Raw genomic sequence first — 57,671 nt, 5'->3', positions numbered from 1 at the left:
GGTTTTTGTCTATCCTAAATGTTATATTGTGTTTAGTGATTGAATAATAATCTGATTAAAAATAAATAGCGACCTAAATCCAGCGTGGAGTTGATTTTGTATATTGGGCAAATTCTTGTGAGAAAAGCTTAAGTAAAGCACGCTCTTCTGGGATGATTTGAAAACGTGTTATATATAATATAAAACCAATAGCAACAATAGGAAATAAAAAACTTTGCATGTCTAAGCCTGCTGCAATAATTACGAAGACAAATCCTAAATACATAGGATTTCGTGTTCGTTGTAAAATACCTGATGTAATTAACAATGAACTATTCTCAGGAAAGTGAGGATTAACTGTCGTGCGCTGCTTACGAAAATGCCATACAGCCAATATGATAATAGTCAGTCCAATAGTTAAATTTATTATAGCTAAGCTTAAAGCAAATCCGTTAGGTAAGCCTAAATTAGGCAAATAAAGTTGTGCAGAACCCATTCCTGATATAGCAATTAGCAATAAAGCAACGGGTGGAATTTTTAATTCTAAGAAATTCATGGTCTTAATCATGGCTTTAGCAGTAAACTATAGTTAAGCAAATTATTAATCAAAGTGCAAAATAATGACGACTACACACAATTCTAAACTTGCCATAATTGTTGCGATGGCACACAACCGGATCATTGGTGCTGACAATGATATGCCATGGCATTTGCCGGCTGATCTACAGCATTTCAAGCGCACCACAATGGGTAAACCTGTGGTCATGGGTCGAAAGACTTATGAGTCTATTGGTAAGGCATTGCCAGGTCGACATAACATCGTTATTACTACGAATCCTGATTATCACTTAGAAGATGCCTCCGTTGTGTATAGCGTTGATGAAGCTCTTGCTTTGTGTGCACAGGAAGATGAAGTAATGATCATTGGTGGTGGTAGCATTTATGCCTTATTAATTGAACATACTCAGACGCTGCATTTGACCTTTATTGATAAAGCTGTCGCTGGAGATACTACTTTTCCAGATTGGACTGAGTATGGTCAATGGGAAGAAGTGAGTCGTGAGCAGCATCAAAGAGACGAAAAAAACCCACACGATTACGAATTCGTCACATTACAAAGACAGACTTAGTTATCGGTCTTTTTTGTATAAACTGAAGGTGTAAATATATCCATAAACTCCACTAAATAAAATAGAAGGAGTCACGGTTAGCCAGAGGTTAGGTGTCTCGTTAATAACATTCACACTGATGACAATGATCCCTTGTACGCTCATGGGTATGAGTGGACTAAATAATGCGCCAGTGAATCGGTTCTCCCGCAAATATCCAGCCGATTTATCCAGTAGCTGATTAAAGCTTCGCCTTATTTGGGATGCGTATGGCGTGTGATGGTAGGGTAAACATAAGAGCGGAGTGACAAACGCAAACGAGACACAGCTGGCTTTAAAACGTCGATAACTCCATTCTGTGATTAACGTAAAGCCAAACGTAATGGCTGCGCTGGTAGAAGCTTGTACTAGTGCTACTTGCCATAACGCTTCAGCTGACACTGTTGATGACATATTTGCAAAGTATGCCCACCCCCCATAAAAACAAAACGCGACTAATGCAGATAGTAATAATCGAACAATGGGCGGCATAATTTGACCTTATTCAAGAGTGGCAGGGGCAATGATGCCATACTGAATTAATATAATCATGGATACCATCATAATGGGGATAGCGATAACCGTTGTCGAGACGACAATATTGGCAGCTAACACCGGATTTGAATTGGTTTTCTTTGCCATGATATAGCTAGCTGCAGCTGTGGGTGATGCACTCATCAAAAACAAAATGCCCATTTCCACCCCTCCTAAACCTAATGTATATCCAATAGATAATATAACAGCTGGATATAGAAGACATTTAGCAATATTGGTCATGATCATGGAACCAATTGCCGCGCGCATTGCAAAAAACTCTAACGAAGCCCCGGTACATAGTAATGCTAGTGGTAAGGTGAGCTGGGCAAAATACGCCAAACTCACTTTTGCGACACCGGGTAATTGTACCGAAAAATAAGATGCCGTTAGCGCAAGTACAATCGATATTATGATTGGGTTTTTGAGTAAGGCGATAATGTTATCTTTAACAGAGTGTTGTTTGTCAGAATAAAAATTGAGTAATAACACGGCCAATAAATTATAGATTAAGGTGGTACACGCCATAAAGACCGATGCGGTTGCAAAAAATTCAGGGTAAGCGTTGGCACTGAGTGCCAGACCCACAATGCCTATATTTGAACGATATGCCCCTTGAATAACAACACCACGGTCAGTTCGCTCAGGAATAATAAATTGGCACATTAACACCATTAATAGCACAAATATGATGGTGCCAATCACACTGGTGAGGATCAAATCTGGATTCGCGGCAGTGCTAAAGTCAGCAGTATAGATAGCATTAAACAGTAATGCAGGTAATGACACGTTGTAGATGAGTTTTGAACCACCTTCAACAAACGCTTCACTCATCAGACCGACGCGTTTAAACACCACTCCAGCAATAATCAGGCACATGACTGGGGCGATAACGAGGAGTGCAGTAATAAGCGCGGGTGAATTCATTTTAGAAATTTCTGTGTGATGTATATCAAGATTATAAGGGGTTAAAGGTGAGAACTCACGTGAAATAATAGATTGTTCCCAAATAGTAAGATTGAGTCAAAGCTATCAGTTGGCGAGTTGATGTTTTCTCTCATCAAACAGACATCACCCTAACTGATTTTTACAAATTAATAACATTACTTGGACGACTAGAATAGTTGTTTGGTAATCTAATGACGTTTTCATTAGCAAGCAAGGAATACGATCATGACACAGCAGGCTAGCTTTACCCGGATGCAAGATGGCACTCTCGAAGATTGGCAAATTATTGGTGCAGCGCATTATGAAGAGTTCAAAAACACCGCAGACCGATTCATTGGCATGCTCCAGTCGCTCGAGCAACACACCTTAGGGTTTGCTTGTGATCAACTGCAACATGCGTTAATGGCGGGTACCTTAGCCCGTCGCGATGGAGCGAGTGATGAACATATTGTGATTGCTTTGTGCCATGATATTGCAAAAGTCATTAATGTACCTAATCATGGTGCAATCGCTGCAGAAATGATGCGCCCATACATTTCTGAAGACAGTTATCATGTGGTGTATAACCATCAAGCCTTCCAAGGTGAATATTATTATGAGTATCTAGGCGCACCTACAGATTTACGCTTGCAATGGCAACATGAATCTTGGTATCCATTGGCTTGTAAATTGGTGGATGAATGGGATGCACCCGCTTTTGATCCTGATTTTGAAGTGGATCCGCTAGACAGTTTTATTCCACTTATGCGCAAGGTATTTCATGACCAGCCTATCGCGATAGGTTAGTTAATCTGTTAACAGATATTTAACGGCAATATATCCTTAAATATGCTACCCTGCACCCGAATTTTTTATGGGTGTAACAAAGTATGTTTAATTTTGATTTTGCCGGTAAGTTTGCCAATAACAACGTGAAAAACGATGTGTTATCAGGCATTACTGTGGCATTGGCATTAGTACCAGAAGCTGTAGCGTTTGCGTTTGTCGCAGGCGTAGAGCCGATGGTGGGTCTTTATGCAGCGTTTATGATGGGCTTGATAACTTCAGCGATTGGCGGTCGTCCGGGGATGATTTCTGGAGCTACTGGGGCAATGGCTGTTGTGATGGTCGCGTTAGTCGCTCAACACGGGGTGCAATACTTATTTGCTGCTGTTGTGGTTGCCGGTGTGCTGCAAATCCTAGCGGGGGTATTTAAGCTCGGTAAATTTATCCGCTTAGTGCCTTATCCTGTTATGCTTGGCTTTGTTAATGGCCTGGCAATTGTGATTTTCTTAGCCCAGCTTGGGCAGTTCAAAATCTTTGATCAAACTACTGGTATCCAAACATGGATGCAAGGTGAGATGCTGTATTTAATGCTTGGTTTAACCGCATTAACGATGGCGATCATAGTCTTTTTACCTAAATTAACCAAAGCGGTTCCAGCATCGCTAGCGGCGATAATCGTAGTGACAGGACTGGTACACGGTTTGGATTTAGAAGCGCGCACGGTCATTGATTTTGTCCGTGATATGCTACCAGAAGCGGAAAAAGCGTCAGCAACATTAGCCGGGGAGTTACCTAGCTTCTCTATCCCAATGGTACCGTTTACGCTTGAAACGCTTTATATCGTATTACCTACCGCGATAATTCTATGTTTAGTGGGTTTGATTGAATCGTTATTAACCTTAACGTTAATCGATGAGATGACCAGTACTCGTGGTCGTGGTAACAAAGAATGTATTGGTCAAGGTGTTGCGAATACGGTTAATGGTTTCTTCGGTGGAATGGGTGGTTGCGCCATGATTGGTCAGTCTATGATCAACATTAATTCTGGTGGTCGAGGTCGATTATCAGGGATCACTGCTGCGCTAGTATTATTAGGCTTTATCCTTTTTGCTTCACAACTTATCGAAATGATCCCATTAGCAGCCTTGGTTGGTGTGATGTTTATGGTAGTGATAGGCACCTTTGAGTGGGCATCATTCAAAATTATTCGCGGTGTGAACAAAGAAGATGCGTTCGTGTTATTCCTTGTGACCTTTGTCACAGTGATCGCTGACTTAGCGATTGCGGTAGTTGTTGGTGTTATCGTTTCAGCCTTAGTGTTCGCATGGAAACATGCGACCCATATCGCTGCAAAGACCCATGATGACAAAGATGGCTGGAAAGTGTATGAATTAGAAGGTCCTTTATTCTTTGGTTCGGTAACCCACTTTAAAGAGATCTTTGATCCAGAAAATGACCCGACTGATGTGGTGATTGATTTCAATGAATCGCGGATTTGGGATTCATCGGGTATTGATGCATTAGATACGCTAGCAGGTAAATATGAAGCAGCAGGTAAAAAACTGCATATTCGTCATATCTCTCCAGAATGTCGTGTGTTATTGCGTAAAGCATCTCGTTACGTTGAAATTAACGTCAACGAAGATCCGCGTTACTTTGTCGCGACGGATGAATTAGGTTAAACCTATCTAACTCTAGATACGACAACAGCTATCATCATCAGTATGGTGGCTGTTGTTCGTAGCTGTTATCTTAATTATGCACTACCTAAATCTCGCCACATAACTAATAAGCGTTCGCTCCATTTCATAAAATGAAACTTTTATGACAATTTATCAATGTAACAATTCTGTCATTTTCCCTCGATATTCTACAGAGAGTTTTTTTACTAAAGATATTTCATAGGGAATAAATATGAATATAAAACACATATTTCAAGCATCTGCTGTTGCATCGGCATTAGTATTAGCCGGCTGTGGTGGCGATATTAATATTACTGAAGGTGATATTACTAACACTAATACTACTACGACGACTAATAATGCACCAAGCACGCCTTCAACACCTGTAGTTGATGATAGTGCACCTGGTGTCGCATCTCCATTTTTGAGTTCTCAAGTGTCCACTGCATTGGGCTCTTCTGTAGAAGTGCGCTCTTTATCAGGTCGTATTTCATCTGTAGGTGACGCTGCAGAAACTATTACATTAACGAATGACACTGTATGGGCATTAGAAGGTCCTGTGATTATTGGTGATGACAACGAAAATTCCGTCACGCTTGAAATCGAACCAGGTACAATTATTTTTGGTCGTTCAGGTGCTGATTATTTAGTTATTAGCCGTGGTTCAAAAATTGAATCAACAGGTTCTGCAACAGACCCGGTAATCATGACATCTTACAATGATGTTGTTGGTGCAGAAGTTGGTCCAGGCCAATGGGGTGGTTTAGTTATCTTAGGTAACGCACCATCAACTAAGTGTCCAACAGATGGCACAGCATGTGCGCTTCAAGTAGAAGGTGCTGTCGAAGGTTCTGTATTCGGTGGAACTGACGCGACTGATAATTCTGGGATTTTACGTTACACCGTCGTTAAGTATGCCGGTTTCGAAATTGCTCCTGATAACGAATTAAACGGTATCACATTCGGTGGTGTTGGTTCTGAAACAACGGTTGAATATGTTCAGGTTCACGCTAACTCTGATGACGGTGTTGAATTCTTCGGTGGTTCTGTTAACGCTAAGTACTTAGTATTAACGGGTAACCAAGACGATTCTGTTGACTGGGATAACGGTTATAACGGTAAATTACAATACGTTTACGTAGAGCACGCACGTGACGGCTCAGATGCGAACCGTGGTATAGAAGGCGACGGTGACGGCGGTAACGCAAACGATGATGGCGGTGCATTCCAGTTCTCGGCACCAATGGTTGCTAACATGACTGTCATTGGTAATACCTTTGACACTGAAGATTCAGATTCTGAAGGTTTATTACTACGTGACCAAACAGCCGCTAAAATTATGAACTTATTAGTGACTGGCCCTGAAGAAATGGGTGAGTGTCTTGAGTTTGATAGCGATGCGACTGTTCAAGGTAACTTAGACGATGGCGACCTAACTATCACATACTCTGCGTTAGTATGTAGTGAGCCTGTCAAAGGTGTAGATGTTCCAGGGAAGACCACTGAAGAATTAGTAACTTGGTTTGAAGGTCAAGTAGGTAACCAAATTGTTGATTTTACTGATGCAGATGCACGCAATGCGCTTGGTATAAACAACGATGGTTCTTTGACTTCTGAGTCTTCATTGCTAACAGCGGGTGGCAACCCTTCTACATTAGATGGTTTCTTTGCAGAAAACAGCTTTGTAGGTGCTATAGGTGCGACTGATTGGCGTCAAGGTTGGGCATTCGGATTTGGCGGTGGCCAAGTTGCGGTTGCGGCTTCTCAGTCAGGTTGTCCCGCAGGCACCACTACGATTGCTTCTGTTGACGGCGAAACAAACACATGTCAAGTTTCAGGTCGTATTACTTCAGACTTAACATTAACAGCTGGGAACATGTACGCACTTTCTGGTGCTGTATTTGTTGGTGGCGATAACACTGATTCTGCTACATTGACAGTAGAGCCTGGTGTTATTATATATGGTTCTTCTGGTAACGATTACCTAGTGGTAAGCCGAGGTTCACAAATCGATGCGAACGGAACCGCGACAAACCCAATTACTTTCACTTCTCGTCAGCACGCACAAGACCCAAGCACACTAGTAAACGGTGCGCCAGGTCAGTGGGGTGGTATGGTTATCTTAGGTAACGGTCAATCTACTAAGTGTCCAACGGACGGAACAGCATGTGCGCTTCAAGTAGAAGGTGTACAAGAAGGTGCAGTATTTGGTGGCACTGATGATGCGGATAACTCAGGTACCTTACGTTATGTTCGTGTCATGCACGGTGGATTTGAAATTGCACCTGACAACGAGTTAAACGGAATCACATTCGGTGGCGTTGGCTCTGCAACAACGGTTGAGTACATTCAAGTGCACAAAAATGCGGATGATGGTGTCGAGTTCTTCGGTGGTGCTGTGAATGCTAAATATGTTGTTCTAACCGGTATCCAAGATGACTCAGTTGATTGGGATAACGGTTATGACGGTAAGATGCAGTTCGTACTTGTTAAGCACGCTGATGATGATTCTGATGCTAACCGTGGTATTGAAGGTGACGGTGATGGCGGAAACGCAGGTTCAGGCGAAGGCTTTGAATTCTCAAACCCAACTGTTGCAAACATGACTATCATTGGTAACGCATTTGACACAGCTGACACAGATTCTGAAGGTATATTACTTCGTGACCAAACGTCTGCGCAGCTATATAACTTTGTTATCACTGGCGCGGCTGGTGAATGTCTCGAGTTTGATAACGACGACACAGTTCAAGGTAACTTGACTGATGGTGATATCAACATTCAAACGTCAGTTGTTGCATGTGCTGAAAACTTCAAAGGTGTTGATGCACCAGGACTTGACACTGCAGGTGTTGAAGCATGGTGGAACGATGCGGCGCGTAACAATGCTGTTGCAGCTGATGAAGCGGCTGTTGTGAATGATATCTTTACTATCGCAACTGGTGTGGATGCTACAGACGTAAACGCTGTTGATTCATTCTTCACTACAACTGACTTCATCGGTGCTGTTAAAGACGCTGAAAATAACTGGACTGCTGGTTGGACTGTAGGTCTATAACCTAGCAAGTCAGTAATGCTTGATGATCAAGTGCGTTACCTTCGGTAGCGCACTTGTGTTTCAAACACTTCCAAATACAACAGTTATTCAAGCAGTGAATTGAGGTTTAAAATGAAACAACCTAATACTCAGTTTCCGTTAAAAACACTTACATTAGCAATTTTATCTTCTCTGCTAGTTACACCTGCCGCATTAGCGCAAGAGTCAGATGAAGAAATCATTGAAGAAGTGGTTGCAACGGGCACTCGATTAAAAGGGACTGCAACAGCAGTTCTAGAAGAGCGAAAGAATCAAGCCTTTGTTGCTGATATCTTAGGTGCCGAACAGATTTCACGAACGGGTGATGGTGATGCTGCCTCAGCATTAAGACGTGTAACAGGTCTGACACTTGTTGACGGTAAGTTCATATATGTGCGTGGTTTAGGTGAACGTTACTCAAGTACGCTATTAAATGGCGCTAACGTACCTTCGCCCGATCCAACGCGTAATGTTATTCCATTGGATTTATTTCCATCAGATATCATTGAAAGTTTATCAGTACAAAAATCATATTCTCCGTCTATGCCTGCCTCTTTTGGTGGTGGTAACGTTGATATTCGATTAAAGTCCATCCCTTCTGATTTCATCTTTAATGTTTCAGGTAGTATTGGCACAAATACAGAAAATTCTGGTGATGCGCTTGACTATGGTCGTGACGATAATTTCTTAGGTCAAGACGATGGTAACCTTGCTGCACCTTCAACCTTAGTAAATAGTTGGGCGACTAAGGATTTCTTGGGTAACAACCCATTAATTCCTAGACAAGCTGACAATGCATTTACACAAGATGAAGCCGTCCAAGTCCTGAAAAGCATGAAGCGTGATTATGATCCGGTTGATGCATCAGTGGACCCGAATTATGGTTTTAATGTCTCTGTTGGTAACAACTTTGATTTGTCGGATGATATTCGTACCGGTTACTTGTTAGCTTCTGGCTACAGCCGTGGTGTGAATGTTTCTGAAGAGTATGAACTTGAGCAAGCAAACCGCGTCGGTGACACCATTGAAATCGTACGTTTCTTCGATGATGTGCTTGTAACCGAATACACGACAAAATGGTCGACCCTGTTAAACATGGGGATTGATTATCAACGCAATCACCGCATCGATTATTCATTAATTGCTTTAAGTGATACGTCTGATGAAGTCAAAGAAAAGTTCGGGAATACGGAAAACTTGAACCAGAACGATGGTCTTCGTGTGCGCGATATCAGTATCGATTATGAAGAGCGTAAAATGTATACCAACCAAATCAAAGGTATGCATACATTTCCTGAGTTGAATTTTGCTGGTTTTGATTGGAAATATTCTTTGGGTCGTTCAGTACGAAATGCGCCTGGTAGTTTCGGTGCTCGTTTTATTCTTTCCGATGTGAATGAAGATGGTGTTTTCGATGTGGTTAATGAAAGTACGCTTTCAAACTCAACGGGTGCTGCGCAGTACGACTTCCAAACATTACATGACCGTGTTGAAAATTATGGGTGGAATACTACTATCCCATTTACTACTCAAGATTGGGAAATGGAATTTAAATTTGGTGGTGATTTCTTAACAAAAGCGCGTGTTGCAGAAAACCGTCGAATAGCCATTAATACCCGTGCTTTTGCTGACGGTAATACGTTATCAGGTAATTCGTTTGCTGCTATTTTAAGTGATAGCGCTTTGGATAACGCGATGTATTCTGCTAGTCAATTCTTAGTACGTGATACTACCATCGCGGGTGATGATTACTCTGCAGCACAAAAAGTGGATGCGTTTTATCTAGAAGCGGATTTGTTCTATCAAGGTCAATGGCGTTTCAGTGGTGGTGCTCGTTTCGAAGATTTCCGACAAGCCGTTGTGCCAATGGATCCGCGTACTAACCAAATTGATTTATCAGATGAAGATGATCGTGCACAGCTTGCGTTCCAAGAGGATGATTTTTATCCTGCACTTGCTGTGACATACATCAAAGATGATTCAATGCAATTCCGTGCTAGTGTTGGTGAAACCGTCGTTCGTCCTGATTTGCGTGAAGTCTCTTCTGCGACATATATTGATCCATTAACTGAATTTCCAGTGGCTGGAACGCCTGGCCTACTCACCACCTCTATCATTAATTATGATTTACGTTGGGAATGGTATCGAGAAGCAGGTAATAACCTATCAATTGGTGTGTTCTATAAGGATATGACGAATCCAATTGAATCGGTGCAATCACCTGCTCAGGATGGTCCTCCATTAATTCGCATTGCAAATGCTGAAACTGGCTCACTTACTGGTGTTGAGATCGAGTTTTTACAAGGTCTTGAAGTCATCGGTGACGGTGTATGGGATAACATGTTTTTGTCTGGTAACGTGACGCTTTCTGATTCAGAAATCGAACTTGACCGTCAAAACATTGTTGACCAAACTGGTGTTTCTGCTGCGATTACTAATACGACACGTCGTTTGACAGGTCATTCTGAGTATGTTGTTAACTTACAGCTTGGTTTTGACTCTGATAATGGAGAGCACAGTGCATCATTGGTATATAACGTCTTTGGCGAACGTATTTTAATCCCGGGTATTGATGGATTTGATGACAATATGGAACTACCCTTCCATTCTTTGGATGCGGTGTATAAGTATTACCCAGATTTTAATACGACCATTACATTTAAGCTCAAAAACATGTTCGACGAACAAAAAGAGCTAGAGTTTGAAAACGTGTTACTGCGTTCAGAAACTAAAGGGCGTGGTGTGAGTGTGTCTTTTAAATACGACTTTTAATAACGTCATATCACTGTCATAAAAAGGAAGCCATGTGCTTCCTTTTTTATTATCTAGTGTTTTAGGCCTTATAACAGCAAATCACTGTCGAATATGACACTTTTATGAAGATGTAATCTAGTGCTAGTTTTGTAATAAAAGTGTCACTTAGATTATTTATCCTTAGCGCTGTTTTAAAGTTGCCATTTCATAGCAACCACCATCAAAATAGGTCTTCATATATGGAACGCGTAAGCTCTCTTGCACTCGTCTTATTGAGCACATTAATGGTAAGCACTAGCTTATTTGCTCAAGAAGATAGCACGGTTAAAAAAGTCATTGATAACTCGGCCATGATTAACCAATCAGCGGCAGCTTCTCAAGCTAAGATTGATAATATTGCCGATCAAATTGATAGCAAACTACAACAATTTAAAGCGCTGAACAAAGAGATTGCAGGCTTAAATGTCTACAACAGTCAGTTACAAAATCAAGTTAACAATCAGAACCAAGAAATGGCTGATCTTAATGCCGCGATTGATGAAGTGAGTGTGATTGAACGTCAGATTACCCCTTTAATGATGAATATGATTGATGGTCTAGCTCAGTTTGTTGCGCTCGATGTACCGTTTTTGCCTGAGGAGCGTGCTCAACGTGTCACTGGACTGCGTGCCATGATGGATCGTGCTGATGTGGCACCCTCAGAGAAATTTCGTCGTGTGATGGAGGCATTCCAAGTAGAAATGGATTACGGGCGTACTTTAGAAGCATATCAAGGATTACATATTATCGATGGTCAAGAGCGCGATGTAGAATTTCTACGTCTCGGGCGTACTGCACTTATTTATCAAACACGTGATGCATCAAGTCAAGGCGTATGGAATAAACAAACGCGCCAGTGGGAAGCATTAGATTCTAGCTATCGTACCCAGATCACTAAAGGGTTACGTATGGCCAAGAAACAATTAGCCCCTGATTTATTAATGCTTCCTGTAGCAATCACAGACTAAGGTAATGACAATGAAACGATTACTTACTCCCATCATTGCCATCGTATGTGCCTCATTATTTAGTGTAGGTGCGGTGGCAGAAAATAAACAAGCATTAGATTTAGATGCATTATTACAACAGCTTGAGCAAGGACAGTTTGCGCAAAAAGCGCAAAACACAGAACGTGAGCAAGCCTTTATTCAAAAACGTGCCGAGCAAGACCAAATTCTTCGCGATACTGTGCAAGTAAGAAATCAAGCATTGGCAACTTCGGAGCGTTTAGAAACACAATTCGAAGAAAATGAATTTAAATTGGCTGATTTAAATGATGCATTAAATACGCGCCTAGGTTCATTAAAAGAGCTTTTTGGTGTCTTGCAGCAAGTGTCTGGTGATACTAAAAATAAATTTTACAACTCTGTTATATCAGCACAAATCCCAGGCAGGTCTGAGTTTTTAGATGAAATGGCGCAAACGATGGGTAAATCATCTAAATTAGCATCTATCGATGAAATTGAGAGGGTTTGGTTTGAAATTCAACGTGAAATGACTGAAGCCGGAAAAGTGACTCGTTTCACCACTTCTGTTGTGGAAGCAGACGGGAATAAAGTCAATAAAGAAGTAGTACGTGTTGGGCCTTTTGCATTAGTTGCAGATGGCAAATACCTTGAATACAACGGGGTAACAGGGACTGTGTCAGAATTGATTCGCCAACCGGCTGACCGTTTTGGGGCATCAGTAGCGACGCTTGAAGCATCTAATGGTGAAACAGTGCAATTTGGCATTGATCCAACGGGTGGATCGATTTTAGGCCTGCTAGTTCAAGCACCAAATTTACAAGAGCGCGTGGAACAGGGTGGCCTTGTCGGTTACATCATCTTAATTGTTGGTGCGATTGGTTTGCTACTTGCTTTAGAGCGCTTAGTATCTTTGACCATTATCAAAGCTAAAGTGAATAAACAGCTTAAATCAGAAACGTTTAGCAGTAACAATCCTTTAGGACGTGTCATGAAAGTGAAAGATGATTATCCCAGTGCAGATAGTGAGTCTCTAGAGTTACATTTAACTGAAGCGATTTTAGGTGAAGTACCCAAGCTTGGGCGTAACTTAACCATCATTAAAATTATCTCGGTAGTAGCGCCATTAATGGGCCTACTGGGTACAGTTACCGGAATGATTAACACCTTTCAGGCGATTACATTATTTGGTACTGGTGATCCGAAATTGATGGCGGGTGGTATTTCGACCGCGCTTGTTACCACAGTCTTAGGGTTAGTGGTCGCCATTCCCATGACGTTATTGTATGCGATGCTCAATACACGTAGTAAGAACATTGTTTATATTCTGCAAGAACAAGCTGCAGGTGTCATTGCAGAGCGTTCAGAACGAGGCTAAATGATGACCGAGTTTTTTGAAGCCATTCGCGATTTTACAGAAACAGGTGGCCAAGTACTCTTGGTCATCGGGTTACTTATTTTTGTGATGTGGATGCTCATTTTAGAACGTGTGTTGTATGTGTTTATATGGCACAAAGCAAAAAAACGTAGTGCTATGCAAGAGTGGCTAGCAAGATCAGATAAGTCGTCCTGGAACGCAGAACAAGTTCGCCAAAAAATCATATCGCGTTTAATCATGAATCTGAATGGCAGCACTCCTATTATTCAGGCGCTAGTTGCGCTGTGTCCACTGCTAGGTTTGATGGGTACAGTGACAGGTATGATAGAAGTATTTGATGTCATGGCTATATCCGGTTCAGGCAGTGCTCGTTCAATGGCATCGGGTGTTTCTAAAGCCACTATTCCTACAATGGCCGGTATGGTGGGTGCGTTATCAGGCGTATTCGCCTCAACATGGTTAACTCGTAAAGTCAAAACTGAACGCATGCATTTAGAAGATGCCATCGAAATTAAACGTACTACTGCATCAGCTTAATGCGATGTTATAGGCATAACAGGTAAAAGTATGAAACAACATTTTCAAAATTTGATTGATGAAGAAGAAGCTGCGATTGACATGACGCCGATGCTAGATGTCGTATTTATAATGTTGATATTTTTCATTGTGACAGCGTCTTTTGTTAAAGAAGCCGGTATTGATGTCAATCGTCCGGATGCCGCTACGGCTGTCAAAAAAGATCGTGCGAATATCTTAATTGCAATAAGTGATAAAGGTGAGATTTGGATCAACAAGCGCCGTATCGATGAACGCGCGGTCCAAGCAAATATAGAACGATTACGCGCTGAAAATCCTCAAGGCAGTGTTGTGATACAAGCAGATAAAAAAGCAACAACAGATGTGTTAATTAAAGTCATGGACGCATCACGATCTGCAGGTGTGTATGATGTGTCGATAGCTGCCCAAGAGCCATAACCTTATGATTTCACGTTTTATCATTGCAATATTTGTCTCGGCTGTAATAACCCTAGGTCTATTCTTTTTGATGCAATCTCTGATTAAAAGTGGGGGCAGTGCGCTAACCGAACCACCAAAGGGTAGCGTCATGGATTTTGTTCGAGTCAAAAAAGAAGAAGCGGTTGAAAAAAAGGATCGTAAACCGAAGAAACCGCCTCAGCCCGAGGAACCGCCTCCACAGATGGAAACACCACAAATGGATGCGCCTTCACCTGATGCTGAGGGGGCAGGTATGAACTTCGCTGCTGAGGTTGCTACAGATGTATCACTTGACGGTGGATTAGGTTTGGAGTCGGGTGATGGTGAGTATTTGCCTATAGTTAAAGTTGCACCTGTATACCCACGCCGTGCATTACAGCGTGGCATTGAGGGTTTTGTGATTGTTGAGTTTACGGTGAATACTATTGGCGCAGTCAAAGACCCCTTCGTTATAGAAGCTCAACCACAAGGTATATTTGAGCAAGCAGCAATTGATGCGGCTAAAAAATTCAAGTATAAGCCGCGTGTAGTCAATGGTGTCGCAACCGAGGTATCAGGTGTGCAAAACCGTATTACATTTAAAATCGATGGTTAAGGAGATTTTCATGACTCGTTTCTTTCATACTATAGTAATGGCATTGTGCGTCGGTACTATCATCACTTTACCTGCATTATCTTTCTCTGTTTCCGCCAACGTAAATGCGGATACGCAAAAAGCCAGTGAAAAAAAGACTCGTCGTGTACCTACACTACGTGGAAAAGTCTATGAGCAACTCGCTCGTGCTCAATCGTTTGCTGACAATGATCAGCCGCAAGAAGCATTTGCAGCATTAAAAGACATTGAAGATAAAAAAAGCTCGATGAATAGTTACGAAATAGCCATGCTATATAACTTTTATGGCTTCATTTACTATAATCTTGAGCAAGCTGATAACGCGCTAGAGTCGTTTAAAAAAGTAATAGAAGAGCCTGGTATACCTGAATCCTTTGAACAAAGTACATTATTTACGCTTGCGCAATTGTCATTGATGCAAGGTAACTATAAAGACTCTATTCACTTCTTAGAACGCTGGGAATACTTAAATGTGGGTGACGTGCCACCAAAGCATTTATTTATCAAAGCCCAAGCCTATTATCAAGATAAGCAATATGAGCAGGCTGGTAAGTTTGTCACTCAAGCTGTAAAAAATAAAGAAGCAGCAGGCATGATCCCAGACGAAGGTTGGCTGATCCTCCAACGTGCGATTTATTATGAGTTAAAACAACCTGAAAAAGTGAAAGATATCTTAGTCAAAATGGTGAAGCTTTTTGATGAACCTAAGTATTGGATTCAGCTAGCTGGGATGTATGGAGAGCTTGGAATGGAGAAGCATCAACTTGGTATTATGGAAGCTGCAAAGCAACAAGGCTATTTAGAAAAAGCGTCTGACATCTTTAATATGGCACAGCTATACTACTATCACAAAGCCCCTTACAAGTGTGCTGAGATGATGTTGCAAGCAATGAATAACGGTATTTTGGAAGAGAATTTACGTAACTTGAAATTCCTAGGACAATGTTATCAATTAGCTAAGGAAATCGATAAAGCTGTGCCGGTAATGCAAGCTGCGGCGGCGTTATCAAATGATGGCGAAATCTATGCCCAATTAAGTCAGTTGTTATTAAACATTGATGAATTTGATTTGGCGATTGAAAGTGCTGAACTTGCCATTAAAAAAGGGAGCCTGCGTAATCAAGGAACGATACATTTAGTTCTGGGTATGGCTTACTATAACAAGCGTGAGTTTGCTAAATCTTTAGATCAACTAGCTCAAGCTGAGTCATTTAAATCTAGTCAAAAGATGGCTGAACAATGGCAGAAATTTGTGAGTGGGGAACAACGCTCGTTTAAACAAAATGAGACGGTTATAGCAGCAGATTAATTATGCTCAGGTAACGCATTCAACGTCGCCATCGCACTGTCTCTGTCTTCCCATGCCACAAAGATATGGTCATGGTAGTAAGCCGCTACCACGTTGGCACTGATATCAGCTTTACCCAGTGCGGTAGCAAAGGCAGCTGTTAGCCCCACCGCTTCAAGTGATGAGTGGACGGTAAGGGTAATACACGCAAACGGTCCCATACACTCAATATTGTTATCGACTAACTGATCAATGGTGGCGATAACAGTGATACCTTCATCTTCTTGAAACATACACTTGGGCACAAAAGATAGCCCTTGAGCATCTTTTGACGGGAGAGTGGCAAAGCCATACATCATGTTATCGCATGCCGGAGACATACTGGCTAATAACTTAGTTAGATTCGTTTCGCCACTCATGTATTACACTCCCAATTGTATTTACAATGAAGTAAAGACTATTTCATTTCAGATAGAAACACGATTAGATCAACCATGTCATCGGCTGTCATATCACGGGTGAATTGTGCTTGGTATTTACCATTAACGATGAAGTTAGGCACACCACTCACAAATCGGCGATACTCACTGATGGCCTTGTTGTTCTTTTTCAACATAGAGTTCACAGCAAAACTTTTATTCATTTTATCGTACTCAGCAGGGTCAATTCCATTGACACTTAATATACTTCGTACATCATCTGAGCTAGTGATTTTGCCACGTTGACGATGAATATAGTTAAAGATGGCAGCATTGACTTGTTCAGATTTTTTCAGCGCTTGGCCAATCATCATGGCTTTGGTGACATCATCTTGTAAATCTTTGCCAGCAAAACCCATGAAGTTCACATGCACTTTTTCAAACGTTACACTCGGGTCCAGCTTCTTTTTCATTTGCACAACTAACGGTTCAAAGTTGAAACAATGCGGGCACCAAAAAGAAAAGAATTCTTTTACTTCGGGGGTTGCTGTAGCTTGGCTGCTGATCACTTTATAGTGCTCACCTTCAACAAACCGGATTTGCGCGGCAGCTTGTGAAGCTATTAATGCACTGACAATGACAAATAACATACTGGTAAACAATTTTTTCATATTGATATTCGCTTATAAAGGTGGAATTGATGCTGATAATACACAGGCTCGAAGGGGAATGAAACCAGAGATTGTGACAAAAAATGTCAGCATATACATAATTTGATACGTTAAGTATACACTGACAAGCTGAATCATGGCTTAATCTAAGAGAAAGTGCTCATTCTCGTACGATAAACGATACGTAATAACCGCTGCTAAACTATGATGCTATATTACCATTGATATTTCACCGCAAGCATGGCTTTGCGCTCAAGACCACGATAACCCACGATATCTTGATATCCATGATCAAATAGATTATCCACTTTCGCACTGACATTTAACGCGGATGAAATTTGGTATGTAAGATTCGCATTCACTAGCCAATACGCTCGCAAACCAATGATTTTCGATGGTTCAGGGTAGGTGGGAAGAATTGATCCGATTTGCTGCCGACATAACTTGCACTGACATACGTGCTCATTGTTGGGGTCACCGTGTAGGACATATTTATCGACCCATTATGACGGGCACGACGCAGTTCTACCGTTTCCTCATCACCTTGAGAAGCATCTAAATAACTGTAAGAAGCATTAATGGAGACATCGGCACTTATCCATGAAAGTTCCCATTCTATTCCGCTACGATCACTGGTACCCGCGACATTATCGGAAGTAAAGTTACCCGTTTGTGCATCATATACAAAGCCATTGATTTCGTTTTCCAACTTACCTACAAACACATTAATTTGTTGGTTAAGTTGACTGTTAGCTAGTACATACTTACTTCTAAGTCCTATTTCTATATTGCTAGACTGCTCAGGTTTTAAATTGGGGTTACCTTGGAAAGTACCAGCAAAAAAGCCAAAGCGTTCCGTAAAAGACGGGTTTTTACTGGCTCGTCCGATACTGGCAAACCACGTCAACTTATCTGAATTTTGGTAATTCGCACCAATACGATAATCAATCGCCGCATCAAATTCACTATTATCGGTGTAGCGAATAGAACTATTTGTATAAATGTTGTCAGATAAAGCGATCACGGCATCACCGAAAATACTATGACTTTCAATGCGTTGTGATTGGTTTGGATCACCAAAACCAGACGGACCACGTTGTTCAAAATCCGTTTTATCCGCACTTAACCCAATATGATACTGACGCGTCAGCCCATTATTAGAGGCGAGGCGAGCCACTGAACGAAGTGATACTGTTTTAGCATCGGTTAACCCCGATAATGCACCGCTACTAGTATTTTCTACAAAATTACGATGATATTTAGCGGATGAATCTAAAGTATAAGAATAACGATTGCTAGTGATGCCTGTCGGGGTAAACGCCCAGCGAAGCGCTGCGCTTTGTTGACGACCATCGGTGACGTTATCAGCGTCTACCGGTAAACCTGTGGTGACAAAATCTGTCGCATCAAACATCGTCAGATAGTCGATGTTATGTAGTACCGCGCTCACAGTATGCTCATGGTTAACGACATAACCAAGTTGGGCACTCATAGAGGTATTTTGATAGCCATCTTTTTCGGTATTCCCATCAACGATACTGATATTTTGGCCATCGGTCTGTTGACGACTGACAGTTAACCCGTAGTGACCATCAGTGAATTGGCCCTGTTGTTGGTAATGAAGTTGTTGGGTGTTTTTCGTTCCCAATCCCGCTTTAAGTGAATGCGTGGTTGTATCGTTATCAGCGCCGCTTTGAGTAATGATATTAAGTACGCCACCGACTGCGCCATCGCCCCATAGCGCGCTTTGTGCACCGCGATACAGTTCAATACGGGCAATGTTTTGCGTCGATAAATGGGCTAAATCAACCAATCCGCCTTGCCCCTGATCATTGATCGCAATACCATCAAGTAGGACTAAAATATGGTTAGTTTCACTGCCACGCAAACGCAGCTCAGCAAATTGACCAACACCACCGTTGGTTGAGATATCTACGCCAGCGAACTGGACTAATAGTTCAGAAACAAAAGCAGCCTGGCTGTTGGCAATCTCAGCTGCCGTCATTACTGATACATTGCCAGCAAGTTGTGCTATCGACATGGCACTATGAGAGCCTGATACAACAATGGTTTCCAGTGGTTCGTTTGTATTTTGTGCATGTGCGACAGTGGTCATCAATAAGGCACAAGAAAGAGCACCGCTGATAGCAGCACGAAGAGCGTATTTGTGAAATGTCATGGTAAGTAAATTCCAGAGCCTGTTCCCACCGAACAGGGTAAATAATCGCAACATCACAGAGTATGACGTTATCAATGCATAGGCCGGTATCCGGGCTCAATAAGTTGTGATAGTAAGCATTCACAAACCCATCATTCGCCTTCCCGTAATTAAACAGTGGCAAGAGATTGTCGCAAAGACGACACTCGATATGAATGAGGGTGACCTTATTTTACCGTTGCGGGGGCAGCAAAAGCATTTCACTTTTTTCCCGTTTAACTGGTCTCAATATGAGGTAGCACCTAAGCAAAGCGGATTATAGCCTAGAAGAAGATGTGGGGCTACAGGCAAAGCGGATGGTCAGACGACAAGTTTAGGCAAAAAACATGCGCTACTAACTATGAATTACTAACCATTATTTATAAGCGAATAGGGGCTTCTTGGAGTGCAGACATTTGTTCTTTTAACGCTAGGATCTGCCCTTCCCAATACTTATCTTCGGCAAACCAAGGGAATGCTTGGGGAAACGCCGGATCTTGCCAGCGTTCAGAGAGCCATGCCATGTAATGTACCATCCGCATGGCTCGCAGTGGCTCGATTAATTGGGTTTGTTCTGGGGCAAACGTATGAAACTCATCGTAGGCTTCAATCAAGGTATCAAGCTGGATAAATTGTTGGTGCTTATCACCTGATAGCATCATCCACAAATCTTGTACTGCGGGCCCCATGCGACAATCATCTAGATCCACAAAACTAGGGCCATCGCGCCACAGTATATTGCCTGGATGACAATCGCCATGCAGCCGGATCAGTTCATTTTTTGGTTGGTATAGTTCAGTTGTTGCTTCGATAACTGGATTGAGAATAGCGAAAAAAGCGGTTTGTAAGTGAGAAGGCACTAGCTGACTGTGTTGTAACTGAATCAACGGAGTTTGTAGATGGGTTGATGCATTTAACGGTGCGCGATAAACAAACGGTGATGATTGGGCTACACGGTGCATTCGTCCGATAAAACGTCCCATCCACTCAAGCTGATCAAGATTATCCACTTCAAATTGACGTCCGCCGACAGACGGAAATAATGCAAAACGGGTGTCTTGATAATGATGTAAGGTATTGCCATTAATGACGCAAGGTGCAACTAATGGGATCTCGTTACTTGCTAGTTCTAGCGCAAAGTCATGTTCCTCTTGAATTTGAGTATCAGTCCAGCGACCAGCACGGTAAAATTTCACCACATAACGCTGGTGGTCATCAGCAAATTGATAAACGCGATTCTCATAGCTATTCAGTGCCAGTAGACCGGTAGCGACTTGGATATCAATGCTTTCTAAGGCATCCAAAATCACATCAGGGTTGAGGTTGGCAAAACTAAAATCGACACACTCATCGGTATTAGATAAACCCGATGAGTGTGTTTGAGGAGGTAATTGATTCATTAACGGTATAAAAACTTACTGGGTTCTTCTATTTCCACTAATGTACCATCATTTTGTACCGTCGACACATAAAAGCTAATTTCGGTGACGGCCTGTTCTAAATTATAAGCATCAGTGGCGACACTGATAGGTAAACTGAAGACCTCACCCCCTGCGACAGTCACTTCTTGGTCGCCAATAAAGACCGCTTCGACTAAGCCTCGAACTTCAATCCGATAAGTCTGCTCAGTTTGAGATTTGTTAAGTACTTTAAGAGTGTAAACATTCTCAATAAGCCCTTCATTCGTTTCTCGGTAAAGTGAATTACGGTCACGAATAATATCAACTTCAAGCGGTTTACGCAGAGCGAAATCTAAGCCTAATAATCCCACCATAACACACAATACGACTGCATAGCCGATGAGTTTGGGACGGAAAATTTTTGTTGTACCGCCATTAAGTTCATGTTCAGATGTAAAACTAATTAGGCCTTTGTCATAACCCATTTTATCCATCACACCATTACAGGCATCGACGCATGCTCCGCAGTTGATACATTCATATTGTAGACCGTTTCTAATATCAATACCGGTAGGGCAGACTTGCACACATAAATTACAATCAATACAGTCGCCTAGGCCTTTTTCTTCGCGTTGTTCAGGTGTGGTTTTGCGTGATCGAGGTCCTCGGCCTTCTCCACGCCTAGCATCATAGGCAACCGTAAATGTATCTTTGTCAAACATAGCGGATTGAAAACGCGCATAAGGACACATGTGAATACACATGATTTCGCGCATCCAACCAGCATTACCATAGGTGCAAAAGGTGAAAAATAACACCCAAAAACTTATCCAAAAACTGGTTTGAAAGGTAAAAAAATCAATAAACAATTCATCAATGGGGGTAAAGTACCCGACAAACGTTAATGAGGTTAGCAGTGCGACAGCAACCCAGGCAGTATGTTTGAGAGCTTTACGAATAAATTTATCAGCATCCATCTTGCGTTGATCGAGTTTCATGCGCTTGTTTGCGCTTCCTTCAATTTTTTCCTCAATCCAAATATACATATAGGTCCATGTCGTTTGTGGACACATAAACCCACACCACACACGTCCGGCAAAGGTGGTGATGAAAAATAACGCGAACGCACCAACAATAAAAATATAGGCTAATACAGTGAGGTCTTGTGGCCACAGGGTAATCGCAAATAAGTTAAAACGCTGTTCAGGGATATCAAATAAGATAGCTTGTTGGTTATTATATTGAAGCCATGGGATCAGTGCGAATATACCTAAAAAGATAAACCCAAATAAGCGTCGAAATGTCTCTAAAGTGCCTTTGACTGCCCGCACATAAATTTGTGAGCGAGCAGGATAAATGCCTACATCAGTATCATGTGATGGTTTGATGGTGACTTTTTCTGGGATTTTTTTGCGCCCACTTGCATCGGTTGGGATGACTTTAATGGGAATTTTATCGCTCATGGGGCCATTGCCTTATATAGTGACTGCTGTTTACCAAGTAGCATAAAACAATTCATGCGGTAATTGTTTGAAGTATATCAATATTTATGACGATTTTATGATGTTTTGTCGGATTAAATTGTTATATGAAGATGTAATCTAATAACCTGTCAGCGCGATACTATTATGCAAAAGAGTGGAACTGTCTATGGCGATGCTGGTCATAATGATAATGGGTTGTTATATTGTTATAGCGAATCACCAACGTTAGTGTAAAGGGGAAAATAATGAAATTACCATTACTCGTAAAAAGTGGCATGTTATCGGGACTACTAGGTACGTTATTATTGAGTAATATAGTGATGGCTGATAGCGATAATTTACCAGCGGTACAAGTCAAGTGGGGTGATTATAAAGAATTTACGGATGTGAAGTCTGCAAATGAATCTCGAAAACGCTTTGCCCAACGTACTTTTGCTGATCTGGAAAAGTATATTGTGAAGCTGGCTAGCGATTTACCTAAAGGGCATCAACTTAATATTGAAGTGACTGATTTAGATTTGGCTGGGCGTGTGTTACCGGCGAGTTTTGCTGGATTAGGTATGCATAGTGCAGATAGTATTAGGGTGATTAAACAGATCGATATTCCGAGAATTAAGTTTACTTACATTTATGCTGACCAGGATGGGGTAGAATTAAAACGTGATGACGTGAATATAAAAGATATGAGTTTCTTGTCTCGACATAACCCCGTGTTTCGTTCCGACTCGTTAAAATACGAGAAGAATATGTTACGCAGTTGGTTTAATGAAACCTTTCTTGAGTCTTAAAACACAATAAATAGAAAAAGGGCAATGTAGGAGAGAACATTACCCTTTTTTTGAGTGTTATTTGTCTTGTTTATGCAAAAACAAAATCTGCAAGATGAGTGGCGTTGACAGTATCAGCACCCTGTTCTATGGCATGTAGGTGTTGCTGTGCTCTAGGTAGAATATAAGCAATATAAAATTGACCTGTTTTAATTTTACCTTTGGCATATGCCTGGTTTTCAGTGTCAGGTAATTTATCTAACATAGATAACCATAAGATACCAATTAAGTTATACGCACAGTAATTCAAATAATCGCATGCGATCGCGGCACAATATTCAGGTGATTTGTCTAATAATGATTCTGAGACGGTATGCCATTGGGTGAGTAACCCTAATGCATGAGCCTGATAGTCACTGTCAGCGATATCATTCACGATTTCGTTGAAGACGTTATGGGTAATGTTCATCATAGCGCCATTTGAACGGGTCAATTTACGGCCGATAAGATCGGCAGCTTGAATGCCATTAGTACCTTCGTAAAGTTGAGCAATACGGGTATCACGTACATATTGCTCCATACCCCATTCACGGATATAACCATGGCCACCGTAGATTTGAATACCGTAGTTAGACACTTCAGTCGCCATATCCGTGAAAAAAGCCTTACAAATTGGTGTGAGATAAGCAATAACGACTTCAGCATTTGTTTTTGCTTCACCCGTCGCGTATTTTTCAATATCCATGAATTTCGCATATAGCATGGATAGGGCTCGGCAACCCTCAGTTAAACTGCGCTGGGTTAATAACATGCGACGGACATCGGGTTGAAAAATGATCGGGTCTGCTTTTTTATCTGGTGCTTGGATACCTTGAGGGGCCCGAGATTGGAGTCGCTCGACCGCATATTCTAATGCACCTTGATAGGATGCTTCACCAATACCTAAACCTTGTAGGCCAACTTGGAAGCGTGCATCATTCATCATGGTAAACATGCATGCTAACCCTGAATGCTCCTCACCAATTAAGAATCCTTGAGCCTCATCATAATTCATCACACAAGTCGGTGAAGCTTTCAGCCCCATTTTCTTTTCAATACTGCCCACACTCACGGCGTTTGGAGAACCAAGAGTGCCATCGTCATTGACATTAATTTTAGGCACTAAGAATAAACTGATACCCTTCACACCTTTTGGCGCATCTGGTAATCGAGCAAGTACTAAGTGAATGATATTTTCAGACCAATCATGATCACCGGCCGTAATAAAAATTTTGTTCCCCGTAATGGCATAGGAACCATCATTTTGCGGTACCGCTTTAGTCGATAATAAACTTAAATCGGTTCCCGCATGCGGTTCAGTCAGATTCATGGTACCCGTCCATTCACCAGAAATAATCTTGGCTAAGTAACGTTGTTTCAATTCCTCTGAACCGTGTTTATTGATTGCTAATACCGCACTTTCGGTGAGCATGGTGGTTAAACGCCAACTTAAGTTAGCAGAATTAAGCATTTCATGGACGGGCACTGCCATTGAGTAAGGTAAGTCTTGTCCTTCAAAATCGGGGTTCCCGAGCATGGCGTTCCAACCATTTTCGATATAGGTTTGGTAGGCTGCTGCAAAGCCATCAGGCGTCGTCACTGCACCATTATGTAAACGGCAACCCTGTTCATCTCCAATTTGGTTTAATGGCGCAATTTCACTTTCAGCAAACTTCGCGCCTTGAGCCAACACTTCTAAAGCCAGTTCACTATCCATGCCTTCAGCGTTAATATTTTGATAATGAGCGTCAATGTTCAGCCAATCATTGAGTAAAAAAGCAAAATCGACTAATGGTGCCTTATATGTCGCCATAACTATCCTTTATAAGTGGTTTGACCAGTATTTAATTTCAAATACTAATGCAAATAAAGGTAAATTTAAAGCGAATGTAAATAAATAGTTAACGAGGCTGTAAGGGAGATGAGACTGGTGTTAGCACATAGCCATCTCGTAATCGGATGAGGTCATCTGCAAAGCGTAAATGGTTATCATCTAATTCATATAAATTATATAAGTCTAGGGTGGTCGTTTCAACGAGGGCAAAGTTGGGGACCGGACGTGGGAAATGAGTAATATTGAGCATGTTATCTGCCAAACAGCTAAAAACGAGCATCCCATTTGTGGTTTGAGCGACAGGCAGTAATACCTCTACATTCAAACCCGTTTCTTCAAACGTTTCACGATGCGCGGTACAAGCTAGAGATTCATCTGTCCTTTGCATGCCACCAGGAATATCGAGTTTTCCAGTAAGACGGTGAGTGACTAACAGGATACGTTGGTCAAAACGGATTAAACAGCCTGCATTGTTTAACTGTAGATCATGTTGATTCATCGTTGCAGTATGTTTAGTTCGACAAAATGGGGCAACAGGCGTATCGGCATTGCATCCAGACAGGAGCATCACGATAAATAACAACAAATAAACTAATCTAAACATGACATAAATCAGTACAAACGCTAATAATGCGCTTATAATACGCTGATTAGCGTTAATAATGCACAATAAACCGCTCATCAATAATTACACATAGCGATATCGCTATTAATTTTAAAGGAATATCATGTCACAGCGTTTTGGTTTTTCCCCTTTATGGCTAGGCGTTATTGCACTAGCGGCCTTACTTATTTACATTAATGTACCGGTGACTGAACAAACTTCTCAGCGAGGTGCTCGTTCGACACCTGTTATCACTGAAATTGTACAAATCACTGATTTTCCCATCACTCTAAAAGCCCTAGGTACTGCTAAAGCCAATGAGTCAGTGAATATTACTCCGCAACAATCGGATGTGATTACTGTCTTGAACTTTACAGATGGTCAACGTGTGGAAGCCGGTACTTTGCTGGCACAATTAAATAGTAATGAACAAAAAGCCCGCTTAAATGAAATCAACATTAATCTTGCAGAAGCAGAGCGCCAATTAGCTCGTATCAAAAACTTAGCATTATCCAATTCAACTTCTGCACAGTTATTAGATGAGCAAGAGGCACGTGTAAAAGCATTGACTGCGCAACGTGAAGTCGCCCAAGAAAATTTAGATAAACGTCAAATTTTAGCGCCATTCTCTGGGAAACTCGGCTTACGTCAATTTTCTCTTGGAGCCTATGTAAAACCCGGTGATGTACTCACCACACTAGATGATTTAGATACTATCAAGGTCGATTTTTCTATTTCAGAGCGTCATCTTCCTAGCGTTCAAGAGGGACAAACGGTCTTTGCTGAATCGGTTGCTTATCCTGGGGTGCAATTTACGGGCATGATTACGAATGTAGATTCTCGTATTGACCCATCGACACGTTCATTCAATATTCGTACAGAGATTGATAATACACACCAACAATTACGTCCAGGCATGTTATTGACAGTGACGTTACAAAAACGCGTGTTAAGTACACTAACCATTGATGAAAAAGCATTGGTACCCGATCATGAAAAGCAATTTGTATTTAAAGTTATCGATGGTAAAGCAGTGAAAACGCAGGTGACTATCGGTGAGCGTCGCCCTGGCATTGTGCAAATCTTATCGGGTATCACCGAAGGCGAAGAAATTGTCGTAGAAGGTACATTACGTATCCGTGATGGTTCTGCGCTACGTATTTTAAGTACCAATAATGCTCCGGCAAACAATGACAAAAGCACGCAAACCCAACAGCCTGTAAGTGCTCACGTACAAGGATAGTTACCATGTTATTATCTGATTTATCGGTGAAACGCCCCGTTTTTGCCAGTGTCGTTAATTTATTATTGATTGTCTTTGGTGTCGTCGCAATTAGCTTATTGTCTTTGCGTGAATACCCAGACATTGATCCGCCCATAGTATCTGTCAGCACCAGCTATCCAGGTGCCTCAGCTGCGATTATAGAAACACGTATTACCCAACTACTCGAAGATCGTATTAGTGGTATTGAGGGTATTAAAAATATCAGTTCATCTTCTAGTAATGGTCGCTCTAGAATTTCAATAGAGTTTAATCTATCACGAGATATTGATGCGGCCTCTAATGATGTAAGAGAGCGAATTAGTCGTGCGTTAAATAACCTCCCAGACCAAGCATTTCCACCCGAAGTATCTAAATCCGGTTCGGATGAAGACGTTATTGTCTGGTATAACTTACGATCAACCAATCTATCTGTAATGGAACTTACCGATTACGCGGATCGTTTTATTGTTGATCAACTTTCTATTGTTGATGGTGTAGCGCGTGTCCGCTTAGGTGGCGGTCGAAGTTATGCGATGAAAGTATGGCTTGATAAAGACGCGATGGCAGCGCGTGGCGTGACGGTCGCGGATGTAGAGCGCGTGATCCGCAGTGAAAATGTCGAGTTACCCGCCGGTCGCGTAGAATCAAGTTATCGCGATTTTGAAGTAAGGGTGACCCGTTCTTTTCTTACCCCAGATGATTTTGCGCGCTTAACGGTGAAATCAAATCTTGATGGTTATCTAGTGCGTTTATCAGAAGTTGCTCGGGTTGAATTAGCCGCTGAAGATGATGAAACTGAGTTTCGCGGTGACGGTGTGAATATGATTGGACTGGGGATTGTAAAGCAATCTAAATCCAACACACTGGAAGTGGCGAAAAATGCGAAAAAAGCCATTGCACAGATTTCCCAAACACTACCAGATAATATTTTTATTGTACCTAGTTATGATTCTTCGATTTTCATTGAAGAGTCAATTAACGAAGTATATAACACCCTCGCCATTGCGATGTTTATGGTTGTGGTCGTGATCTATATTTTCTTAGGAAATGTGCGAGCGACAATTATTCCAGCAATAACAGTGCCTGTTTCCTTAGTCTCTGCGTTTATTGTCATGTATGCGTTAGGGTTTTCGATTAACTTGTTAACGCTATTAGCATTAGTGCTTGCTATTGGGTTGGTAGTAGATGACGCCATCGTTGTGTTAGAAAATATTTATCGCCGTATTGAAATGGGTGAGCCACCTTTATTAGCCTCATACCGAGGGGCGCGAGAAGTTGGCTTTGCTGTTATTGCGACGACCTTGGTACTCATATCCGTCTTTGTGCCATTAGTCTTTTTAGAAGGCAATATTGGTAGCTTATTTACAGAATTCGCTTTAGCTATTGCTGCTGCAGTCGCATTTTCGAGCTTTACCGCACTGACGCTATCGCCCATGTTAAGTTCATATTTGTTAACTAAACGCAGTCGTAGTAGCGGGTTTGGTTCTTGGGTTGAAGGTGCGTTTAAACGCGTAGAGGGTGCTTATAATGCCCGGTTACAAAAAACAATACACCAACCTTTATTAGTGTTTATTTTGATTGGAGCTAGCTTACTGCTCATGTATCAGTTAAACAATTTAATCCCTCGTGAGTTTGTTCCGAAAGAAGATCGAGGTACTTTTTTTGTTTTGATGCAAGCCCAAGAAGGCGCCAGTTTTGAATCAAATAGTGAAAATATCAAGAAAATTGAAGATCTGTTATTACCCTATTTAGAAACAGGTGAAGCAGAACGTGTTCTGGTTCGTACACCAGGTTTTGGTGGTAGTGCAGGTATTGCCATAATCGGTGCAGCAAAATGGGATAAACGTCAACGTAGTACCTTTGACTTGATGAATGAAGTGACCGGTAAACTGTCGCAAATACCAGATGTACGTGCGTTCTCTATCATGCGTTCGTCTCTTGGTGGGCGTGGTCTAGGAAGACCAGTACAGTTCGTGTTGCAAGGTAATACTTATGAAGAGCTAGTACAATGGCGCGATATTGTCTTAGAAAAAGCAGCTGAAAATCCCAAGTTACTCCGTTTGGATTCAGACTATAAAGAGACAACGCCCCAGTTATCCGTGAATATTGATCGCGAACGCGCTGCGGATCTAGGAGTCTCCATTTCTGAAGTCGGTCGCACCCTTGAAACCATGCTGGGGCAACGTCGTGTATCGCGCTATTTAGATCGCGGTCAAGAATATGAAGTCATTCTTGAAGGTGAAGAAAGTGATTTTGGTAGTCCTGACAGTATCGATAATATCTATGTTCGTTCAAGCACGACCAATGAATTGATCCCACTGGATAATCTAGTCAGTGTGGCCGAACAAGCGACAGCATCAAACTTAAATCGTTACAATCGAATGCGCGCCATTACTATTAATGCCAACTTAGCCGATGGTTACACATTAGGTGAAGCGCTGGCTTACTTAGAGAATATTGTAGCGACAGAGCTGCCAGAAGATGTCTCGATTGATTACAAAGGTGAATCGTTACTTTATCAAGAATCAGGTAATTCATTCTTATTTATCTTTGCGATGGCACTCGCCGTTACTTATCTGGTGCTAGCAGCTCAGTTTGAAAGCTGGATCCATCCATTAGTCATTATGTTCACGGTTCCGCTCGCCTTAGTCGGTGCTTTTATTGGTTTATATCTTAATGGAATGTCATTAAATATCTATTCTCAGATAGGGCTGGTGATGCTCATTGGGCTGGCAGCTAAAAACGGTATTTTGATAGTGGAATTCACCAACCAACTTCGTGATGCCGGGATGGAGTTCAAAGAAGCACTTTGTACCGCATCTACGCAGCGTTTACGTCCCATTGTGATGACCGGTTTTACTACAGTATTTAGTGCATTACCATTAGTGTTAGCCGTAGGTCCAGGTTCAGAAAGTCGGGCAGTCATTGGCATGGTGATATTTGCAGGGGTACTATTCTCAACGTTCTTAACGTTATTTGTTATTCCAACGATGTATCACGTCTTAGCGAGGAACACTTCTTCACCCGAAGCACTGAGTCAACAAGTTGATGAATTTGAAAGTCAAATTCCATATCGTAAAGGGGATGGGGTCTAAATTATATAGACCCTTCCTTATCTTTTTTTCGGTTGGTTATTTTGATTATTAAAATAGTTCCAGCAAAAATTAAGGTAATGACATCGACGTACAGAATGCTGCGGTGTAACCAAAAAATTCTATGAACATATTATTCTCGTCAAAATAAGAGTGTTAACAATAAAAAGCCCCGAGATTGCTCTCAGGGCTTAAATGTTTTGCTATAGCGCGTTAATAATAATAACACGCAACATACAAGGTTATTCGTCTAAGAAGCTTCTTAATTGCTCAGAACGGCTAGGGTGACGAAGTTTACGTAACGCTTTAGCTTCAATTTGACGTATACGTTCACGTGTTACATCAAACTGTTTACCTACCTCTTCTAGCGTGTGGTCAGTATTCATATCGATACCAAAACGCATACGTAACACTTTTGCTTCACGTTGTGTTAATCCGGCTAATACGTCTTGAGTCGCATCTTTTAATGAACCACCAGTGGCAGAATCTAACGGTTGGATAATGGTATTATCTTCAATGAAATCGCCTAAGTGTGAATCTTCATCATCACCAATTGGGGTTTCCATAGAGATTGGCTCTTTAGCGATTTTTAGCACTTTGCGAATTTTATCTTCAGGCATGATCATGCGTTCCGATAATTCTTCCGGTGTCGGTTCGCGACCCATTTCTTGCAACATTTGACGTGAAATACGATTGAGTTTATTAATCGTTTCAATCATGTGAACGGGTATACGGATCGTACGCGCTTGGTCTGCAATAGAACGGGTGATTGCTTGGCGGATCCACCAAGTAGCATAAGTTGAAAACTTATAACCACGGCGGTATTCAAATTTATCAACCGCTTTCATCAAACCAATATTACCTTCTTGGATAAGATCCAAGAATTGTAAACCACGGTTGGTATATTTTTTAGCGATGGATATCACTAGACGCAAGTTGGCTTCAACCATCTCTTTTTTGGCTCGACGTGCCTTGGCTTCACCAATTGACATGCGTCGATTAATATCTTTAATATCAGCAATACATAAACCGGTTTCAGCCTCAACAGCATTCATCTTGCTGACGCTACGTTCGATGTCTTCTTGGAAGGTCTCTAACACCAATACGTAAGGTTTAGATGTTTTCAGTATTTTATAATACCAATCTGTCGAAGTTTCGTTACCAGCGAACGCCTTAATAAAGTCTTTCTTAGGCATTTTAGCTTGTGCAACGCAGTGTTTCATAATCAAACGTTCTTGAATTCGAACGCGATCCATCATACCACGCATGTTTTTAACCATTCGGTCAAACTGCTTTGGAATTAAACGAAATTCTTTGAATACATCTGATAACTTAGCGATTTGCTTTTTAGCTGCAGCATTAGAGCGACCTTTAGCCTCAATAACATCACGTGTTTTGTTATATTGTTTACGTAAGGCATCAAATTTTTCGCGCGCTAATTCTGGATCAACACCGGTATCGACTTCTTCTTCTTCAGCATCATCATCATCTTCATCTTCAAGTTCTTCTTCAGATAATTCAGAACCAATGTGAGTAGCAGTTGGGGCAAGGTTTTCATCTTCGTTCGGATCGACAAACCCAATAATGATGTCACTTAGACGAATCTCTTCGGCTTCGTACAGGTCCCATTGGTCTAATAGATAAGTAATGGCTTCAGGATATTCCGCGACTGAGCATTGGACTTGGTTAATCCCATCTTCAATGCGCTTTGCAATTTCAATCTCACCTTCACGGGTCAATAACTCAACAGTACCCATTTCTCGCATGTACATGCGAACCGGATCGGTTGTACGACCGATTTCACTTTCTACTGTTGCAAGTGCTTGAGCAGCGGCTTCGGCAACCTCTTCATCCGTCGTGGTTTCGGCCATTAACAACTCATCTGAATCAGGAGCAGATTCAAATACTTGGATACCCATATCATTGATCATTCGAATAATATCTTCGATTTGATCTGAATCTACAATATCTTGAGGTAGGTGGTCATTGACTTCGGCGAAGGTTAAATAACCTTGTTCTTTACCTTTGGCAATCAGTAGTTTAATCTGAGACTGCTTACTTTGCATAAATATTTACACTTCTCATGCGAATCAAATCATTACTGCTTACCCTAGCGTCCAATGCTGAGGTTCATTGATTCGTTGATGTTTGGAAACGCTACTCTTCACTGAGACGTTTACGGATAGATAATTATAGCAGATATTGGATAAAAATCACTAGCTGCTAAATCGAATATAATGACTATTTGTCATAATGAATATTAAATATCGGCTTGATTGATGAAAAATTAAATCTGATATAGCAATTATTTTTTCATCAATAATTTTTTGAGTGTTGTTTTCTCTTCATCACTTAATCCAATACTTCTGGATTTAGCAATTAAAGCTTCTGTTTGGCCCACTAAAAATTGGTCGATGAGTCGCTTAAATGTACTTACATACACGGTTTGTATTTCGTCGTCTTTGACTAACCACTCTTGAGCTAATAATGTTTGCAAATGCTGAGCAAATGGGTGTTCTCGGAAATACTCAAATACTAAGGCTGTGTTAACGTTAGTTTGCTGGGAACAAAATTGATGTAGCTCAATTAAAAATGGTAGACCGGGTAAGCCGGCATCAGTAATTGCCGCTGGATTTACTTTCGGTAGTGCTTGGGCTAACGAGGGGTGCTCGATTAACAAACGAATTAACATACGTACCGGCGTTTGTGATAATTTTTGAGGAGCGCCACGTTTCGGTGGTAACATGCGATTAGGGGTCGCGTTGGCTTTAGTAATATCACGTTCAAGCTGATGGCGATCATAGTCGCCAAGTAATTTACTTAGTTCGCCTAAGAGGATCTCTTTTTGAATATTCCCACCAACAATATTAATTAAAGGTTCTGCTTCAGCTCGAAGAGATGCTTTGCCTTCAATTGACCCAACATTATGGCGTGTTAATAAATTATCAAATAAGAATTTAGATAAAGGCATAGCCTCTGAAAATAAAGTTTCAAGCGCAGTTTTACCGATTTTCCTGACCATTGTATCAGGGTCTTCACCATCAGGTAGAAACATAAACTTCATCTGTTTACCGTCTTTGAGTAACGGTAATGCATTTTCCATGGTACGCCATGCCGCAGAACGTCCCGCTTTATCCCCATCATAACAACATACAATTTCATCGGTATTGCGTAACATCAACTGCACATGTTCTGGAGTGGTGGACGTGCCGAGTGATGCAACGGCATAATTAATTTCAAATTGGCTCAACGCAACCACATCCATATAGCCTTCGACCACCACAATGCGGTCAATATGGCGCTGCATATTTCGTGCACGATGAAGCCCATATAGTTCCGAACCTTTAAAAAAGATGCGAGTTTCGGGAGAGTTTAAATATTTCGGTCCTTGCTCAGCATCCAAAACGCGCCCCCCAAAACCAATGACACGTCCACGTTTATCACGGATGGGAAACATTAATCGATCACGGAAAAAATCATAACGTTTGCCATTATCATTTTGGGTCATGATTTTTAAATCGACACACTGTTGGGCTTTTTCGGGTGTGGCTCCCAGTGTATCCGCTAATGCTTGCCACTCTGGTGGCGCATAACCGATTTCCCACGATTTGACAATTTCGCCGCTAAGTCCACGATCTTTTAAATAATCAATGACTTTGCTTGAGTTGGCGTGATGTTTGAGCTGATGCTGAAAAAATTTGGCTGCTTTTTCCATTAACTCATAATCATTTTCACGTTGTTGTTTTTTTTCTTGTGAAGCTTGTGGATTAAAGGGAGTATTGGTTTGTTCACGAGGCACATCAAGAGAGTGATGGGCGGCAAGTTCTTCAATCGCTTCGACAAACTCCAACCGATCAAACTCCATAATAAAAGACAATGCATTGCCGTGTTCACCACAACCAAAACAGTGATAAAACTGTTTTTCAGCAGATACGGTGAAAGATGGGGATTTTTCATTATGAAAAGGGCAGCAGGCTTGATAATTCTTACCTGCTTTTTTTAGTTTGACTCGGCTATCAACGATATCCACGATATCGGTACGTGCGATTAAATCGTCAATGAAATCTCGAGGGATCCTGCCTGCCATGATATCTTGGTTAGCCTAATTTTGCTTTAATCAATCCGCTGACTTTACCCATATCTGCACGTCCTTGCAGTTGTGGTTTTAATAATCCCATTACCTTACCCATATCTTGCATGCCAGCTGCACCTGTGTCGCTAATCGCGGTAGCAATTAGTGTGTCAATTTCTTCTGGCGTTAGTGGTTGAGGTAAAAAACTTTCTAAGATGACGATTTCTTCTAATTCTTTATCTGCTAAATCAAGACGGTCAGCATCAGCAAATTGTTGGGCCGCATCCTTACGCTGTTTGACCATTTTGGTCACAATCGCTAATACATCACCTTCAGTTAATTCAATACGCTCATCTATTTCACGTTGTTTAACTGCAGCTAAAGTCATGCGGATGGTTCCAAGACGTAATTTGTCTTTGGCGCGCATCGCATCTTTTTGTGCTTCTTTGAGCGTTTCTAGTAAAGTCATGATTTATCCTTATAAAAAACACTGATAGCGTTGATTGATCTTCATATTTTCCTTTCAAGCATAGCTGAAGGAAAGACATCAGTGTTCAGATTAACAGAGTATCAGATTGAAAAATAGCCATTGCACAAACTAAAAAGGCAACCTAATTGGCTGCCTTAATACATCTATTCCTAGTAAATAGGAATATTTACTAAAATTGCTTAGTAAAGTTTAACGCGACGTGCGTTTTCGCGAGAAAGCTTCTTCAAATGACGCTTTTTAGCGGCAGCTTTCTTACGCTTACGTTCCCAAGTTGGCTTTTCAAAGAATTCGCGCTTACGAACTTCTGATAATACACCCGCTTTTTCACATGAACGTTTGAAACGACGAAGAGCTACGTCAAACGGTTCGTTCTCTCTAACTTTAACGATAGGCATTTAAATGTAAACCTCAAAAATTATGAATCTTCAGAGCGAGTTTTATAGCGGTGATGTACTTATGTTCGAATCGATACCATTCGAACTTTCTATCACCAGAAAAGTCACTCTGGCTAAAAATGGTGCGTAATAGTAAACATGTTAGCAACGCTTGTAAAGTACAAATTCAAGATAGGTGCTAATTTTTTGACCAAGGTCTAGTCATTATCTGATGATATGGGTAAACTCTTTCACATATTTGGCACATAACCCATAAGTACACTCATTATTATGCGCATATTAGGCTTTGAAACTTCGTGTGATGAAACTGGCATTGCAGTTTATGATGATAAACTTGGTTTATTATCTCACCAACTTTATTCTCAAGTAAAACTTCATGCTGATTATGGTGGTGTCGTCCCTGAATTAGCATCACGTGATCACGTTCGCAAAATTATTCCGTTGATTCAACGCGCGCTTAAAGACGCTGATACCTCAGCCGATGATTTAGATGGAATAGCTTACACGAAAGGCCCTGGTTTAATAGGAGCGCTCTTAGTTGGATCATCGGTGGCGCGAAGTTTAGCCTTTGCTTGGGATAAACCGCTAGTGGGTGTGCATCATATGGAAGGCCATTTACTTGCCCCAATGTTAGATGAGGGAAATACGCCTGAATTTCCGTTTATTGCGTTATTAGTCTCTGGTGGTCATAGTATGATTGTCGATGTTAAAGGTATTGGCGAATATCAGGTACTAGGTGAATCCATTGATGACGCCGCGGGAGAAGCGTTTGATAAAACGGCTAAATTACTTGGTTTAGATTATCCTGGTGGTCCATTACTAGCGAAGTTGGCTGCAAAGGGTGAGCCTGGTCATTATCAATTTCCTCGTCCCATGACCAATAAACCCGGTTTAGATTTATCCTTTAGCGGTTTAAAAACCTTTGCAGCAAATACGATCCGTGCGGCTGATAATGATGAACAGACGCATGCAAATATTGCGTATGCCTTCCAAGAAGCCGTGGTGGACACATTATTAATAAAATGCAAACGCGCATTAAAACAGACCGGTTATTCACGTGTGGTGATTGCGGGTGGAGTAAGTGCAAACACGCATTTACGTGAAGTATTTGAAGCTAAAATTGGACCAAATGGTAAAAATGTCTTTTATCCGTCCTTGGCTTTTTGTACGGATAATGGGGCGATGATCGCATATGCTGGCATGGAACGTTTGAAGGCACAGCAATTCGATGGCTATGATGAACAAGTTAAACCGCGCTGGCCGCTGGATTCACTGCCACCGCTATAAGTATTACACTTTGGGTTCGCTTCCTTGCAGTAATCTTGTGATATTGTGCTGGTGTCGCCATATAATAAGTACAGCGAGCATACTGACCGCTAGAGTATATTTAGGATTGAAAAAGTAAGTAGCTAATGGCGCAATACCGACAGTGACCAATGCTGCAAGGGAAGAATATCGAAATAATCGATAAGTTATTATCCACACCATGGTTAACGTGACAATAATATTAAATCCCAAAGGCATTAAACAGCCAAAGGCCGTGGCTACCCCTTTGCCTCCTGAAAAATGATAGAAAATGGGGTACATGTGACCTAAACATACGGCAATTGCCACGATACCTAACCAGGCATCGCTGAGTCCTAACTCATGAGCACTATAAACGGCAATACTGCCTTTTAATAAATCCAAGACCAAAACAATGATGGCTGGTATTTTCCCACCAATACGAAAGACGTTTGTCGCACCGGGATTAGCTGAACCGGTCGAACGAGGGTCGGGTAATTGAAACACTTTTGCAATTAAGACGGCACTGGTACAAGAGCCAAGAACATAAGCCGCTAAAATCGTCAGCATTATTGTGATTTCCATGTACTTCCTCCCTCCATTCACGCTACACTATGGTCAATTTACTAAATAAAGTCATGTTTGACTAGCTATTATCTATCGGCCCCAACTTATGACATCTTCTTTACCCCACACCGACCGAGTCTTGATTCGTAACTTACAATTAGATGTACTCATCGGTGTGTATGATTTTGAACGAGAAGCCCCTCAACGGGTAATTTTCGAAGTTGATTTACATACTAATAATCGTCCAGCAGGTTTAAGTGATAATGTGCAAGACGCGGTGGATTATGCGAGTGTGACTCAATTAATTACTGATATCAGTCAGCAAAGTGAATATCAGTTGTTAGAAGCCCTTGCCGAGCATGTTGCCCGAGCGGTGTTAGATAATTTTGTAAAAGTGTCAGCCATTGACGTGACTATTCATAAGCCGGATATCATGCCTAATGATGTTAAAGTGGCTGTTGCGATCACACGATATCGTGAGAATGGTGAGAAATAGTATGAGTCAGCATCATATTTTAATCAGTTTAGGATCTAACGTCGATCGCGAATATTATACTCAAGCGGGGATTACCGCACTCACTGAGCGCTTAACGGATATCCATTTATCTAGTACCTATGAAAGTGAAGCTGTGGGTTTTTCTGGCGCGGCGTTTTATAACCTCGTAATGAGCGCTTACACTGATATGAGTATTGCTGAGGTGGTGCGATTTTTTAAAGATATTGAACATAAAAATGGCCGCACGCGTGCCGATATTAAATTTGCACCTCGGACTTTGGACATTGATTTATTGACCTACGATGATGTGGTATGTGTGGAACCAGTAGTATTACCGCGCCCGGAAATCGAGTATCATGCGTTTGTGTTAGCACCCTTAGCGGAATTATTACCGAATAAGTTACACCCCAGTACACAAATGAGTTATGCACAAATGTGGGCTGAATTTGATCAGCCTGAACAAAAATTATGGACAATCGATATTACATGGAGTTAGTCATAGTATGACCTTTTTTGAAATTGTGATCTTAGCTATCATTCAAGGGATCACTGAGTTCTTACCGATCTCATCTTCCGCACACCTTATTTTACCTGAAGCGTTACTTGGCTGGGACAGTCAAGGTCTTGCTTTTGACGTGGCTGTTCATGTCGGCAGCTTACTTGCGGTAATTATTTATTTTCGTCATGACATTATCAATATGACCATTGACTGGTGTCGTTTTGGGTTTACTCGTCAACAAACTACTAATAGTAAGCTGGCATGGTTTGTGGTGCTAGCAACTATCCCTGCTATTATTATTGGATTCACGTTTAAGTCGTTTATTGAAGTATATGCACGTTCAGGTGCGGTCATCGCTTTTACCACTATCGTGTTTGGTTTGTTGTTATGGTATGCCGATGCTAAAGCTAAATGTGTCAAAGTCGTCGATAATATGACGTGGAAACACAGTTTAATTATCGGATTATCCCAAGCCATCGCGCTTATTCCTGGCACATCTCGTTCGGGGATCACGATGACCACGGGGTTATTACTGGGTTATGATCGTGAAAGTAGTGCCCGTTTTTCATTTTTACTGTCTATTCCTGTCATTTTAGGTGCCGGCCTGTTAGCGACACTGGATTTAGTCGCTGAGCCGAACGCGGTGGATTGGTCTGCATTGGCTTATGGTGCGTTATTTTCTTTTGTGTCAGCTTATATTTGTATCTCATTGTTTTTAACATGGATTAATCGTATTGGGATGTTCCCGTTTGTTATATATCGATTATTGTTAGGTGCCGTGCTGATTTTCTTTATTTACATTTAATTATCGCTAGGAGTCATCCGATGAGTGAAACCATTTTTAATAAAATTATAGATAAATCGATCCCTGCCGATATCTTATATGAAGATGACGACGTGTTAGCCTTTCGCGATATTAATCCTCAAGCACCGTTGCATTTTTTAGTGATCCCTAAAAAACAGATTGCGACCATCAACGATATTACGCCTGATGATTATACAATAGTAGGGAAATTATCTGGCATAGCCGCACTGATAGTGGCTGAACATGGCGAAGCTGATAAAGGGTTTCGAACCGTTATGAATTGTAATGAATATGGCGGACAGACGGTATACCACATTCATTTACATGTATTAGCGGGTAAACCACTAGGTTGGCCACCCTACCAAGAACGATTAAAATAAGTACTTAATTATATAAAGATGTGCGTTGACTCATCAAGGAAAGAAGAAAGGAAAGAAGAGATACACGGATGCAACGATTATTGAAGTATTTTAAAGGTTATATTCAACGAGGATTTCGTGAATGTAATGATAATGAGCCCCAAGCGCAAACATTGAATGTCACTATTTTAGTGATTGGATTTTGTGGGATGTTTGCGGGTTTGATGAATCTGATATTCTCTCCAGAAAACTTTGCTTTTATTGGTCCTAGTTTAATATTCCTTACGTTGATTTTAGAACAATTTAGATACCGTTTAACCATCAAAATGGTTGGTGGATTTTATATTATTGCTATTAATTTGGCCTTGCTGTTTCGCTTATACAATGGTGGAGGTGGCATAGACTGGGTATTGCTAGCTCTAGCATCAGGGTTTTTAATATCTATTATATTTACATGGCGCTGGCTGCTTAGTTATTATATTGCTGTCTATTTATCACTATTTTTATTGCATGATTTCAATATTAGTAATAAAAATATGTATATCGATCTGCAAGTGTTAATAGCTGCAGCTGGGATTGGACTTCTTACACTTTTTTACAATTCAAGACTACAAGAATTAAGAAACCAAGCAGAACGACAAACGCAAGATCTTAAACGTTTTCTTGCCAGTTTTAGTCATGAATTACGATCGCCTTTACAGTCTATTATCGGTACACACGACATTATCAAAGAAAAGATTATCCCTGAGCACGAAAACTATTTATTATCGGCGCAAAGACAGTCAAATTACTTGTTACGTACGATCAATGATATTTTAACCTTTTCTAAATCTGAGCAGGACATTGATGGATTAAGATTACAGCCTACTAGTGTAGTGGCGTTATTAGAATCAGAATACAAGGAAGCTCAACTAAATATAGGCGATAAACCGATCACCCTTGAATTATCTATTGATGAAAATATACCATCTTGGGTGAATACTGATAGTGATAGGCTTCACCAAATCATTCAAAACTTGTTATCAAACGCAATAAAATATACCGACACTGGTACGATCCACTTATCGGCAGAGCATAAGTTGGACTCTACAGGCCTACATAATGTAACTTTTATAATCAGTGACACAGGGCAAGGAATGACGCGAGAGCAATTGACTCATGTTGCCAACGCGTTTTATCAAACCAGTTATATTAATCATGGTACTGGGTTGGGCTTATATATTTGTGAAAATTTATTGCGAGCATTTGGGAGTCAGTTACATATACAGTCAGCGTTAGGGTCGGGTTCGACGTTTTCATTTGAAATCTCATTCATGACGCCATTAGAGGAGGTCAATGAGCTTTTGCAAACGGACACTGATTTGTCATTATTAACTGCTCATATTGATACAGTGGTCATAGTAGATGATAGTGAAATTAATATTGCAATATTAACTGAGCAACTCAAGATGTGTAATGTTAATGTGATTTCGTTTTTGTCGGGTAAAGCATGTATTGATTTTTGTCAAACAAATGACGCATTTGATGTGATCTTAATGGATATGATGATGCCTAATATGAGCGGTATAGATGCATCAAGAGCGCTTCGAGAAATGGGTATAAGTCAACCTATCATCGCTATATCTGCCGCTAATGAGCAATTCAAGGTTAAATTTACTGACGTAGTCAATAATCTAACCTTGATACAAGACGAACTAAATAAACCTTTTACAGCTCTTAGCATATCAAAATCGCTTAATGCTGTATGCCAATAATCTAATTGAAAGGGCTCCTAGGAAGCCCTTTCATTCTTAGTCTTTGTTTAGCTCTAACACTTCCGTTAAATAATCGGCTAACGCGACGAGTTCTGCTGACATCAAAACAAAATCAGCATCCAAACGAGCTGCTTGCTGGTCTTTGGGGATATCTTGATTTTCTTCTTTTAATGAATCGGCATATTTAATACGTATAATTGATCCATCGCTTTCGATCATACATGTCAGTTGTTCATTAAAATCAATCCCTAATTTCTCCACCCATTTACCCGCATCGATATGACGCAAGACTTCTTCGGCTTGTAAATCTTGGTTTTTACAACGCGCGACAGCAGCTTCATCATCATGGGCTTTGAGTTCAATATCGGTTAATAATTGAATCTGTTCTGGTGGATTTGCGGTGACCCAATTAGTTAAATACGTTTGGATCCCTGAGCGACATAAAGGCACAACAGGTAAAGAGCCAAGTGCTTTACGCAACATCGCCAAAAAGGTTTCCGCTTTACCATCGGCAGAAGCATCGACAATAACCAGCTTATGCTTAGGACAAATATACCCGTGAGAATAAGAGTTTTTAGTAAAGGCTTGGGGTAATAAACGTGCGACGATCTCTTGTTTTAGATCTTGTTGGGCTTTTTTACCGACGGGACTGCCCGTTTCTTGTTCTATTTGGGTTACTTTTTCGGCTAATTCTGCATTGATCACCGCAGCAGGCAAGATGCGCTCTTGTTTTTTTAATGTGAATAAATAACGGCCATTTGCCTGATGAAATAACTGAGATGAATCAGGTAACGGTGCTGCAAACCCCATGGTAGCAAGTTCTTGAGATCCACAAGGGCGGAATGTGACAGTTTCAAGACAATCCTGTAAATTATCATCAGTAAAAGAAAGTGGTTGGGTAAGTTGATACATTTTAGCGTTTTTAAACCACATAATGTAATCTCCAAAGGGGGTCGAAAAAAGGATGCGCAGAGTATCAATAATTAGTGTTGATGACAATTATACAAATTAATTTACAAATATGACGAGGGATTAATAAAACTGTCATAGAAAAAGTGAATAATTATCTTATATGAATAATGTAGTAATTTTAAATTAGGAAAAACCATGTCTCGTTCAATCTTGTTAGTTGAAGATGAAGCCCCAATCAGGGAAATGATCAAAATAATCTTAGAACAAGCAGGTTTCACCGTGAACGAAGCCGAAGACTTTGATATTGCACTAGATAAAATGGTCGAACCGTATCCTGATCTGGTGTTATTAGATTGGATGTTACCTGGTGGCAGTGGTGTACAGTTAGCGCGTAAATTTAAAGAACATGAGTTCACCCGAGAGATTCCGGTTATTTTGTTGACAGCGCGTGGAGAAGAAGATGATAAAATCAGAGGCTTAGATGCCGGTGCGGATGATTACATTACTAAACCTTTTTCTCCAAAAGAGCTCGTTGCGCGCATTAAGGCAGTCATGCGACGTGTGACACCTACAGCGAAAGAAGAACCTATTCACTTTTCGGGTTTGGTATTAGATCCTATTTCTCATCGAGTTACAGCCAATGGTGTCAGTATTGAAATGGGCCCTACTGAATTTAAATTATTACACTTTTTTATGTCCCATGCGGAGCGTGTGTACTCACGTGAACAGCTCCTGGATAATGTCTGGGGGACCAATGTCTATGTAGAGGATCGGACTGTCGATGTACATATTAGACGACTACGTAAGGCTTTAGAGTCGCAAGGATATGATGCTATGATCCAAACGGTGCGTGGTGCTGGCTACCGTTTCTCTGTTAAATAATGATTTAAGGCTATTTAGTTTATGTATTATCCATTTACATGGTCAAAAAATATATCTCAGCTTATCGTGCTGATCATACTTGCACTGATACTGGGTATGTTGTTGGATAATTACATGTTTGGTGTAACGCTTTCGACATTGGTCATGCTGGGATTTAATTTATATCAATTATATAAATTAAATCAATGGATCCGGCAAAGTAAAAAACTATCTCCTCCAAAAGTACATGGCGTATGGGAATATATCTACGAGGGTATATATCAATTACAACGCCGCCAGCGTGGCAAACGCAAAGAGTTAGGAGAATTAGTTAAGCGATTTCGCAAAGGGGCTGAGGCGCTGCCAGATTCGGTAGTGATTATTGATAATGATGCCACGATATTATGGTGTAATCGACTGGCTAGGTTTGAATTAGGCATAAAATGGCCTGATGATATGGGTATGCGAATAGATAATTTATTACGTCATCCAGAGTTTGTTGAGTATTTCCAAGCCGGAGATTTTACTTATCCGATTGAAGTCCCGTCCCCAGCAAACCCAAGAAAAACCAATGAATATCGGATAATGCCATATGGAGACGATAATTTATTGTTGATCTCCCGAGATATTACACGTGTTTCACAATTGGAAGATATGCGTCGAGATTTTGTGGCGAATGTTTCTCATGAGATGCGTACCCCTTTAACTGTCATTAGTGGATATTTAGAAATGCTACCGATGACGATGTTGAATGATGATCCACTCGCATATAAAGCCATTTATGAAATGAGCACCCAAACTCGACGGATGCAAAATCTCATTGAAGATTTATTGGTGTTATCGCGTATTGAGTCAAGCTCAGAGCGTATTTATGAAAATATTGTCGATATGTCTCGTATGTTTCAACAAATCAATATGGAAGCAGAGCGGCTAAATAAAGATAAACGTCATGTTATTCAATTTCATATTGAAGCGGGTTTGAATGTTTATGGTGTGGAAAGTGAACTTCGCTCTGCGTGTTCCAATCTTATATTTAATGCGATTCGTTATACACCGGATGAAGGACAAATTGATGTGTATTGGTCGAAGTCTGGTGCTGATGCGCAGTTTCGTGTTGTAGATAATGGTGACGGTATTGATGAAAAGCACTTGTTACGTCTCACCGAACGATTTTACCGTGTAGACAAAGCTCGCTCGCGTGATACGGGCGGTTCTGGATTAGGGTTGTCGATTGTCAAACATGTCTTAAACCATCACAATACTTTCTTGGAAGTGAAAAGTAAGGTTGGACAAGGAGCTGAATTTTCGTTTATCTTAAGTAATGATTTGATCCCATCGGATAGTCCTTATAAAAATAATGAGAATTTACCTCGCGACTAAGACCATTTTAATAGGTCTAATGTTTAATTTGTCATACGTATCTTTAACGCATGCTAATCAGGAACTGACGCCTGGTGTTGTGGGTAGTATTACATCTATTGGTTCAGAAACATTATCGAGTTTAATGACAGAATGGGCGACTGAATTCAATCGCTTATATCCACAGGCTAAAATTCAAATCCAAACGACAGGCTCCTCTGCGGCTCCAATTGCGATTACCGCAGGAACCGCTTCACTTGGACCAATGTCACGGCCACTTAAGCCATCAGAGCGCCAGTCGTTTATTAACCGTTTTGGATATGAACCTACTATGGTCACGGTAGCAATTGATGCAATAGGTGTGTTTGTTCAGGAGAGTAACCCTCTCCAAAGTCTCAGCGTGGATCAACTAGATCGTTTGTTTAGTGCCACGCGTTATTGCACATTCGGACAGCCAATTAATTATTGGCATGAATTATTAGATGACAGTGAATACTCATTATCTGATTTTGCAAAGTTCCCCGAATTTCCAGTTCAGTTATTTGGCAGGAACTCTGCTTCTGGTACTTATAGCTACTTTAAACAAAAAGCACTGTGTCATGGTGATTATCGTAACACAGTTAAGCAGCTATCTAGTTCTGCCTCGATTATTCATACAGTTGCCAATCGAATGGGGGGGATAGGGTATGCCTCTTTAGGTTCTACCATTCCTGGCGTTAAAGCATTATCTATCGCTAATGGTGGTAAAGAAGTGGAAGTGAATGCTAAAACCGTCCAATCAGGACAATACCCATTAGCTCGACAACTGTATTTACTTGTAAACCAGTCACCAGATAAATCGCTTGCACCGGGCGTTGCTCAGTTTTTGCGTTATATTTTATCACAGCAAGGACAATACATTGTACGTCAATTGGGATACTTTCCGATATCATCAAATCAGCAGCAAGCGCAGTTAAACAACTTGTTTCAAACATCAGGGTAGATACTAGAGTCAGCACGAACTGAATATATGTGAACGTCATATTATTTTAATAAAACTATCATTAAATTGTAATACGTTTATTTTATGATAAGTACATATTTTTAAAGAGGTATATTCCACATGCAAATGTAATGTTTTTGTCATAAATACACAAAACTTTAATATTTGTGTCATAAATAACTCAAATTGTAATATTTCTGTCATAAAGGCATTTTACTATATGCTCAGATTTTAAAAATATTCAATTCGAGGGAATTATGTCTATTAACACAACATCAAAAACATTATTAGCAACCACTATTGGTTTACTCCTCGCTTCAGCACCTGCTGTTGCAGGTAATGTAACTACTGATGGCGCGGACATTAAAATTAACACTAAGGGCGGTTTTTCAGTGAAAACCACTGATGGGGATTTTGCATTCCAACTTGGTGGACGTATTATGTGGGACTATAATAATGCGCAATTAAATGGGGTTACTGACGAAGATACCTTGAGTATTCGCCGAGCACGTATTTATGCTAAAGGTAGCATTGGTGATGACTGGTCTTATAAAGCCCAGTTTAATGTGGGTAATGGCAATGGCGGTACACCAGAAGATTTATATATTTCTTACGGTGGTTGGGGCAAAGCCGCTAAGCTGACTGTCGGTAAACAAAAAGTCGCATTTGGTTTAGAAGAGATGACTAGCTCAAAAGATATCACTGCTTTAGAGCGTTCAGGTATTACTGAGCAGTATGCGGTTGGTCGCCAAAACGCGGTAAAATTAAATGGTGCGGTAGGCAACGCTTTTTATTCAGTATCGGCATTTGAAGATAGTAGCGCCGGTGATGATGACTTTGGTTTTGGTGCGCGAGTAGCATATTTACCGATCAAAAATGATGATATGTTAGTGCACGTAGGTGCCGGTTATGTACAACGAGGTGGTGATCGTCAAGCTGTTGGTCTAGAATTAGCAGCAAATGTTGGTTCATTCCACATCCAATCGGAGTACTTTGACGAAGAGCAAGGTGCGACAGACCGTGATGGTTACTACATCCAAGCGGGTTATATTTTAACGGGTGAAACTCGTCCTTATAAAGGCGGTAAGTTTGGTCGTGTTAAACCAAGTAACAGCACTGGTGCTTGGGAAGTGTTCGCTAGAATGGAAGAAGGCGACGGCAACCACAGTGATATTGAGTTAGGTCGTGTTGATGCGAGTGCCTACTCTGTAGGGGTGAATTGGTACGTAGCCAATAACGTGAAACTAGGTGTGAACTACTCAGACGGTGAGAGCAATGAAGCCGGTAGTGACGACCAAGGTAAAGAGTTTAGAGTTCGTTTACAGTTAACTTACTAACAGCGAATGAATTTGACCGATGGCATGGTGCTTTGTCACCTTCCATCAATACATAATGAAATTGACAAACAAAGGTGATCCAATGTTTTACAGAAAATTAATGGCATTAAGCTTAGCGGCAGTGGCAACAACATCAATGGCTGCTGGTCGAGATACAATTTCAGTGGTGGGTTCATCAACTGTCTATCCGTTCTCCACTGTTGTGGCTGAGCGTTTTGGTAAAGCAACTGATTTTGCGACTCCAAAGATTGAATCAACCGGTACCGGCGGCGGTATGAAGTTATTTTGTGCAGGTGTGGGTGTGGATACGCCTGATATGTCAAATGCGTCACGTCGTATTAAAGCGTCAGAGCTTGAGATGTGTAAAGCTAATGGCGTTGATGAGGTGGTTGAAGTATTAGTTGGGTATGACGGCATTGTATTCTCTAATGCTATCGGCGCTCCCAATATCTCTATTAGCTTACAAGAAATTTTCTTAGCTTTAGCTAAAGAAATCCCTAATCCAGATGGTTCAGCGACCTTAATTGAAAACCCATATAACAATTGGAATGAAGTGAATCCTTCATTACCTGATATGAAGATTTCGGTATATGGACCACCGCCAACATCAGGTACGCGTGATGCGTTTGCTGAATTAGCCTTAGAAGGTGGTTGTAAAACATACAGCTGGATCAAGGCATTGAAAAAAGCGGATAAAAATCGTTATAAGAGTATTTGTCATTCTGTCCGTGAAGACGGTGCGTATATTGAAACCGGTGAAAATGATAACTTAATTGTACAAAAATTGACTACAAACCCTAAAGCGTTTGGGATTTTTGGATTTAGTTTCTTAGATCAAAATTCAGATACCTTACAAGGCTCAAAGGTGAGTGGCGCGTATCCAACGTTTGAAGATATCGCTGACGGTGCGTACCCAATTTCTCGTCCGTTATATTTTTATGTGAAAAAAGCGCATGTTGGTAAAGTACCAGGTATAATGGAGTTTCTGGAAGAGTTTACCAGTGAAGACGCCATTGGTGATGAAGGTTACACGACTGACAAAGGTCTCATTCCGCTAAGCTATGAAAAGTTAGAAGAAATGAGAAAATCAGTGATGTCACTTCAAAGCGTTTCATTGTAAAATACCATCCACATTGTTGGTGTATGACGAGATAGTGGTAAACACTATCTCGTCATTTGTTTTTAAGCTAAGGAATAATTCATGACCACTGCGAACTTAGTCTTTATCGTGATGTTAATTGCATTGGCCAGTTACTGGTTGGGCATTCAACGCTCAATAAAAGTTGCCGGTGGCAAGCAGCAAGTAAAAGACCTTGTTTCATTGCCCAGCCAATATGGACTGCTCACCGCGTTTTGGTGCGGTATTCCAGCAATCTTATTTTTGTTGCTCTGGTCTGCCATCGAAAGTAGCGTCATTGATTCACTTCTGATTGATAAAGTCGTATTAAGTGCTGATGGGCAAATCCAACAGAATATGGGATTGATCGTTAACAATGTAAAATTGCTTGCAGAAAAGATCACCTTATCAGAAGACATCTCGAGCGCGACTGATATTCAGTTACAAAATGCTCAATTTTTCATCGCATTAAATGAAAAAGCGACATGGTTAAAAACATTATTAACCTTGGTCATTGCGGTCGGTTGTGTTTCTACTATATTAGCTAAAATAAAACACAGTTTTCACGCGCGCAATAACCTAGAGCGTATCGTCAGCGGTCTTTTATTTACTTGTTCTGGCATCGCATTATTGACGACCATCGGTATCGTGATGTCGGTGTTATTTGAATCGATTTCGTTTTTCTCACAAGTCCCGATTACTGAATTCCTGTTTGGTACTCAGTGGAGCCCACAAATTGCGATGCGAGCTGACCAAGTTGGTGGTTCTGGTGCTTTTGGAGCCATTCCATTATTCGTCGGTACGATATTAATCAGTACGATTGCGATGTGTTTAGCGATTCCTGTCGGCTTAATGATAGCGATATATTTATCTCAATATGCGACTAAGCGTATCCGTTCTATTGCCAAGCCGATGCTAGAAGTATTAGCCGGTGTGCCTACCGTTGTATACGGATTCTTTGCCGCGCTTACCGTCGCCCCGTTAATTCGTGATTTTGGTTTACTCATTGATTTACCTATTGCTGCTGAGAGCGCATTAGCCGCCGGTTTAGTCATGGGTATTATGATTATTCCTTTTGTATCATCATTATCTGAAGATGCCATGACGGCCGTGCCAGTCGCATTGAAAGAAGGTTCATTAGGCATGGGTGCCACGCACTCTGAGACCATTAAGAAAGTCATTTTACCGGCAGCTATTCCCGGTATCGTCGGTGCGATTTTATTAGCGGTGTCACGGGCTATCGGTGAAACGATGATCGTGGTAATGGCGGCAGGATTAGCGGCTAACTTAACCTTTAATCCAATAGAGTCAGTGACCACGGTGACTGTACAAATTGTATCGCTGTTAAAAGGTGACCAAGAATTTGATAGTGCTAAAACGTTAGCGGCCTTTGCATTAGGTCTGATGTTATTTATCACTACACTGGCATTAAACATAGCCGCGTTAAAAATAGTTCGTAAGTATCGAGAGCAATATGACTAAAGCAGTGAATGAGTCACTTCCGACATCGGCAGTAACAGAAAAAATCAAATTAGGCTTAAAAAAACGTCATCGCAGTGAAATGATGTTTAAAACAACGGGTTTAGCGGCCGTGTTGTTAGGTTTTATGTTAGTGTTTGTACTGTTATTTGATATTACCAGCAAAGCATTACCGGCATTTCACCAGCACTGGGTGCAACTTGAAGTTGATTATTCGGCCAGTAACCTTCGTTATTCAGAAGGCGACTCTCTTGAAAATCTTCGCTACCGCAGTACGTTAAGAAAGGCTATAGCCAATCAGTTTCCTGATGTGAAGTCACGCCGTGATAAGCGTCAACTCAATGGTTTATATTCTAGTAATGCAGAATTCGCAATTAAAGATTTCTTAATCGCTAATCCTCAAGCATTAAACACGGTTCAAAACGTATGGGTTAGAGTGGACGATGATGTTGATATTTATCTTAAAGAAACGACATCCCTAGGTGAGCCATTAATCCGTATTGATGAAAAAGAAGCACAGTGGATCAAATCATTGGTCGAGGCTGGACAAATCGATAAGCGCTTTAATATCCAGTTTTTCACTAGCAGTGATTCGCGTGAGCCTGAGCTTGCTGGTGTTCGCGGAGCATTAACGGGCACGATGCTGACAATGCTAGTCACATTGGTTTTATCTTTCCCACTAGGCGTTGCGGCAGCCTTATATTTAGAGGAGTTTGCGCCTAAGAATAAGTGGACCGATATGATTGAAGTGAACATTAATAACTTAGCCGCAGTACCGTCGATCATCTTTGGTCTGTTGGGTCTAGCGGTGATTATTAATTTATTTGGTTTACCGCGTTCAGCACCATTGGTGGGCGGGATCGTGTTAACCCTAATGACACTGCCCACTATCATCATCGCGAGTCGAGCATCGATCAAAGCCGTACCACCGTCAATACGAGAAGCGGCTACTGGTTTAGGGGCTTCGAAAATACAAACCACCTTCAGTCACGTGTTACCTATGGCGATGCCGGGTATCTTAACTGGTACGATTATTGGTATGGCCCAAGCGTTAGGTGAAACGGCGCCATTGTTGATGATTGGTATGGTGGCGTTTATTGTTGATGTACCTGCTTCTATTACGGATGCATCAACAGTAATGCCGGTACAAATATTCTTATGGGCAGATAGTCCAGAGCGTGGCTTCTTAGCTAAAACATCTGCTGCAATACTTGTGTTATTGGGCTTTTTATTTTTAATGAATGCTTCGGCGGCGTATTTACGACGTCGTTTTGAATCAAAATAGGACAAATCATGGTTGATATTATTTCTGCTAAAAGTCTCGGATCTAACGATATTAAAATCGATGGGGCGGTAGGCGAACCATTTTGTGATGACGCTAAAATGTCTATGCGTAATGTTGATGTATTTTACGGTGATAACCAAGCGATACATGACGTCAGTTTTGATCTTGAAAAAAACCAAGTGACTGCACTTATCGGTCCATCGGGTTGTGGTAAATCAACATTTCTACGTTGCTTAAACCGTATGAATGATTTGATCCCTATCTGTAATGTGAAAGGCTCATTACAACTCGATGGTGAAGAAATCTATGGGAAGCAAATGGATCCTGTATTGCTAAGAGCGCGAGTGGGTATGGTGTTTCAAAAGCCTAATCCCTTCCCTAAGTCGATATACGAAAATGTCGCATACGGTCCTAAGATCCATGGTTTGGCAACAGACAAATCTGAATTAGATGAAATCGTAGAAACGAGCTTACGCAAAGCGGGTTTGTTTAATGAAGTTAAAGACCGATTAGACCAACCTGGTACAGGTTTATCAGGTGGCCAACAGCAACGCTTATGTATCGCTCGGACTATTGCGGTAAGTCCCGAAGTCATTCTAATGGATGAACCTGCTTCTGCATTGGATCCTATTGCAACAGCGGTCATTGAAGAATTGATCCACGAATTAAAAGAAAAATATACGATTGCTATAGTGACTCACTCCATGCAACAGGCTGCACGAGTGTCACAAAAAACAGCATATTTCCACTTAGGCAAACTTGTGGAAATGGGGGATACTAAGCAGATATTTACCAATCCTCGTCATGAATTAACTGAAAATTATATATCTGGTCGTTTTGGCTAATAGGGTGTGATAATGGAAAATGAATACCAACCAACTCAGCACATTTCACAACAATTTGATGTTGAGTTAGAAAATATAAAAAGCCAAGTGCTTAAGATGGGCGCTTTGGTTAAAAAGCAATTACGTGATGGTCTTACCGCATTATTAGACGGTGATGAAAAGCTCGCTAAAAAAGTCATTAAACGTGATAACAAGGTGAATGCGCTAGAAGTCAAAATTGATGAAGCGTGTACCAGTATTATTGCCATCCGACAGCCGGCTGCGACTGATCTACGTTTTGTGCTAAGTTTAATTAAAACGATTACGGATTTTGAGCGTATTGGCGATGAAGCTGAAAAGCTTGCTGTTAGCACGCGTAACGTCAAAGAAAAGCATATTAGTGAACAAGAATATCAGTACCTTCGTTCAATGGGTGACATGGTCATTGAAATGTTAACCCAAACGTTAGAAGTGATTGAAACGTTAAACGTTGATCAAGCGCTAGAGGTGATAAAACAAGACCAGGCTGTTAACGATGAGTATGAGGAATTTCTTAACTTCCTCGTTAGCCGTATGAAAGACAAGCCCAAAACAATCAAAAGTGGATTATCGATTAGCTGGAGTGCTCGTGCGTTAGAAAGAATTGGCGATCATTTAGTTAATATTAATGAGTACTTAATCTACTTAGTGAATGGTAAAGATGTTAGACATATCGATTTAGAAGACCTCGAAGAAATTCTAAACGAAGAATAAGATCTAGCTTAATCTGTGGTTTCGTCAATCACATTCATGAATTAAAAAAGCGCGATGATTTCATATCATTGCGCTTTTTTGTTTTTACCTTATTATTAAATGAATTTTGATCAGGGGGACGGCGCATGTCACTTCACCATTTTATTTGTTTACCATCATTACCTACACGTAGCTTACTGGGTCTTACCTGTCTAATAGGAGTTTTTATGAGTGGATGTTCGCCACAATCAACAGAGTCAATTACAGACGTAAACAGCGAGGTTGAAGTTGGAACACAGGTGCAGCGCCTTTATGATAATACGCAATATAATGCTCCATTTAAACGCATTCCCCAAATTGAGCAAGTTGCCCCAATCGCAAAGCGGATTGATCATATTGATACGCTTCATGGAATCAGTCGAGACGATCCGTATCATTGGCTAAAAGACCAAGGCTATCCTGTGATTGACGATCAGCCTGTGCTCGATTATTTAGTGGCTGAGAATGAGTATTATCAAGCGTTTCTTGAACCAAGAAGAGCGCTGGTGAATACCTTGTTTGAAGAGTTTAAAGGACGAATGGATGCGACGGATGTGTCTGTACCTTTTGTCAAAAATGGTTTTGAGTACCGATATGAATATAGTGAAGGTGCTGACTATAAAACCTTGATCCGTAAAGAGATAGTTAGTGGAGGTGAACAAGTCTATTTAGATTTACCCTCACTAGCCAAAGGTGAAGATTATTTCGTCTTAGGTGATTACGATATATCACCCGATAATCAGCACATTGTGTACACCATTGATACTGATGGTAGTGAACGATATGTCGCTTCCATCAAGGACTTAAAGACAGGGAAAGTACAACCTAACGTGTTAACCAATATTCGTGAAGATGTATTATATGTCAATGACGGTAAAGGCATTGTCTATGCTCAGTTGCATGAACAGCGCTGGGCGACCAAAGCTATTCATTACTACGATATTCTAAGTGGTAAGGACACCGTCTTATTGAGTGAGGATGACGAAGAATTTTCGTTAGATTTTTCCTTAACGTCGGACGAGCGATTTTTGGTGATTTATACCGGCAATAACGATATTACAGAAGCATTTACGGTACCAGTAAATGACGTGACTCAAGCGTTACAACCTATCGTCATGCGCGACCAGGCAATTAATGCACAAATTGACCATGCCAATGACCATTTCTATATATTAACCAATGACCAGCATGTGAATAATCGCTTAGCCAAAGTGGCATCAGCGAGTCCCGAATATATAAACTGGGAAACCGTAATTGCGGGAAGCGATACCCAATATTTAAAATCGCTGCAGACGTTTAATTTTGGGGTTGTGCTTCATCTGACGCGCAATGCTGTGGAGGCATTAGCGATTCAGCCATATGATAATTCTGAGATGTCGGATATTGAGTTTACAGAGACTATTTATGATGTCCGTCTAGATGTAAACCCTGAATTTATCTCTGATATCGTGCGCGTAAAGTATGAATCGATGGTGACACCAGCATCAATCATAGATGTAAATATACAAACCAAACAACACACCATTCGTAAACAGCAACGCATTCCTTCAGGATATAATCCAGACGAGTACATTACGACCCGTCTAATGGCACCGGCTCAAGATGGTGCTCTAATACCAGTATCGATTGTACATCACAAAGACTTTAAACCAGATGGAAAAGCCCCTGTATTACTTTATGCATACGGTGCTTATGGGGTGAGTATGTCACCGAACTTTTCCATTACCCGTTTAAGTATGCTCGATCGAGGTTTTGCTTATGCCATTGCCCACACGCGAGGTGGAGATGAAATGGGCTATCAGTGGTATTTAGATGGCAAGATGGATAAACGTCAAAACGCATTTAATGATTTTGTGGATGTGGCGAATTTCCTAGTAGACCAACGATACACGTCAGCAGGTAACATTTCTATCATGGGCGGCTCTGCCGGTGGGAAGATGATGGGGGCGGTGGTCACTATGACGCCTAACTTGTGGCGTTCCGTGTTATTGGCAGTACCCTTTGTAGATGTTTTAAATACTATGCTCGATGCAAGTTTACCATTAACACCGCCAGAGTGGAGCGAATGGGGTAATCCGATAACAGATAAAGTGGCATTTGAGCGTCTTTTGTCGTACTCCCCATATGACCAAATTGAAGCACGGGAATATCCCCCGATGATGGTAACCGGTGGGCTTAACGATCCTCGAGTGACTTATTGGGAGCCGGCTAAATGGACGGCGAAAATGCGCCATACTAAAACCGATGATAATTTATTAATCATGCGTATGAACATGAGTGCTGGTCATTATGCTAATTCAGGTCGTTATGGTCGATTATTGGATAAAGCCGAAGAGTTGGCATTTATATTGGCGGCCCATCAAATAGATTAAGCGATTGTCATATAAATGCGGATATTGAAGACAATAGTTAACTTGAAGCATCGTTGAAAGGGGGTTAGCCATGAAAAAACAGATAAAAAAATGGATAATCACATTCGGCGTGTATTAACCACCTTAGATGTTTCACTTAAACCTAATGTAAAAATAGTGGTTTATGACACAGAAGAAATGTGTGAACAAGAGCATCAGAACAACTGGGCGAAACGATTGGCAACATTATGACTAATAAATTCAATCCTAAAAAATTACACCATAGTAAGTGGACAGCAGTAAAACCTGTGAATAAAGAAAAGCACTTTTTGGTTTCAAAAGTGACGTTTGATGAGGAAGGGGATGTGGAATCCTGCGTGATTGAGGCGGTGATCTCCAACAATGCATACTCTATTGATTGGACTGAACTCAAAGATCCTAACAAGTGGTCCCAAGGTTGGCAGTATTAGTTTTAGCTAATCTTTTCTGTTTACCTGTTTTGAGGATAGAAATGTTGTTCTAAAATATCCATAAGCTCAGCCATATTAAAGGGTTTTCCAAGAACGGCATTAAATCCCATTTCTGCATACAGTTGTTGTTCGTGAGGAAGTACATTACCCGTTATTGCAATGATGGGTAAGTCTGGCAACTGTTTACGCAACAAATAAAACAATTCTGTTCCGTCCATATCAGGCATTTGTATATCAGTTAACACCACATCCACTTTATGTTCCGCGATAAATTCAAGCGCGGCTTTAGCCGACTCAACCGCGTTTACATGAGTCACTTGGTCAGCGATAGCATAGCTCATGAGCTCTCGATTAATCGGCTCGTCTTCTACAATCAATAGTTCTAAATCTAGTAATGTGCGTGTTGAAGCTATCGTTGTCGGTGTTTCCTCAGCCATACTATCTTGAAATTTGATGGGAACTGTCACAGTGAACGTTGTCCCTTTTCCCAAGGTAGATTGAATATCAAGGCGACCTTTCAGTAATGTGATTAAATTGTCACATAAAGCCATTCCAAGACCTGTACCTTGATACTTTTTACGAATAGACAAGTCAGCTTGTTTAAATGGTTCAAAAATATCAGCTATTGTAGATTCTGACATGCCAATACCGGTATCTGCGATAGCCATACTTAACTGCTCGGGGGTATGAGTAAATGTCATGGTAATCGCGCCATTTTCGGTAAACTTTAGCGCATTAGATAGGATGTTATGCAGTATTTGTATGAACAATTTTTCATCAGTATACAGCCATGAAGGTAACTCATTATATCCTATAATATTGAAATGTAAGGCTTTGGCCTGTGCAGCATGCTGGTGTAATTTTATCGCATCTAGTAGATTGTCTTTATTACTCCATTCTAGATTAACTTGCATGGCATTAATTGACGTTTGGTGATAATCCAACACATTATCTACAATAGATTTCAGGTGAGCTGTAGATTTTTGACCGGCTTTTATGAGTGGGCTATCTTCGTCTTTTTGATGTTGACCAAGCGAATAAAAAGCAAGATTAATTGCGTTTAGAGGAGTTCTTAGTTCATGAGAAATATTGGCAAGAAGAATATCTTTTGCCTGATTAGCTTTTTCTGCGATCGTCGTTTTTTCACTAAGCAATTTGATGTATTTAAAGCGGCTTTTTATATATAACAATAAGATAAAGATAAGTATAACCAGCGCGCTTAGGGTAAAAATTTGAGCGTCTAGTTTCGTGTAATAATGTTCGCCAATAATTTGGTATTGTGTACTATAGGTATCAGGTTCGAGGTTATATTTTTCAATCGCATCAGCATGGTAAAGCGCAGTGGTGACGTTATGTTGTTGTGGCGAGACAGGGTCATTGTTTGCAAGTGTGGCGATGATGTCAGCAATTTTAATAGGATCGACAACTAACCCCCCAACCGTTTTATACACTTCTAAATCTAAATGATTTGCAAATAAGAAGAGAATCGGAATCGATTGTGCTTTTAACCAATTCAACGTGGCTAGTTCAGATTGGACTACTGGCGGGTTAGTTATTAGTGCGACCATGTCCTGGGTATTGACAGTCAACTCATTGATTTCTTCAAAAAAGCTCTGATAGTCGAGGTCATTCACACGAGCAATCGATGGAAACGAGTCTGTTACATCAATGTTGAGTTTAATTAAATCGCCTGTGTCTGTGCCAATGTTACCTATCAATAATAAATGCGTTCTTTGAGGGAAGAGAGTGGTGAGGTGACGAATATTCTCGATAACATTCACATCAGAGGGTATTAAAGTACCAGTGGTAGGCTGCCATGCTATATGTGTAAAGAAACGCTCAGCTTGGCTGAATAGTTCTGGGTGATCTTCTAGAAACCGAGCCGATGCAGAGCCTTGACTGATGACCTTATCAATAGGTGTGAACTCGTCGATACCTGCGGATAATAAGATAGCTGATTTATACAATTCTATGGATGTGCTCTTTGTATCCGGTTTTAATGTTGAATAAATAGTATCAACATACCCAACATGCACGTGTTCGGGAAGTTGCTTTTTTTGCAGTTCTTGTGCCAAAGAATGAGTAAAGGTGAGCGTCCCTGACCGTTCTAAAATGACTAGAGTATCAGCTTGTATCACTGAGCTAAAAAGTAAGAAGAACAAGGCAATTTGTAATTTGATCACTGCACTATCACAAAACATGAATTGAGATTCAATTTTACCTTGATATCTATTTTAAGTAAATTAACGACAAAATAATCTTTGTTGCGCTGTAAACAGTGGTTGTGGTTTTGCGTTTTACAAGACGTTGACCTCGTCAGTGGACTCGGTCAACGATTTTGATTTTTATGGAATTAACCAGCTTGATTACGAGCCTGTTCTTTTTTGGTTTTTGGTTTCATTTTACGTTTCATTTTCTTCTGCATTTTTTGTTTCATTACTTGCAGTTGTGCTTGTTGTTCATCATTAAACACTTGATTCATAGCATAACGATGCTGTGCTTTTTGTAGACCGATATTCACTGCTGTATCTTTAAAATTAGCCTGCAATTCATACCACTGAGCAACATCAAATTCATCGGCATGAATCAATTCCCGCTCAGCCTCCTTATGAGCCATCGCAGATGCTTTTAACGCACTCATTGCGGTGAGGTGTTGAGTATGAAGTGTCTTTAATTCATCGATTTGCGTGTCAGTAGCCTCTACCCGTTTCGCCATGTTAAGTAAGCGCTTAAGTTGTTTAGCAGCACGGACCCCAGGTGTTTTATTCGCTCGTTTCAGTGCTCGTTTTTCAGCTAACTGAGCTTGTTGTGCTTCGGTCAACACCGAAAACATCGCATGTTTCGTTTCTGCCTGTGCCAATTTGCTTATTTGGCGATTCGCAATCTTACTTTCAATTAAGCTGCGCATCTGGGCTTCATCCCAAGCTGCTAGTTTGTTAGCTTGTTCCATTAACGCTTGGCCTTCTTCGCGTTCACCGCGATATAAGACCCGATTATTTTGTGCCTGTTTACGGATCGTATGGAGCTGTTCTTTTTGAGCCTCGGTTAAATCTAACCCTTTAAACATCGCTCGGACTGGATCATGTGATGACCCGCCATGAGGGCCTTTAGCGAGTGCTGATGATACCGTTAACGTCGTGAGTAACGGCACTGCAATCAACAAAGCAGAAAGGTGTTTTAATGAGAAGCGCGATTTTACAGTCGATATAGGGGTAATATTTGACATAGTAATGTCCTTGTTTAGGTTAACAATCATGACAACTAAA

51 protein-coding genes and 1 riboswitch are annotated in these 57,671 nt (G+C 40.9%); of the genes, 32 read left to right on the top strand and 19 right to left on the bottom strand.

Features of this window, described 5'->3' with window-relative positions; translation table 11 throughout:
• Positions 1–73: 73 nt before the first annotated feature.
• Positions 74–535 carry an isoprenylcysteine carboxylmethyltransferase family protein gene (locus tag G2999_RS09405; RefSeq protein ID WP_010180944.1) on the bottom strand — a complete coding sequence of 154 codons (462 nt, stop codon included), beginning with the start codon at positions 533–535 and terminating at the stop codon, positions 74–76.
• 64 nt (positions 536–599) lie between these two features.
• Here G2999_RS09405 and folA point away from each other — a divergent pair, with 64 nt between their 5' ends.
• Positions 600–1,109, top strand: coding sequence for a type 3 dihydrofolate reductase (folA, locus tag G2999_RS09400; RefSeq protein WP_010180946.1), 510 nt, complete (start codon positions 600–602; stop codon positions 1,107–1,109).
• On the opposite strand, the gene G2999_RS09395 is transcribed toward folA, so the two are convergent.
• Both G2999_RS09395 and G2999_RS09390 read right to left on the bottom strand, forming a co-directional pair.
• Positions 1,110–1,619: a hypothetical protein gene (locus tag G2999_RS09395; protein WP_010180948.1), complete on the bottom strand. Its 510-nt coding sequence runs from the start codon at positions 1,617–1,619 to the stop codon at positions 1,110–1,112.
• Between the two features lie 9 nt (positions 1,620–1,628).
• Entirely contained in the window at positions 1,629–2,588 is a 960-nt protein-coding gene (locus G2999_RS09390) for an AEC family transporter (protein ID WP_010180950.1), read from the bottom strand.
• A gap of 246 nt (positions 2,589–2,834) precedes the next feature.
• Here G2999_RS09390 and G2999_RS09385 point away from each other — a divergent pair, with 246 nt between their 5' ends.
• The 10 genes from G2999_RS09385 (at position 2,835) to G2999_RS09340 (ending at position 16,186) form a co-directional block, all read left to right on the top strand.
• Positions 2,835–3,395 carry a metal-dependent phosphohydrolase gene (locus G2999_RS09385; RefSeq protein WP_010180952.1) on the top strand — a complete coding sequence of 187 codons (561 nt, stop codon included), beginning with the start codon at positions 2,835–2,837 and terminating at the stop codon, positions 3,393–3,395.
• 83 nt (positions 3,396–3,478) lie between these two features.
• A complete protein-coding gene (locus G2999_RS09380) occupies positions 3,479–5,056 on the top strand; it encodes a SulP family inorganic anion transporter (RefSeq protein WP_010180953.1) in 1,578 nt (525 codons plus the stop codon).
• A gap of 232 nt (positions 5,057–5,288) precedes the next feature.
• The gene (locus tag G2999_RS09375) at positions 5,289–8,114 is read left to right on the top strand and encodes a hypothetical protein (RefSeq protein ID WP_010180955.1); all 2,826 of its coding nucleotides are present in this window, start codon (positions 5,289–5,291) and stop codon (positions 8,112–8,114) included.
• 111 nt (positions 8,115–8,225) lie between these two features.
• Entirely contained in the window at positions 8,226–10,904 is a 2,679-nt protein-coding gene (locus tag G2999_RS09370) for a TonB-dependent receptor domain-containing protein (protein ID WP_010180957.1), read from the top strand.
• A 221-nt stretch (positions 10,905–11,125) separates the two neighbouring features.
• Positions 11,126–11,893 carry a DUF3450 domain-containing protein gene (locus G2999_RS09365; RefSeq protein WP_010180960.1) on the top strand — a complete coding sequence of 256 codons (768 nt, stop codon included), beginning with the start codon at positions 11,126–11,128 and terminating at the stop codon, positions 11,891–11,893.
• Between the two features lie 10 nt (positions 11,894–11,903).
• The gene (locus tag G2999_RS09360; RefSeq protein ID WP_010180961.1) at positions 11,904–13,268 is read left to right on the top strand and encodes a MotA/TolQ/ExbB proton channel family protein; all 1,365 of its coding nucleotides are present in this window, start codon (positions 11,904–11,906) and stop codon (positions 13,266–13,268) included.
• A 3-nt stretch (positions 13,269–13,271) separates the two neighbouring features.
• Complete coding sequence (locus G2999_RS09355) at positions 13,272–13,805, top strand: MotA/TolQ/ExbB proton channel family protein (protein ID WP_029257494.1); 534 nt, start codon at positions 13,272–13,274, stop codon at positions 13,803–13,805.
• A 30-nt stretch (positions 13,806–13,835) separates the two neighbouring features.
• Positions 13,836–14,243: a biopolymer transporter ExbD gene (locus G2999_RS09350; RefSeq protein ID WP_010180965.1), complete on the top strand. Its 408-nt coding sequence runs from the start codon at positions 13,836–13,838 to the stop codon at positions 14,241–14,243.
• A gap of 4 nt (positions 14,244–14,247) precedes the next feature.
• A complete protein-coding gene (locus tag G2999_RS09345) occupies positions 14,248–14,859 on the top strand; it encodes a TonB family protein (protein ID WP_010180967.1) in 612 nt (203 codons plus the stop codon).
• A 10-nt stretch (positions 14,860–14,869) separates the two neighbouring features.
• Positions 14,870–16,186, top strand: a complete 1,317-nt coding sequence (locus G2999_RS09340) for a lipopolysaccharide assembly protein LapB (RefSeq protein ID WP_010180968.1) — start codon at positions 14,870–14,872, stop codon at positions 16,184–16,186.
• Here G2999_RS09340 and G2999_RS09335 read toward each other — a convergent pair.
• The 6 genes from G2999_RS09335 to ccoG all read right to left on the bottom strand — a co-directional run bounded on the left by G2999_RS09335 (position 16,183) and on the right by ccoG (position 22,315).
• On the bottom strand, positions 16,183–16,584 hold the full coding sequence (locus G2999_RS09335) for an ACT domain-containing protein (RefSeq protein WP_010180969.1): 402 nt from the start codon (positions 16,582–16,584) through the stop codon (positions 16,183–16,185). The two genes, G2999_RS09340 and G2999_RS09335, sit on opposite strands and share 4 nt — an antisense overlap.
• A gap of 38 nt (positions 16,585–16,622) precedes the next feature.
• Entirely contained in the window at positions 16,623–17,255 is a 633-nt protein-coding gene (locus G2999_RS09330) for a thiol:disulfide interchange protein DsbA/DsbL (RefSeq protein ID WP_010180971.1), read from the bottom strand.
• Between the two features lie 215 nt (positions 17,256–17,470).
• Positions 17,471–17,617, bottom strand: a complete 147-nt coding sequence (locus G2999_RS13780; RefSeq protein WP_010180973.1) for a TonB-dependent receptor — start codon at positions 17,615–17,617, stop codon at positions 17,471–17,473.
• Positions 17,617–19,434: a TonB-dependent siderophore receptor gene (locus tag G2999_RS12300; RefSeq protein WP_010180975.1), complete on the bottom strand. Its 1,818-nt coding sequence runs from the start codon at positions 19,432–19,434 to the stop codon at positions 17,617–17,619. Before G2999_RS12300 ends, G2999_RS13780 begins: the two co-directional genes overlap by 1 nt.
• Before the next feature lie 63 nt (positions 19,435–19,497).
• Positions 19,498–19,734, bottom strand: a riboswitch (cobalamin riboswitch).
• Positions 19,735–19,832: 98 nt separating this feature from the next.
• Positions 19,833–20,852: a serine/threonine protein kinase gene (locus G2999_RS09320; protein WP_010180977.1), complete on the bottom strand. Its 1,020-nt coding sequence runs from the start codon at positions 20,850–20,852 to the stop codon at positions 19,833–19,835.
• Positions 20,852–22,315 (bottom strand): cytochrome c oxidase accessory protein CcoG, encoded by a 1,464-nt coding sequence (gene ccoG, locus G2999_RS09315; RefSeq protein ID WP_010180979.1) that lies wholly within the window; start codon positions 22,313–22,315, stop codon positions 20,852–20,854. The genes G2999_RS09320 and ccoG overlap by 1 nt, the downstream gene beginning before the upstream one ends.
• A gap of 266 nt (positions 22,316–22,581) precedes the next feature.
• On the opposite strand from ccoG, the gene G2999_RS09310 reads away from it, so the two are divergent.
• Entirely contained in the window at positions 22,582–23,124 is a 543-nt protein-coding gene (locus G2999_RS09310) for a DUF3016 domain-containing protein (protein ID WP_010180981.1), read from the top strand.
• 70 nt (positions 23,125–23,194) lie between these two features.
• Here G2999_RS09310 and G2999_RS09305 read toward each other — a convergent pair whose 3' ends face one another.
• Positions 23,195–24,955, bottom strand: a complete 1,761-nt coding sequence (locus G2999_RS09305; protein ID WP_010180983.1) for an acyl-CoA dehydrogenase family protein — start codon at positions 24,953–24,955, stop codon at positions 23,195–23,197.
• An 88-nt stretch (positions 24,956–25,043) separates the two neighbouring features.
• A complete protein-coding gene (locus tag G2999_RS12295; protein WP_198006101.1) occupies positions 25,044–25,580 on the bottom strand; it encodes an NUDIX hydrolase in 537 nt (178 codons plus the stop codon).
• A gap of 124 nt (positions 25,581–25,704) precedes the next feature.
• Here G2999_RS12295 and G2999_RS09295 point away from each other — a divergent pair, with 124 nt between their 5' ends.
• Together G2999_RS09295 and G2999_RS09290 are read left to right on the top strand one after the other, a co-directional pair.
• A complete protein-coding gene (locus G2999_RS09295) occupies positions 25,705–26,823 on the top strand; it encodes an efflux RND transporter periplasmic adaptor subunit (protein ID WP_010180987.1) in 1,119 nt (372 codons plus the stop codon).
• A gap of 5 nt (positions 26,824–26,828) precedes the next feature.
• Entirely contained in the window at positions 26,829–29,939 is a 3,111-nt protein-coding gene (locus G2999_RS09290; protein ID WP_010180990.1) for an efflux RND transporter permease subunit, read from the top strand.
• A 239-nt stretch (positions 29,940–30,178) separates the two neighbouring features.
• Here the strand turns inward: G2999_RS09290 and rpoD are convergent, their stop codons facing one another.
• The 4 genes from rpoD to rpsU form a co-directional block, all read right to left on the bottom strand.
• Complete coding sequence (gene rpoD / locus G2999_RS09285; RefSeq protein ID WP_010180992.1) at positions 30,179–32,002, bottom strand: RNA polymerase sigma factor RpoD; 1,824 nt, start codon at positions 32,000–32,002, stop codon at positions 30,179–30,181.
• A 239-nt stretch (positions 32,003–32,241) separates the two neighbouring features.
• Entirely contained in the window at positions 32,242–34,023 is a 1,782-nt protein-coding gene (gene dnaG, locus G2999_RS09280) for a DNA primase (RefSeq protein WP_010180994.1), read from the bottom strand.
• Between the two features lie 10 nt (positions 34,024–34,033).
• Complete coding sequence (locus tag G2999_RS09275; protein WP_010180996.1) at positions 34,034–34,477, bottom strand: GatB/YqeY domain-containing protein; 444 nt, start codon at positions 34,475–34,477, stop codon at positions 34,034–34,036.
• Between the two features lie 200 nt (positions 34,478–34,677).
• Positions 34,678–34,893, bottom strand: coding sequence for a 30S ribosomal protein S21 (rpsU, locus tag G2999_RS09270; protein WP_010180998.1), 216 nt, complete (start codon positions 34,891–34,893; stop codon positions 34,678–34,680).
• Between the two features lie 270 nt (positions 34,894–35,163).
• Between rpsU and tsaD the strand changes: the two genes are divergently transcribed.
• Positions 35,164–36,180 (top strand): tRNA (adenosine(37)-N6)-threonylcarbamoyltransferase complex transferase subunit TsaD, encoded by a 1,017-nt coding sequence (tsaD, locus tag G2999_RS09265; protein WP_010181000.1) that lies wholly within the window; start codon positions 35,164–35,166, stop codon positions 36,178–36,180.
• A gap of 3 nt (positions 36,181–36,183) precedes the next feature.
• Here tsaD and plsY read toward each other — a convergent pair whose 3' ends face one another.
• Complete coding sequence (gene plsY, locus G2999_RS09260) at positions 36,184–36,762, bottom strand: glycerol-3-phosphate 1-O-acyltransferase PlsY (protein ID WP_010181002.1); 579 nt, start codon at positions 36,760–36,762, stop codon at positions 36,184–36,186.
• A gap of 88 nt (positions 36,763–36,850) precedes the next feature.
• Here plsY and folB point away from each other — a divergent pair, with 88 nt between their 5' ends.
• The 5 genes from folB to G2999_RS09235 all read left to right on the top strand — a co-directional run bounded on the left by folB (position 36,851) and on the right by G2999_RS09235 (position 40,657).
• On the top strand, positions 36,851–37,240 hold the full coding sequence (gene folB / locus G2999_RS09255; protein WP_010181004.1) for a dihydroneopterin aldolase: 390 nt from the start codon (positions 36,851–36,853) through the stop codon (positions 37,238–37,240).
• A gap of 1 nt (position 37,241) precedes the next feature.
• Positions 37,242–37,736 carry a 2-amino-4-hydroxy-6-hydroxymethyldihydropteridine diphosphokinase gene (gene folK / locus G2999_RS09250; protein ID WP_010181006.1) on the top strand — a complete coding sequence of 165 codons (495 nt, stop codon included), beginning with the start codon at positions 37,242–37,244 and terminating at the stop codon, positions 37,734–37,736.
• A 7-nt stretch (positions 37,737–37,743) separates the two neighbouring features.
• A complete protein-coding gene (locus G2999_RS09245) occupies positions 37,744–38,544 on the top strand; it encodes an undecaprenyl-diphosphate phosphatase (RefSeq protein WP_010181008.1) in 801 nt (266 codons plus the stop codon).
• Positions 38,545–38,564: 20 nt separating this feature from the next.
• The gene (locus G2999_RS09240; protein ID WP_010181010.1) at positions 38,565–38,924 is read left to right on the top strand and encodes a histidine triad nucleotide-binding protein; all 360 of its coding nucleotides are present in this window, start codon (positions 38,565–38,567) and stop codon (positions 38,922–38,924) included.
• A 68-nt stretch (positions 38,925–38,992) separates the two neighbouring features.
• A complete protein-coding gene (locus G2999_RS09235) occupies positions 38,993–40,657 on the top strand; it encodes a hybrid sensor histidine kinase/response regulator (protein WP_010181012.1) in 1,665 nt (554 codons plus the stop codon).
• A gap of 36 nt (positions 40,658–40,693) precedes the next feature.
• Here the strand turns inward: G2999_RS09235 and rdgC are convergent, their stop codons facing one another.
• Positions 40,694–41,590: a recombination-associated protein RdgC gene (gene rdgC, locus G2999_RS09230; RefSeq protein ID WP_010181014.1), complete on the bottom strand. Its 897-nt coding sequence runs from the start codon at positions 41,588–41,590 to the stop codon at positions 40,694–40,696.
• Positions 41,591–41,764: 174 nt separating this feature from the next.
• Between rdgC and phoB the strand changes: the two genes are divergently transcribed.
• The 12 genes from phoB (at position 41,765) to G2999_RS09165 (ending at position 54,405) form a co-directional block, all read left to right on the top strand.
• A complete protein-coding gene (gene phoB, locus G2999_RS09225) occupies positions 41,765–42,451 on the top strand; it encodes a phosphate regulon transcriptional regulator PhoB (protein ID WP_010181016.1) in 687 nt (228 codons plus the stop codon).
• A gap of 21 nt (positions 42,452–42,472) precedes the next feature.
• Positions 42,473–43,810 carry a phosphate regulon sensor histidine kinase PhoR gene (gene phoR / locus G2999_RS09220; protein ID WP_010181018.1) on the top strand — a complete coding sequence of 446 codons (1,338 nt, stop codon included), beginning with the start codon at positions 42,473–42,475 and terminating at the stop codon, positions 43,808–43,810.
• Positions 43,811–43,829: 19 nt separating this feature from the next.
• Positions 43,830–44,771: a PstS family phosphate ABC transporter substrate-binding protein gene (locus G2999_RS12290; RefSeq protein ID WP_010181020.1), complete on the top strand. Its 942-nt coding sequence runs from the start codon at positions 43,830–43,832 to the stop codon at positions 44,769–44,771.
• 257 nt (positions 44,772–45,028) lie between these two features.
• Complete coding sequence (locus G2999_RS09210) at positions 45,029–46,108, top strand: OprO/OprP family phosphate-selective porin (protein WP_010181022.1); 1,080 nt, start codon at positions 45,029–45,031, stop codon at positions 46,106–46,108.
• Positions 46,109–46,190: 82 nt separating this feature from the next.
• Positions 46,191–47,228, top strand: coding sequence for a substrate-binding domain-containing protein (locus tag G2999_RS09205; RefSeq protein WP_010181024.1), 1,038 nt, complete (start codon positions 46,191–46,193; stop codon positions 47,226–47,228).
• An 81-nt stretch (positions 47,229–47,309) separates the two neighbouring features.
• The gene (gene pstC, locus G2999_RS09200) at positions 47,310–48,707 is read left to right on the top strand and encodes a phosphate ABC transporter permease subunit PstC (RefSeq protein WP_010181026.1); all 1,398 of its coding nucleotides are present in this window, start codon (positions 47,310–47,312) and stop codon (positions 48,705–48,707) included.
• Positions 48,700–49,989, top strand: coding sequence for a phosphate ABC transporter permease PstA (gene pstA, locus G2999_RS09195; protein ID WP_010181028.1), 1,290 nt, complete (start codon positions 48,700–48,702; stop codon positions 49,987–49,989). The genes pstC and pstA overlap by 8 nt, the downstream gene beginning before the upstream one ends.
• A gap of 8 nt (positions 49,990–49,997) precedes the next feature.
• On the top strand, positions 49,998–50,834 hold the full coding sequence (pstB, locus tag G2999_RS09190; protein ID WP_010181030.1) for a phosphate ABC transporter ATP-binding protein PstB: 837 nt from the start codon (positions 49,998–50,000) through the stop codon (positions 50,832–50,834).
• A gap of 12 nt (positions 50,835–50,846) precedes the next feature.
• Positions 50,847–51,566, top strand: coding sequence for a phosphate signaling complex protein PhoU (gene phoU / locus G2999_RS09185; protein WP_010181032.1), 720 nt, complete (start codon positions 50,847–50,849; stop codon positions 51,564–51,566).
• Between the two features lie 206 nt (positions 51,567–51,772).
• The gene (locus G2999_RS09175) at positions 51,773–53,956 is read left to right on the top strand and encodes a S9 family peptidase (protein WP_010181034.1); all 2,184 of its coding nucleotides are present in this window, start codon (positions 51,773–51,775) and stop codon (positions 53,954–53,956) included.
• Positions 53,957–54,046: 90 nt separating this feature from the next.
• Positions 54,047–54,187, top strand: coding sequence for a hypothetical protein (locus G2999_RS13610; RefSeq protein WP_010181035.1), 141 nt, complete (start codon positions 54,047–54,049; stop codon positions 54,185–54,187).
• Positions 54,184–54,405 carry a TIGR02450 family Trp-rich protein gene (locus G2999_RS09165; RefSeq protein WP_010181037.1) on the top strand — a complete coding sequence of 74 codons (222 nt, stop codon included), beginning with the start codon at positions 54,184–54,186 and terminating at the stop codon, positions 54,403–54,405. The genes G2999_RS13610 and G2999_RS09165 overlap by 4 nt, the downstream gene beginning before the upstream one ends.
• A 20-nt stretch (positions 54,406–54,425) precedes the next feature.
• On the opposite strand, the gene G2999_RS09160 is transcribed toward G2999_RS09165, so the two are convergent.
• Positions 54,426–56,588, bottom strand: coding sequence for a response regulator (locus tag G2999_RS09160; protein ID WP_198006100.1), 2,163 nt, complete (start codon positions 56,586–56,588; stop codon positions 54,426–54,428).
• A gap of 170 nt (positions 56,589–56,758) precedes the next feature.
• Positions 56,759–57,671, bottom strand: a 913-nt coding sequence (locus G2999_RS09155; RefSeq protein WP_232222446.1) for a Spy/CpxP family protein refolding chaperone, incomplete at its 5' end; no start/stop codon positions are given.

The sequence above is a fragment of the Glaciecola sp. HTCC2999 genome (assembly GCF_000155775.1).
Classification (GTDB): domain Bacteria; phylum Pseudomonadota; class Gammaproteobacteria; order Enterobacterales; family Alteromonadaceae; genus Opacimonas.
This window is presented reverse-complemented; position numbering and strand designations above follow the sequence as displayed.

Excerpts from the sequence above, each read along its gene's own strand:
- G2999_RS09405 (WP_010180944.1), bottom strand. The coding sequence starts at position 535 with ATGAATTTCTTAGAATTAAAAATTCCACCCGTTGCTTTATTGCTAATT.
- folA (WP_010180946.1), top strand. The coding sequence starts at position 600 with ATGACGACTACACACAATTCTAAACTTGCCATAATTGTTGCGATGGCA.
- G2999_RS09395 (WP_010180948.1), bottom strand. The coding sequence starts at position 1,619 with ATGCCGCCCATTGTTCGATTATTACTATCTGCATTAGTCGCGTTTTGT.
- G2999_RS09390 (WP_010180950.1), bottom strand. The coding sequence starts at position 2,588 with ATGAATTCACCCGCGCTTATTACTGCACTCCTCGTTATCGCCCCAGTC.
- G2999_RS09385 (WP_010180952.1), top strand. The coding sequence starts at position 2,835 with ATGACACAGCAGGCTAGCTTTACCCGGATGCAAGATGGCACTCTCGAA.
- G2999_RS09380 (WP_010180953.1), top strand. The coding sequence starts at position 3,479 with ATGTTTAATTTTGATTTTGCCGGTAAGTTTGCCAATAACAACGTGAAA.
- G2999_RS09375 (WP_010180955.1), top strand. The coding sequence starts at position 5,289 with ATGAATATAAAACACATATTTCAAGCATCTGCTGTTGCATCGGCATTA.
- G2999_RS09370 (WP_010180957.1), top strand. The coding sequence starts at position 8,226 with ATGAAACAACCTAATACTCAGTTTCCGTTAAAAACACTTACATTAGCA.
- G2999_RS09365 (WP_010180960.1), top strand. The coding sequence starts at position 11,126 with ATGGAACGCGTAAGCTCTCTTGCACTCGTCTTATTGAGCACATTAATG.
- G2999_RS09360 (WP_010180961.1), top strand. The coding sequence starts at position 11,904 with ATGAAACGATTACTTACTCCCATCATTGCCATCGTATGTGCCTCATTA.
- G2999_RS09355 (WP_029257494.1), top strand. The coding sequence starts at position 13,272 with ATGACCGAGTTTTTTGAAGCCATTCGCGATTTTACAGAAACAGGTGGC.
- G2999_RS09350 (WP_010180965.1), top strand. The coding sequence starts at position 13,836 with ATGAAACAACATTTTCAAAATTTGATTGATGAAGAAGAAGCTGCGATT.
- G2999_RS09345 (WP_010180967.1), top strand. The coding sequence starts at position 14,248 with ATGATTTCACGTTTTATCATTGCAATATTTGTCTCGGCTGTAATAACC.
- G2999_RS09340 (WP_010180968.1), top strand. The coding sequence starts at position 14,870 with ATGACTCGTTTCTTTCATACTATAGTAATGGCATTGTGCGTCGGTACT.
- G2999_RS09335 (WP_010180969.1), bottom strand. The coding sequence starts at position 16,584 with ATGAGTGGCGAAACGAATCTAACTAAGTTATTAGCCAGTATGTCTCCG.
- G2999_RS09330 (WP_010180971.1), bottom strand. The coding sequence starts at position 17,255 with ATGAAAAAATTGTTTACCAGTATGTTATTTGTCATTGTCAGTGCATTA.
- G2999_RS12300 (WP_010180975.1), bottom strand. The coding sequence starts at position 19,434 with ATGACATTTCACAAATACGCTCTTCGTGCTGCTATCAGCGGTGCTCTT.
- G2999_RS09320 (WP_010180977.1), bottom strand. The coding sequence starts at position 20,852 with ATGAATCAATTACCTCCTCAAACACACTCATCGGGTTTATCTAATACC.
- ccoG (WP_010180979.1), bottom strand. The coding sequence starts at position 22,315 with ATGAGCGATAAAATTCCCATTAAAGTCATCCCAACCGATGCAAGTGGG.
- G2999_RS09310 (WP_010180981.1), top strand. The coding sequence starts at position 22,582 with ATGAAATTACCATTACTCGTAAAAAGTGGCATGTTATCGGGACTACTA.
- G2999_RS09305 (WP_010180983.1), bottom strand. The coding sequence starts at position 24,955 with ATGGCGACATATAAGGCACCATTAGTCGATTTTGCTTTTTTACTCAAT.
- G2999_RS12295 (WP_198006101.1), bottom strand. The coding sequence starts at position 25,580 with ATGTTTAGATTAGTTTATTTGTTGTTATTTATCGTGATGCTCCTGTCT.
- G2999_RS09295 (WP_010180987.1), top strand. The coding sequence starts at position 25,705 with ATGTCACAGCGTTTTGGTTTTTCCCCTTTATGGCTAGGCGTTATTGCA.
- G2999_RS09290 (WP_010180990.1), top strand. The coding sequence starts at position 26,829 with ATGTTATTATCTGATTTATCGGTGAAACGCCCCGTTTTTGCCAGTGTC.
- rpoD (WP_010180992.1), bottom strand. The coding sequence starts at position 32,002 with ATGCAAAGTAAGCAGTCTCAGATTAAACTACTGATTGCCAAAGGTAAA.
- dnaG (WP_010180994.1), bottom strand. The coding sequence starts at position 34,023 with ATGGCAGGCAGGATCCCTCGAGATTTCATTGACGATTTAATCGCACGT.
- G2999_RS09275 (WP_010180996.1), bottom strand. The coding sequence starts at position 34,477 with ATGACTTTACTAGAAACGCTCAAAGAAGCACAAAAAGATGCGATGCGC.
- rpsU (WP_010180998.1), bottom strand. The coding sequence starts at position 34,893 with ATGCCTATCGTTAAAGTTAGAGAGAACGAACCGTTTGACGTAGCTCTT.
- tsaD (WP_010181000.1), top strand. The coding sequence starts at position 35,164 with ATGCGCATATTAGGCTTTGAAACTTCGTGTGATGAAACTGGCATTGCA.
- plsY (WP_010181002.1), bottom strand. The coding sequence starts at position 36,762 with ATGGAAATCACAATAATGCTGACGATTTTAGCGGCTTATGTTCTTGGC.
- folB (WP_010181004.1), top strand. The coding sequence starts at position 36,851 with ATGACATCTTCTTTACCCCACACCGACCGAGTCTTGATTCGTAACTTA.
- folK (WP_010181006.1), top strand. The coding sequence starts at position 37,242 with ATGAGTCAGCATCATATTTTAATCAGTTTAGGATCTAACGTCGATCGC.
- G2999_RS09245 (WP_010181008.1), top strand. The coding sequence starts at position 37,744 with ATGACCTTTTTTGAAATTGTGATCTTAGCTATCATTCAAGGGATCACT.
- G2999_RS09240 (WP_010181010.1), top strand. The coding sequence starts at position 38,565 with ATGAGTGAAACCATTTTTAATAAAATTATAGATAAATCGATCCCTGCC.
- G2999_RS09235 (WP_010181012.1), top strand. The coding sequence starts at position 38,993 with ATGCAACGATTATTGAAGTATTTTAAAGGTTATATTCAACGAGGATTT.
- rdgC (WP_010181014.1), bottom strand. The coding sequence starts at position 41,590 with ATGTGGTTTAAAAACGCTAAAATGTATCAACTTACCCAACCACTTTCT.
- phoB (WP_010181016.1), top strand. The coding sequence starts at position 41,765 with ATGTCTCGTTCAATCTTGTTAGTTGAAGATGAAGCCCCAATCAGGGAA.
- phoR (WP_010181018.1), top strand. The coding sequence starts at position 42,473 with ATGTATTATCCATTTACATGGTCAAAAAATATATCTCAGCTTATCGTG.
- G2999_RS12290 (WP_010181020.1), top strand. The coding sequence starts at position 43,830 with ATGTTTAATTTGTCATACGTATCTTTAACGCATGCTAATCAGGAACTG.
- G2999_RS09210 (WP_010181022.1), top strand. The coding sequence starts at position 45,029 with ATGTCTATTAACACAACATCAAAAACATTATTAGCAACCACTATTGGT.
- G2999_RS09205 (WP_010181024.1), top strand. The coding sequence starts at position 46,191 with ATGTTTTACAGAAAATTAATGGCATTAAGCTTAGCGGCAGTGGCAACA.
- pstC (WP_010181026.1), top strand. The coding sequence starts at position 47,310 with ATGACCACTGCGAACTTAGTCTTTATCGTGATGTTAATTGCATTGGCC.
- pstA (WP_010181028.1), top strand. The coding sequence starts at position 48,700 with ATGACTAAAGCAGTGAATGAGTCACTTCCGACATCGGCAGTAACAGAA.
- pstB (WP_010181030.1), top strand. The coding sequence starts at position 49,998 with ATGGTTGATATTATTTCTGCTAAAAGTCTCGGATCTAACGATATTAAA.
- phoU (WP_010181032.1), top strand. The coding sequence starts at position 50,847 with ATGGAAAATGAATACCAACCAACTCAGCACATTTCACAACAATTTGAT.
- G2999_RS09175 (WP_010181034.1), top strand. The coding sequence starts at position 51,773 with ATGAGTGGATGTTCGCCACAATCAACAGAGTCAATTACAGACGTAAAC.
- G2999_RS13610 (WP_010181035.1), top strand. The coding sequence starts at position 54,047 with ATGGATAATCACATTCGGCGTGTATTAACCACCTTAGATGTTTCACTT.
- G2999_RS09165 (WP_010181037.1), top strand. The coding sequence starts at position 54,184 with ATGACTAATAAATTCAATCCTAAAAAATTACACCATAGTAAGTGGACA.